Raw genomic sequence first — 57,671 nt, 5'->3', positions numbered from 1 at the left:
AAATTCCAATAAGCATCGTATGGGTTTCCTGAACAACCATAGCCGCAGGTCGCTTGATCGGCATTCATATGTTTTACGATATCAATTGTTTGAATTTCCCAGCCTTGATCTTTCCCGTACTGATGGATTTCTTGGATATTTGTAATTCCGGGTCCTTCAAAACCAGCTAAAGCATGCGGTAAGTCATGAACATACTTTTCCGTTGCGGCTGCCATATCTTCAGGTTTAGCCCAATTAGCTGGGCTCACAGATTCTTGCATTTTTTCTAACTTAGAGTGAACTTCAAAGCCAGGAGTGATCAGTTCAGCCCAATCAAATTTAGCTTCAGCAAGTTGAGCAACAAAACTTTCATTGTCGTTATCACTGCGCCAAATTGGATGCTGAGCGATATTTTCAAACCTTAATTCAACATCAATGTCATTCGTATCAAAGTGAACTTGCACCGTCCCGCCATACGCAGATGTTAGTGAAATCGTTTCTCCAGGTTCTACTCGATAGCTTGTTGAAGTCAAAAATTTAGGTCTGGCATAACCATCTGTAGAAAACTCATGTGTCGCACCACTTCGCAAGCTATTAATAACAATAGAAGTCGCTACTGTGTTTTGATCAACCCTAGTCACTTTAAAAGTTTGCCCTGGGATAACGTACACACCGGCAGAACGGAAATTACGTTTAGATTCCATTTGTACCGTTTTATTTAACCTTTCGATATCCTTGAACGACTTCGTGCTGAAGTTACCTAAATCAGGCTGGGCAGCATTTAACTCTCGGCTATGGTACAGAGTGTAATCTGAATAATAAGACTTCAGAAAATCAATAGTACGAGTTGATTCTTTATCCATTGGGAAAGAAACATCTTGGCGGTATTTGTCAGCCAATAAGATTAAAAGTTTTTCATATTGGTAATCACTCGTTGCAAACAGATCAACCTTATTTTTATCTAACGCTGTTAAATGCTGCTGTATGCTTTGTGCCGCTGGATAAAACTGATCAGCCATCAATGATGCATCAGAACATGATTTGTCATCACACTCTTGAAGATTAACTGTGAAGCTTTCATCATGAAACTTCTTCAACAATTCCTGCTGCAATGCTATCGACTCAGGAACCTGATCGATTAATTGAGTCGAATCCCAGTTAGTTAAGCCCAGCTTCCTCCAGTAATTATCACCCACATAGGTAATATTCATCAGTGAAAATAGTTCATTACCTAACTCCGTCATTCCACCATCTAAGTGAAGATATAAAACAGGAATTTTTTGTTCAAAAGCTAAACGCACACCATCAAGCACACTATCAATATCATCTCCTGAATTTAGTTTTTGAGAGATAATCAATAAATCAGGTTTATCCGCAATACACTGAGATAGTTTTCGCCCGTCACATTGATCATCAGCATTAATAGAAGTCAGCCCAAGGTTGTTTTCAGTTAACCATTTGCGGGTTGCTCCATCATCAGGAAAGTAATGAGATTGATCCATCTGAGCAAGCACAATATTCTGTGGCTTATCATTCGAGCCGGAAACCCAAGAAACTAAGTTGAGAAGCCAAGTTTCCATTTCAGAGTTAACGGATTCAGGAAAACGCTGCTGGGTACGAAAAGGATTGCTCGCCAGAGCTGCGTAACGGGAGCCATTACTTTGAAAACCTGCAACACCGATCACTAGCTCTTGATCTTCGTAACCACTAATCATTGCTTTGTTCGTTTTCAGTATTGCGTCATTGAAACCATATGTTGGAGTGATGATTGCAGTATCGTGGGTGGGATCCCAATGCAAATTTGATAGAACAGTACCATCGCTAGCTACTGATAGCTGACGCTTGATTTCAGTGTAGTCCGATTTATATTCTTCTACTAAACTCACACTCGCTTCAATTATCTCATTTGGTTCCTCAACGAGCGACGCATCACCTGTATCAAGAGCTTGTTCCACTGGAGTCTTCGAAACCGAACTCCCGCCCCCGTCACTTCCGCCACAACCAGAAATTACCAATGCTAAAATGCAAATCAGACCGTATTTATTCATTACTTTTTCACACATTAAAAAATTACGCCGAGTGTAGCCACAGTTTCAATTTGGTCAATCTATATAGTGCACCGAATTTATATTTCTGAATTAAATTAACAATTTCAAATGTGGCTCTTAAAAAAAGAAGTTTATAAAACCAAAAACAGCGCCCAGAGGCGCTGTTTTTTATTAACTAAGAGGTCTTAAATAAGCAAGGAAACGTTTCTCTGCATATTTAAAAATCGCAATGATGATAAACGTCAGCCCCATGTAGAACAAACCAGCCGTCAAAAACGATTCAAAAGGCGCATAGTACCGTGAGTTAACCAGTCTTGCTGCACCGGTTAAGTCCATAATTGTTACAATGCCTGCAACAGCGGAACCATGCAGCATGAAAATAACTTCGTTACTGTAAGCTGGTAAAGCTCTGCGTAATGCACTTGGCAAAATAATTCGTCGGTAAGTTTTTGCTGTGCTCATTCCATACGCTTTTGCTGCTTCTACTTCACCTTTAGGTAAGCCATTAATAGCACCGCGTATTATCTCGGCTGTATAAGCAGAGGTATTTAAAACAAACGCGACAAGTGCGCAAAACCAAGCATGCTCCCAAAGCGTATCTTTTACTGGGAAAAACTGATCCATACCATAATAAATTAGGTAGAGCTGCACGAGTAATGGCGTACCACGAAAAAAGTAGATAAATGACCATGACGGTGCATTAATCAGCATGTTAGGGCTATTACGTGCGATAGCTAATGGAATTGCAATCGCTAAACCAAGAACCAAAGCTAAGCATACAAGCCAAGTTGTCGTCCACAAACCGTCAAGGTAAATAGGTAGGCTTTCAACTATCAATGAGAAATCCATAGTTACCTCGCGTGGATACTAAATTTGCGTTCAACAAGCTTTAATGCGCCTGTCGATACACTAGTAAAGAATAAGAAGATCAAAGCAACGGTCATATAAAAAGTAAATGGCATTTTCGTTGAACCCGCAGCTAACGCACTGACTCGGACCATATCTTCTAACCCGATGATAGACACTAACGCTGTTGTTTTTAGCAATACCAACCAATTGTTACCAAAACCAGGTAATGCATGTCGTATCATTTGTGGTAGTAAGATTCGGCGAAATGCCAATACAGGGCTCATACCGTAAGCTTTTGCAGCTTCCATTTCTCCATGATCAACCGCCATGATTGCACCACGGAAGGTTTCAGCCATATAAGCGCCAAAAATAAAACCAATGGTTAATACGCCAGCAACAAATGGACTTACATCAATATAATCTGGGAGATAAGACGTCCACTCATGGTTTGGATCACTCGAAGTAAACCATTCATTTAACCACTCATTGATGGAGTACAAACTGTTATTTAAAAGGATTTGTCCACCAAAGAAGATCAGCATCATCAACACTAGGTCAGGAATACCGCGAATAACAGTTGTGTAGAGTGTTGCGATTGCTCGAGCCCAGCGGTAAGGCGCTAGCTTTGCTAATGCTCCTAGCATCCCAAGAACCATGGCTAAGATCAGCGAAAGAAGGGCAACTTCAATGGTAAGCAGAGCCCCACTTAAAATAGAGGCTTCGTAACCTTGTAAATCAAACATAATAAATTCCAACAAACAGCGAAAAAGTTGGTAGAGATATAAATAGGGAGAGGCTTACCCTCTCCCTACATACTTAACACTCTATGTATTATTGACCGTATACATCGTAGTTGAAGTATTTAGCCGCGATGTCTTGGTAAACACCTTTTTCACGTAATGAAAGGATTGCTGCATCAAGTTTTTTAGTTAGATCTTTATCTTGTTTACGCAGTGCAATACCAAAGCCATCACCGAACCATTTAGGATCAGTAAGTGATGGACCTACGAATTCGTATGCTTCACCACCAGCTTTATTCAGAACACCTTCTTCAAGTGCAGAGGCATCACCTAAAACGGCAACTACACGACCATTAGCAAGGTCTAAATATGCTTCATCAAAAGAACCGTAACGAACAATGCTTACTTTGTCGCCGTAGTTATCTGTTAGATACTTATCGTGAGTTGTTGCACGCTGAACCGCAATTTTTTGACCACTTAGATCATCAAAATTAATGCCTGCGCCTTTTTTAGCGATAAATTTGTTTGGGATAAGAGCGTACTTACCTGTGAAGTCGATTTTCTTTTTACGTTCTTCAGTAATAGACATTGCTGCGATAATTGCATCGTATTTACGAGCAAGCAGTGATGGAATAATACCATCCCAATCTTGAGCAACGATCTTACACTTCACTTGCATTTCAGTACAAAGTGCGTTTGCCATATCGACATCAAAACCCTTTAGAGAGCCATCGGCTTCTGTCCAGCTAAATGGAGGGTAAGCACCTTCAATACCAAAACGAACTGTTTTCCATTCCTTAGCTTGCGCTACGCCCGTTGCAGCTGTTGCAGCAAGTGCTGCTACTAATAACCACTTTTTCATATCCCTATACTCCTGTGATTGAGATTGTATTTCTTATGTTGTGTTTTATTGTTAGCACAATACTTAATCATTTAAGTATTGCTGTTTTAATTTGATGTCGATTTACAGAGGAGAACGAATCCTTAGTAAATAGATGATATAAATTGTTGTAAGCGTTCAGACTCAGGCTGCGTAAATAGTTTAGCTGGATCACCCTGTTCTTCCACTAATCCTTGGTGTAAAAACATCACGTGGTTAGATACGTCACGGGCAAAAGCCATTTCGTGTGTCACAACTAACATAGTTCTGCCTTCTTCAGCCAAGTCTCGCATTACGCCAAGAACTTCACCGACTAATTCGGGATCAAGTGCAGACGTAGGTTCATCAAATAGCATAACTTCAGGATCTACAGCGAGTGCTCGTGCAATTGCTGCACGTTGCTGTTGCCCGCCAGACAAGTGACCTGGGTAATAATCTTTACGTTCGTACAAGCCGACTTTTTTTAGTAACAACTCTGCATTTTCAATTGCTTGAGCTTTAGGTACACCAAGTACATGAACAGGCGCTTCAATGACATTTTCAAGCACCGTTAAGTGAGACCATAGGTTAAAACCTTGGAATACCATGGCAAGACGAGAGCGGATACGCTGAACTTGTTTTTCATTGGAAGGAACAGAAACCCCTTGGCGATTGTTTTTCATTTGAATTAATTCACCATTAACCCAAATTTCGCCTGCAGTTGGAGTTTCTAAAAGGTTGATACATCTTAGGAAGGTACTTTTGCCTGAACCGGAAGAACCGATGATAGATACCACGTCTCCTTTATGCGCAGAAAGTGAAATCCCTTTTAACACTTCATTTTGACCAAACGTCTTATGCAGATCTTTTATATCCAGCGCTGGTACATCTTTCATGCGCTTTTTCTCCCAAGTTCTATGATAACTGCAAGGTACTCCGACCTTTTCATGCGATACAAACTAGCACCACGCGAAACAACATGCAACAAATTATTAACCTTGAGAATTAAGAATAAATAGCAATTCACTCTGATTGATTATGCAATAGATAGCGTTTTCTTCTCATTTTGGTGAATATTATTTATAAAAAAGCCCCAATCAAGGGGCTTTAATTAGTTTCAAAAATGTTACATCAACACACGTTAATTGACGCTATTTTCCAAGGCAACAACTGATTCATCTAACATTGCTATATTTCGATTTTTTACAGGAGTCGGCAAAGAGATTGAACCATTAACATCCGTATAATTAGCTAAATCGATATCAACGATGCTTTGCAGGTTCATGTTCTTTTCCATGAACCAAGCTACTGAATTTGCGTTTTCTAAATCCAATTTAGCGACACCAATTTCAATTCGATCCGTTGGAACTTGTTGGAATGTCACCACCGAACTTTCCATCAGACCTTGGCTAGTATTTGCAGAAGCAAAGATCGTTTGGTAGAAATCATAATTTAGACTAGTTACACCTCTTACGTGAGTTCTTTGTAAATCAAAGTCATTCGGAGTAAAGCCTGCTGAAGTTACACAAAAGTTAGCATTACAACTGCTATCTACCGCAGTAGAAGTAAAGTCCCCGACAGATGGGATTGATAAATTCAGGTCGACTCCAGAGAATGGGTTCAACGTATTAACATCCCACATCCCGTTTGTTGATGTACCATTAGCTTTCACTCCCCAGCTATTAGCCGATAAGTTACTACTTGTGTACGACAAAGTCGTCGTACTATCGTACACAGGTTGCCATTGATACACTTCATTCTCATAAGCTAATTCAACATTACTCGTATTATTAATAGAGAAACCATTTGGAATAATATTCAAACCATCTACGTCTACCATCTCCATAGATACAGATGGCAGGCTTGATGGTGGATTGCTTGAGTCATAAATAGAGTTTGCAGGAACGAAAGTAAAATGCTTTAACTCTTTATATTCTTGAGGGTTACTTGCCAATGCATCAAATGCAGTGACCAAAACGCTTTTAGTACCCACTAATGGTGCTTTTACAGGGATATTTGCCGAAATTTCATGACCATTCACTCGAGAATCAATATAGCTCGATTGGTAATAACTAGTATCAACACTGCTTTGTGCCACTGCAACTACTGCATTATCATTCAACGTTAAATTAAATTGCTCGCCCTGATAACAATTATTTGAACGATTCGCTTGCTGCCTAACGTTTAGAACTAAATCAGTCATTAGGTCCTTTTGAACCGTAAACATATATACATCATTTCGATTGCCAAGCCCGCCAACGACTTCTTCAAGAGAGACATACCCACCATCTGGAATTAAGCCACTATCAACTACCACTTTGCCGTTTGCAGGAATATCTGTAATTGTTTCAGCTGTAATAACAGAACCATCTGCATTGTGATATAAGATATTGAAGCCTTCATCAGCAATTTTTGCGGCGATAACATTCCCATCAATAGATTGGTCATCAGAAAATATGCTACAACTCGCTCCAACAGAAGTTTTTACATCACTATATAAATGAATGAATTGCCAAGTGTAAGTTGGTGCTGCTGGCGCACCGCCCCCGCCTCCGCTGCTGCTCCCGCCACAACCTGCCAATAGCCCTGTCATTACTGCCACAAGCGGCAACATTTTTGTTGTATTCATTTTTATATCCCTGTCGGTGGCAACAGCTCGCCAAAATTTAATCACTATCAATAAGTAAGCAAATAATACGCCAATAATTAGTTATTTATTGTCTTATACGTTTAAAACTTAGTCTTTCGAGTATAAACGTCAAGTTATGAAAACAAATTACACTTTTATTCAACGCACATATAACTAATTGAGCATTTATGTAGCTTTCTTTCACATACACTCATAAAGTGATCAAGATCAATCACCCTAAAGGGTAAGCTTGTTAGACTCCAACGCAAAGTTAAGGTACTAAAAAGTACCAAACATTTCTTTCAACTTAGCTATATTAAGCACATGCATGACGTGCAACAGCTATTTGGCGGTTGAGTCATAAAGGAAATACCGCAGGATGCGGGTTTATAGAATTCAATTTTAGAATTACTAACAATTAAAATATGAGGAATCTATGTCAGACGTTGTCAACAATAAGAACTCTGAAGTAGAAGAGAAAAGCTATCAAGAGCTTCACCGACCTGCATCTGAGTTTGAAAACCGCTCAGATTACCTAGACCACGAACTGCAAATCATGAAGCCACGCCGCTTCGGGTTGAACTTGCCAGGTCGTGATTTCCGTTTTGAACTTGAAGATTTGGTTCCTGCACTTGCTGGTACTATCGGCATTATCGCGATGTACTCAGCAGTAATGATGTCTTGGGCTGATGGCCTGACTCAAGCTTGGGATCACGTGAACCTTGGTAAAGAGTTTGCAATTGAAGTAGCTCGTGTAGAAATGCTTATCCCTGCACTACTTTTCTGTATTCTTGCCTCTGGTTTCTTCAACCCTAAAGCAAACCTTGCCGGTAACCACGGCCCAATGATCCCTCTTATCGGTACCATCGCTTTAGCTGGTGCTCACCCTCTTGCATTGGCAATCCTTATCGGTGTCTTCGGTTTAATCCTAAGTTTCCTAAAAGGCGGCTCTAAACTTGTAAACCTCACTTCCGAGGGCACAGCAGGTGGCTTGCTCATTTTCTTAGGTCTCACCGGTACCATGAGCCAAATTAACTCAATTCAAGCTTGGGCGGTTGGTCTTCAATCTTCTACGGTTGAAGCTGGCAGCATGGGTTACGTGGGTTTAATTGTTCTAGCGATCACTATTGCTATCTACGCTTTCTTAGCAAAAGTAAACAAGCGTTGGTTAGCTATCCCAGTTTGTGCGTTCACAGGCCTTGCTATTGCACTTGTACTAGGTGCTGGTTTCGATATCGTGTTCGAAACTGAAATGGGTATTCCTAACCTAAACCCAGTTTACTGGTGGGGTTCTACTTCTGAAGGTTGGATGCTTGGTCTACCAAACGTAGAGCACTTCATTGCTTCTCTACCGTTTGCAATTCTTGCTGTTGCTATGTGGTCACCTGACTTCCTAGGCCACCGTATCTTCCAAGAGCTGAATTACCCGAAAAGATCTGAAAAAGTACTGATGGACGTAGATGACACAATGACTATGTGTTCTGTTCGCCAAATGGTTGGTACAGCAGTCGGTGGCGGTAACATCACTTCTTCTTGGGGTACTTACATGATCCCAGCGGCAATCGCGAAACGTCCAATCCCTGGTGGCGCAATCTTACTTGGTTCTCTATGTATCATTGTTGCGATTCTTGGCTTCCCTATGGATGTTGCAGTATGGCCACCAGTGATGCGTGTTGCGCTACTTGTTGGTGTATCACTACCTCTTCTTGAAGCTGGTATGCAAATGGTTAAAGACTCGAAAGACTCTCAAGCTGCTGGTATCTGTATCTTCGGTTCTGCAGTTGTTAACCCAGTATTAGCATGGGCACTGACGATGCTTCTTGATAACAACGGTCTAATTGGTGATAAAGAGCGTGCGAAGCGCCTATCATTTGTAGATAAGATTGTTATCCCAGTTGGTGTACTCGTTATCTGTTTAGTAGCTATGCTTGCAGTTGGTATGCTTGAAAGTCAATATGGTCTAAAGGCTTGGCTATAATTTGGTCTAAATGCATGGCGGATACGTAATATAAGCAATATTTGCTATGCAGATTAAAAAATAGTTTGGGTGGTATAGCCTACCACCCAACTTTTTTAGTTAATTTTCAACTTTTGTTAGCATTTATTGATTTAGTTTAAGTTTTGCAAAAAAATTTTAGCGTATTCTTGAATACATAGAAATGAGACACCATTTAAAGTAATAATGACAATATATATAATCATATGAAATAAATGTGATAATACATATTGTTATTAATAAGAGTGTACTACCCATACGGGGCACTGGCTCAACAGTGTTAAAGTACTTGTTTTTTCTACTAAAAAGGTAGGTATGTCATGGCAGAGCAATTTGCTAAAGCTTGGGAAGATTTTGCTGCAGGTGAGTGGCAAAGCGAAGTAAACGTTCGTGATTTCATTCAAAAGAACTACACGCCATATGAAGGCGACGAGTCTTTCCTAGTTTCTGAGGGTACTGAAGCGACTAATACGCTTTGGGCTTCGGTAATGGAAGGTATCAAACAGGAAAACGCAACTAAAGCACCTGTAGATTTCGATACATCTGTTATCTCTACCATCACTTCTCATGATGCAGGCTACATCCAAAAAGATCTTGAGACTATCGTTGGTCTACAAACTGAAAAACCACTAAAACGTGCAATCATCCCTAACGGTGGTGTGCGTATGGTTGAAGGTTCTTGTAAAGCATACGGTGAAACTCTTGACCCTATGGTTTCAAAAATCTACTCAGAATACCGCAAAACACACAATGCTGGTGTTTTCGATATCTACACACCTGACATCCTAAAATGTCGTAAATCTGGTGTTCTAACAGGTCTTCCTGATGCTTACGGACGTGGTCGTATCATTGGTGATTACCGTCGCGTAGCACTTTACGGTATTGATTTCCTAATGAAAGACAAGCAAGCACAGTTTGCTTCTCTTCAAGAGCGTTTCGAAAACGGTGAAGACCTTTCTGCAACTATGCAGCTTCGTGAAGAGATCTCTGAGCAACATCGTGCTCTAGGTCAAATCAAGCAAATGGCAGCAACTTACGGCTTCGACATTTCTGAGCCAGCTCAAAATGCTCAAGAAGCTATCCAGTGGACTTACTTCGGTTACCTAGCTGCTGTTAAGTCTCAAAACGGTGCTGCAATGTCTCTTGGTCGTACTTCGACTTTCCTAGATATCTACCTAGAGCGTGATATTGCTGCTGGCATCATCACTGAAGTTCAAGCACAAGAAATGATCGACCACTTCGTAATGAAGCTGCGTATGGTTCGTTTCCTACGTACTCCTGAATACGATGAGCTATTCTCTGGCGACCCAATCTGGGCAACAGAGTCTATGGGTGGTATGGGTATTGATGGTCGTACGCTAGTAACGCGTTCGAACTTCCGTTTCCTTAACTCTCTATACACTATGGGTCCTTCTCCAGAGCCGAACATCACTGTTCTTTGGTCTGAGCAATTACCTGACGGCTTCAAGCGTTTCTGTGCGAAGGTATCTATTGATACTTCTTCTATCCAGTACGAAAATGATGACCTAATGCGTCCTGACCTTGAGTCTGATGATTACGCTATCGCTTGTTGTGTATCGCCAATGATCGTTGGTAAGCAAATGCAGTTCTTCGGTGCTCGTGCTAACCTTGCGAAAACAATGCTTTACGCAATCAACGGCGGCGTTGATGAAAAACTGAAAATGCAAGTTGGTCCTAAGTCTGACGCAATTACAGATGAAGTGCTTAACTACGATGACGTAATGGGTCGCCTAGACACATTCATGGATTGGCTAGCTAAGCAGTACGTAACTGCGCTAAACAGCATCCACTTCATGCACGATAAGTACAGCTACGAAGCATCTCTAATGGCTCTTCATGACCGTGATGTTCGCCGCACTATGGCTTGTGGTATTGCAGGTCTGTCTGTTGCTGCTGATTCACTATCTGCAATCAAATACGCAACTGTTAAACCAGTTCGTGACGAAGATGGCATTGCAACTGACTTCGAAATCGAAGGCGATTACCCTAAATACGGTAACAATGACTCTCGTGTAGATGATATTGCTTGTGAACTTGTTTCTACGTTCATGAATAAGATCCGTAAGCTTAAGACTTACCGTAATTCTATTCCTACACAGTCAGTTCTTACTATTACATCTAACGTTGTATACGGTAAGAAAACGGGTAACACTCCAGACGGTCGTCGTGCTGGTGCTCCTTTCGCTCCTGGTGCTAACCCAATGCACGGTCGTGATGAGAAAGGTGCTGTAGCGTCACTAACGTCTGTTGGTAAACTACCGTTTGCTGATGCACAAGATGGTATCTCTTACACTTTCTCTATCGTGCCAAATGCACTAGGTAAAGAAGAAGATAGCCAACGTGCTAACCTTGCAGGTCTAATGGATGGTTACTTCCACCATGAAGCTGGCATTGAAGGTGGTCAACACCTTAACGTGAACGTTCTTAACCGCGGTACTCTAGAAGACGCAGTTAAGCACCCAGAGAAATATCCTCAGCTAACAATTCGTGTTTCTGGTTACGCTGTTCGCTTTAACTCTCTGACTACAGAGCAACAAGCTGACGTAATCGCACGTACATTTACTGAGTCTCTATAAGCTTTACGCTAATTAGACAGTAAAACTAATATTAGCCCTGCCAATGTGCGGGGCTTTTTTATGTTTGAAGAATATTAGTCTCTTTGTCTGTGCTATTTGAAATATCAGTTTGAGTAAAAAAACACTGTTCTATCCACTTTTATTTCACATCAAAATTCGAATTACGGTACTATCTTGGTTCATAATTAGAAAGTAAGTTACTGCATGAAATACCTTCGCTGTTTACCATTGATTCTTCTGTCATTCTCATCAATCGCATCAGAACGCTCAACGTTAACCTTCGCTTTAGATAACGATGGTATTTTTGGTGTCGATCAAGACTACACCAACGGTCTTTTCTTCTCTTATACGTCTGCGGGAATTACCCCTAATGAATGGACCAAGCCACTAAGTCTATCTTTGTGGGGAGCGGCTTCTTTAGACAAATGGGAAGTCACTCTTGGTCATAAAATGTATACCCCTTCAGATATTGAAGTTGAAACTCCTTCAGCAAATGATCGCCCATATGCAGGCTATCTACATACTGAGATCAACTACATTAGCTTACACCCACAGCAAGCCCAGCGTTTCAATATCACTCTTGGTACTACTGGCGAACGTGCACTTTCTGAAGATGCTCAGAAATTGGTGCACTCCATTACCAAGTCAGACGACCCTCTGGGGTGGGAATATCAAGTCGATGACGAATACGCTGGAAGCATTGGCTACTTGACTCATCTTAATCTGCTACGTTCTCAAGCGGTTGCGAATACTGATTGGGAAGTTTCTAACATCATCGAAGTTAATGTTGGTAACTTCCGCAGTGATGTGTCCACTGGCTTTATGATGCGCTGGGGAACTGACCTAGGTGGCAATTTTGGTGCCGCCACGATAACAACTGAAAACCCATTTAGACCGGGCATGATTGGCGCATCCAATAATGGTTGGTTCACTTACGCAGGACTTGAAGGACGTTACCGATTCAACGACCTAACCATTGAAGGGGATCGCTCTGGTGTCGATAAATATGCCCATGAGAACGGGCAAAATCCGGCTATTTATGATGTGACTTTAGAACATGTACAAGCAACAGCGGTTGCAGGTGTTGCTTGGTATAATCAATACGTTGGAGCAGCCTTTGCTCTCACAGTAAAAACACCAGATTATGAAGAAGCAAAAGAGAAAATTTACACAACAGGTGGAATAACTTTCTTCACCTTCTTTTAATCGTATTTACGCGATGTTAAAGCTGTAAATGATTTATAAATAAAGGCAATGAACCAAGAGGTTTATTGCCTTTATTTTTAGGAACATCGACCGATTTGACCCTATTTTATGTACCGGTTTTGTAATAAAATAACCGCATAAATTCCTATACGAGAATAGCTCATGTCTACAATTGGTCGCATTCACTCTTTCGAATCTTGTGGTACTGTCGATGGCCCTGGAATCCGCTTTATTGTGTTTCTTCAAGGGTGCTTAATGCGTTGTATGTACTGCCATAATCGCGATACATGGGATACTCACGGTGGAAAAGAAATAACGGTCGAAGAAATCATCAACGAGGCTAAATCATACCGTCATTTTATGAAAGCTTCTGGCGGTGGCATTACCTGTTCAGGCGGAGAAGCAATGCTGCAACCTGAGTTCGTTCGTGATTTTTTCCAAGCCGCGCAAGCTGAAGGCATTCACACTTGTCTTGATACTAATGGCTATATTCGTAAGCATACAGATGTTGTTGATGAAGTACTGGAAGCCACTGATTTGGTCATGCTTGATTTAAAACACATGCGTGATGAAATTCACCATGACTTCATTGGTGTTTCCAATAAACGAACTTTAGATTTTGCTCGCTACTTACATAAGATAGGAAAGAAAACCTGGATTCGTTATGTTGTGGTTCCTGGTTACACAGACAAACCTGAAGATGCTCACTTACTTGGTGAGTTCATCAAGGATATGGACAACATCGAAAAGGTTGAACTATTGCCTTATCACAAACTGGGCGCTCACAAATGGGAAGCTATGGGTAACGAATACCCACTTGATGGTGTCAATCCACCAAGCAAAGAACTCATGGACGAAATTGTTGCAGTATTAAAGCAATACCACCCGAACGTTAAGTACTGATAACGATTTGAAGTTACTATAAAGCGCCTCAACTTTAGCTAGGCGCTTTTTTATTGCCTACTATTTATCATTCTCTGCTACCAATCTATATAAGGTTTCACCCATCAATTCACCCAGCTAAGAGTAAACCGTTCACTTTTAATTTCCTCGCAACTCGTCTCTTTATTTTTACTTACAAGTTTTGTTTATAGTTTCAAAAAATCGTATTAAATCTGTGTTGAGATCATGTTTCGGTACGTATGATTACTGTTAATCTTACTTCAACAAAATAATATTACATTTAGTTTTAAGTGAGGTTTCCCTTATGGAAATGACCAATGCTCAGCGTCTAATTCTATCAAATCAATACAAGCTTATGTCTCAAATGGACCCTGAGAATTCTACGAAGTACCAACGTCTGCAAACAATTGTAGAACGTGGTTACGAACTTCAAATGAGAGAACTCAACAAGGAATTTGGTTGTTTAACAGAGAGCGAATGTCGTGAAACTATCGACATCATGGAAATGTATCACGCGATGCAAGAGTCAAACAAAATGCTTTCTGATGCAGAGCGCAAAGATGTTGATCAACGTCGCCTGCAATTTTTAGGGTTTGATATTGCTTCCGAAGCACAATCGGTTAATTACGTGCGTTTCCTTATTGATTCCGAAGGTCTATACCCTCAATTCGATAAAGCTGATCACCACTTCAACAGCCAGATGCCAATGCTTGAGAAATATCGTCGAATGCTAACTACATGGCGCAATTGCCCTCGCCAATACCACTTATGCTCAACAGAGCTAAGCCAAATATTTAGTGCTTAACTAGATATTAGCTTAACTGAATTAACCTAACTTAAATCCATATAATTTAGATTAGGATTTATGTTTAGCAAATGAATTCAAAGAAAAGTTAATAGCAAAAAAAAGGGGTGGATACATGTGTATCCACCCCTTTTAATATCTATTCAGTAACTCTTAGAAGACGTAAGCTACGCCGACATTTGCGGTAGTGTTTACACCACTTTCAATGATAGGACTCTTCTCAATATCGCCTTCAAGGTTTGTGTAACGGATACCACCAGTTACACGAATATTTGGCGTAACATGGGCATAAGCACTTAGTCCAATGAAGTATTGACCGTCCCAGTCAGCATCAAATGAGCTAATCGTACCATTACCATCATTTGCTATTCGCTGCGCTTCTGAACTGCTCACACCATATAAATGGTTATTCAAACGTTCACTATTATATGCATAACCTATTGCAGGAGTAATAGCCCACCCTTTACGACGAATAGGTAAACGCCAAGCAGCTTCAGCGTAAAGACCGTTATGCTTAGCACCAAGATCAGACCCAGCCGTTGCTTCAAACATACCCACCAGCGTGATTAATTGATAGCTCACACCTCCCATAATCGATGCTTTTCGTTCATCAAGTAAACGAATATCAGTATTATCCGAATCACTCGGCTTTAAGGTTCTCGGGTCATAAAAAGCTCTGAAAACAATATTTTGTGGGCTACCAGCAGGTAAGAGCCTGTATCCAGCGCTAAACCCACGCATGAAAAAGTGCTCACCTTCATAACCGACTAGCGGAATAACCGTTTGGTTTGATGGAGTATCAATATAAACCGCAGGAGAATACGATGCTGCAGCACCTAATGACCATTGAGAGATCTTCGCTTGAGCTGCTGTTGTCATCAATATTGCTGCACTAATACAGCACATTTTTAACCAACTATTTTTCACTTTGAGTTCCTATATCTTTGGGCTGTATGAGCATAAATCGTCCGCGCTTATTATATGGAACCTCATACCAAAAGACAATGAAGCCATAAATATTTATCAAAACATATAAAAACACACCTTGAACGACTATTCATTCAACCTCAAGCATTATCACAATCAATAATTCACTTTTTTAAAGCCAGCAGCGAACACACCACATCTGCGTTGCGTCTTTCAATTTGCATATCTAAATGTAAATAAATACATAATTGCTAAGCAAAATTGTGTAGTCAGGTCTAGTCTTAAAATGTAAGGGGAATCTATTTTCAATCGCTCGTCAGTATGACTGGTTAACAAGGGGAATGTGACTATGAGTATTTTTGACCATTATCAATCTCGTTATGAGGCTGCAAAAGAAGAAGAGCTGTCTCTGCAAGATTTTCTTGCTCTCTGTAAAGATGATAAAAGCGCTTACGCAAATGCTGCCGAACGTCTACTACTTGCTATTGGTGAGCCTGAAATTATTGATACAGCCCAAGACCCTTGGCTCAGTAGAATTTTTTCTAACCGCGTGATTTCTCGGTATAAAGAGTTTGAAGATTTCTATGGTATGGAAGACGCCATAGAACAAATCGTTTCTTACCTAAAACATGCAGCCCAAGGTCTAGAAGAACGCAAACAAATTCTATATCTACTTGGTCCCGTTGGGGGCGGTAAATCATCTTTAGCGGAGAAACTCAAAGCATTAATGCAAAAAATGCCTATTTATGTACTTTCTGCTAATGGAGAGCGTAGCCCTGTCAATGATCACCCTTTCTGCTTATTCGACGTGAGTGAAGATGGGGATTTATTGAAAAAAGAATATGGTATTGAAAAGCGTTATGTACGCTCAATCATGTCACCGTGGGCAGCAAAACGTTTGCATGAGTTTGGTGGTGATATATCTAAGTTCAAAGTAATTAAAGTTCGCCCTTCAATTTTAGATCAATTGGCGATTGCAAAAACAGAACCTGGTGACGAAAATAATCAAGATATCTCCTCACTTGTGGGGAAAGTTGATATTCGCCAGCTTGAACACTTCTCGCAAGATGACCCAGATGCCTACAGCTACTCTGGTGCTTTATGTAAAGCTAACCAAGGGCTAATGGAGTTTGTCGAAATGTTTAAGGCTCCGATAAAAGTCTTACACCCATTATTGACCGCAACTCAAGAAGGGAACTTCAACGGTACAGAGGGGCTGTCAGCCTTACCGTTTGATGGCATGATCCTAGCTCACTCCAATGAATCGGAATGGCAGACCTTCCGAAATAACAAGAACAATGAAGCATTCCTTGATCGTGTTTATATAGTGAAAGTACCTTATTGCTTACGTGTGTCTGAAGAAGTCAAAATCTACCAGAAGCTATTGGAACACAGTGAGCTGTCTAAAGCGCCATGTTCACCAAGTACCCTAGAGCTACTTTCTCAGTTCAGTATTCTTTCTCGTCTAAAAGAACCGGAAAATTCATCATTGTTCTCCAAAATGCGGGTTTATGACGGTGAAACACTGAAAGATACCGATCCAAAAGCCAAAAGCTATCAAGAGTATCGTGACTATGCTGGTGTCGATGAGGGCATGTCAGGTCTATCTACTCGTTTCGCTTTTAAAATCCTATCTCGGGTATTCAACTTCGATCAAACCGAAGTCGCGGCTAACCCTGTTCACCTTTTCTATGTTGTTGAGCAGCAAATTGAACGTGAGCAATTCCCGCAAGAGCAAGCAGAGAAGTACTTAGAATACCTTAAAGGCTACTTAGTGCCTCGCTACGTAGAGTTTATTGGTAAAGAAATTCAAACCGCTTACTTAGAGTCTTATTCTGAATACGGACAAAATATTTTTGACCGCTATGTCACCTACGCTGATTTTTGGATTCAAGACCAAGAATACCGTGATCCGGAAACAGGTCAGCTGTTTGATCGTGCTTCACTTAATGGTGAACTTGAGAAAATTGAGAAAACTGCAGGCATTAGCAACCCTAAAGACTTCCGTAATGAAATCGTTAATTTTGTTCTTCGAGCTAAAGCGAATAACAATGGGCTTAATCCGGTTTGGACAAGTTACGAAAAACTACGCACAGTCATTGAGAAGAAAATGTTCTCAAATACAGAAGAACTGCTGCCGGTCATTTCCTTTAATGCGAAAACATCCTCTGAAGATCAGAAGAAGCACGACGACTTTGTTGCTCGCATGATGGAAAAAGGTTACACCGAGAAGCAAGTTAGGCTGCTTTCTGAGTGGTACCTAAGAGTTCGTAAATCCTCGTAAAAAGTAGGATCACAACGACAATACTTAGAGGGGGATCTATGGCTCAATTTATCGATCGGAGACTCAATGGCAAAAATAAGAGCGCTGTAAATAGGCAGCGTTTCTTAAGACGCCATAAAGAGCAAATCAAGGAATCGGTTGCCGATGCAGTGAACCGACGTTCAATCACAAATACTGAATCAGGTGAAGACGTTACGATTCCGCATAAAGACATAAAGGAACCAACATTCCACCAAGGTCAAGGTGGCATGAGAGAGCGTGTACACCCTGGCAATGACCAGTTCATTACGGGCGATAAAATTGATCGCCCTAAAGGAGGCGGACAAGGTGGAGGCTCAGGTCAAGGTGATGCTAGCCAAGATGGTGAAGGACAAGATGAATTTACCTTTCAAATTTCTAAAGATGAATACTTAGATATTTTATTTGAAGATCTGGAACTGCCAAACCTTGAGAAAAACCAGCTCAATAAGATCACTGAATGGAAAATACATCGTTCGGGTTATCAAACTGCAGGGATTCCTTCAAATATTGCTATTGTTCGTTCATTACAACAGTCACTAGCACGTCGTACCGCTATGACTGCAGGTAAAAGGCGTCAACTCAATGAGTTGGTAGATATGCTTGACCAAGTACAGATGAAAGAACCAGCTCAACCATTTGAAGAAACACGTATTAAAGACGAAATAGCGGCTCTGAAAAAGAAAATTGAGAGTGTACCTTTTATTGATACGTTTGATTTACGCTATAAAAACTATGAGAAACGCCCAATTCCTTCAAGCCAAGCCGTGATGTTTTGTTTAATGGATGTATCTGGCTCGATGGATCAAGCAACCAAAGATATCGCGAAACGCTTTTACGTGTTGCTGTACCTATTCTTAAATCGAACTTACGAAAATGTGGATGTGGTATTCATTCGTCATCACACTCAAGCCAAAGAAGTAGATGAGCATGAGTTTTTCTACTCACAAGAAACAGGTGGCACAATTGTTTCAAGTGCATTGAAATTAATGAACGAAATCATTGCTGACCGCTACCCAGTCGGAGAGTGGAACATTTATGCGGCGCAAGCCTCTGATGGGGATAATTGGGCAGATGACTCACCAAGATGTAAAGAGTTACTGGTGAATAAGCTCCTCCCAAACTGCCAGTATTATTCTTATATAGAAATTACACGCCGTTCTCACCAAACTTTGTGGCATGAATACGAAAAGCTGGAAACCAGTTTTCCCAATTTTGCTATGAAGAATATCAAAACGGTCGATGACATCTTCCCTGTATTTAGGGAACTCTTTAAGAAAGAGACAGCGTAAGGAGATTTGCCATGACAACGAAACCAGACGTTGCCGAAAAAGGCAAAACAAACGCACAAGCAACGCCTAAAGCGCGTGATACAAGCAAGCTTCTGCCTGATGGACCAGACTGGACCTTTAACCTACTAGAGCAGTACCACGTAGAAATTAAACGTGTTGCAGAGCATTACCGATTAGATACTTACCCTAATCAAATAGAAGTAATCACTTCAGAACAAATGATGGATGCCTATTCAAGCATAGGCATGCCAATTAACTATAATCATTGGTCCTTTGGCAAAAAATTCATCCAAACAGAACAAAATTACAAACACGGTCAGATGGGGCTTGCCTACGAGATCGTCATTAATTCTGACCCGTGTATAGCTTACTTAATGGAAGAAAATACAGTCACGATGCAGGCTCTTGTGATGGCACACGCTTGTTACGGGCATAACTCATTCTTTAAAGGTAATTACCTATTTCAAACCTGGACAGATGCTAGCTCGATTATTGATTATTTGTTGTTTGCTAAGAAATACATTGCAAGCTGTGAGGAGAAATATGGTGTTTCTGAAGTAGAGAAACTGCTCGATTCTTGTCACGCTTTAATGAACTACGGAGTAGATCGCTACAAGCGACCAGAAAAAATATCTATCGCAGAAGAAACGGCAAGACAAGAAGAAAGGGAAGCTTATCTTCAATCGCAAGTAAATGAATTATGGCGAACAGTTCCAAAGGCAAAAGAGAAGGAAGAAGACCTAAAAATTCGTTTTCCTTCCGAGCCACAAGAAAATATTCTTTATTTCATCGAAAAGCATGCCCCTTTACTGGAACCTTGGCAACGAGAATGCGTGCGTATTGTACGTAAAATAAGCCAGTACTATTACCCTCAAAAGCAGACGCAAGTAATGAATGAAGGATGGGCGACCTATTGGCATTACACCATTTTGAATCATTTGTACGATGAAGGTTTAGTCAGCGATAAGTTCATTCTTGAGTTTTTACATAGCCATACTAGTGTTGTCGCTCAACCAGCATACAACAGTCCATATTTTAGTGGTATTAACCCCTATGCGCTTGGCTTCGCCATGTTTCGGGATATTCGTAGGATTTGTGAAGAGCCAACAGACGAGGATAAGGAATGGTTCCCTGAACTGGCAGGAAGTGATTGGTTGGATTCTTTACACTTTGCTATGCACAACTTCAAAGATGAGAGTTTTATAAGTCAGTATCTATCACCCAAGTTAATGCGCGATTTCAAACTGTTCTCAATTCTCGATGACGACAGAAAGAATCATATTGAAGTTAGTGCTATACACGATGAATCAGGTTACAGGTTAATTCGGGAAAAACTGGCCGCTCAATATAACCTCAGTAATTTAGAGCCAAATATACAAGTTTTTAATGTTGATATACGCGGGGATCGCTCCATGACACTGCAGTATGTACCTCATGACCGCATTCCCTTAGATAAAGGTTATGATGAGGTATTAAAACACTTATATCGCTTGTGGGGCTTTGACGTCATCTTAGAAGAGCTTAAAGATACCGGGCACAGAGAGATACTCGCGGCATGTCCAAAGCGAAACGATTATGGTGGAAAAATTTAATCACCTAGTTTGCTTCAGTTTAATAAATGTAATTACGAATAAAGCGCATAGACTTGAGCCTATGCGCTTTATTTTATTGTTACGTCGGTAACTTGATATTTATAAACTCACAAAAAACGTGAGACTGATGAAATCAGTTAAACAATTGGCTTTTGCCCGCGTTCAATTAACTTCATTAATACGTTATCTGCCGATTTACCCGCAACGCCCGCTAACTTGTCAGATAGTTTTTTCTTCTGCACATAATGAATAGCTAAAACAGTCTTATCTTTACAAGCCTCAACGACCAAATCATCTGATGTACGAAGTTCGTCAACAAGGCCTAATTCATAAGCTTGAGTACCAAACCAATGCTCGCCTGTCGCGACTTTTTCCAAGTCTAGAGCTGGACGATGGTCTCGGATGAAGTTTTTGAATAGATCATGTGTTTCTTCTAATTCTTCTTTAAACTTTTCGCGTGCTTTATCGCTGTTCTCACCAAACATGGTCAATGTGCGTTTGTATTCACCCGCGGTAAGCTGCTCAAATTCAATATCATGCTTTTTAAGAAGCTTATTAAAATTAGGCAGTTGAGCAATCACGCCAATTGAGCCCACAATAGCAAACGGTGCAGAAACAATTTTGTCTGCAATGCAAGCCATCATGTAGCCGCCACTTGCGGCGACTTTATCTACAGATATAGTTAGAGGCAGACCTGCCGCTTTGATGCGATCTAGTTGAGAAGAAGCTAAGCCATAACCATGTACCATGCCACCTCCAGACTCAAGTTTAAGTAAAACTTCATCACCTTCACGTGCAACCGCTATAACCGCTGTCACCTCTTCACGTAGGGAAGCCACTTCTTTTGCGTCGATACTGCCATTGAAGTCTAGAACAAACAGGTGCGATTCACGTTTACTATCTAATTCACCCTCTTTGGCGGCTTTTTTAATTTCTTTATCACGAGATTTATTTTTTTCTTTTTCTGTTTTCTTTTCAGCTTTATCGCGAGCTTTAATAAAAGCTTCATCATGTAAATGATGCTCTAACTGCTCAATCGTTTGTTTATGGTGCTCTGAAAGGTTAGTGATTTCCAATTCACCTTTTATCGCACTTGATTTTCCACCTACTGACTTAGCAATAACTAAAATAGCAATAATGGCAATTACGACTGTCGCAATCTTGGCTAAAAACAAGCCGTAGTCCAACAAAAATTCCAATGTCATATCCCCTAATGTATGAATTAGTGTATTGTAACGATCTTGTCACGATTACCAAGAATTTCTACTCATTCCTGCAGTTATCTGTGTGATAAAACATCAATGGAATGACTTACATAATTAAAAGAAGGATGCGCACAGTGGATTTCCCAATCTCTAAAGATGCCCTCAAAGATAAAGTAATTTTAGTTACAGGAGCTGGAGCTGGTATTGGTCGCCAAGCTGCTCTTAGTTTTGCTCAGCATGGAGCAACGGTCATCTTACTTGGTCGTAATGTTAAAAACCTAGAATTCCTTTACGATGAAATTGAGTCTGCAGGCTACCCTCAGCCAGCTATTATTCCTCTTGATCTAAAAGGGGCAACAAAGCAAAACTATATTGATATGGCAGAAACGATTGAAGGTCAATTTGGTCGTTTAGATGGCTTACTACATAACGCAGGCGTATTAGGCACATTAAGTCCCTTTGATCAGATTGATGAAGATACTTTTGATGATGTCATGCAAATAAACGTTAAAGCCGAGTTTTTAATGACTCAAGCATTACTTCCTATCATCAAAAAGTCTGAAGCTGGCAGAATTATATTTACCTCTTCAACAGTTGGACACTCTGGACGTACTTTTTGGGGAACTTATGCAATATCTAAATTTGCAACGGAAGGAATGATGCAAATTCTAGCTGATGAGTTAGAAGAGACGCCAATTCGAGTTAATGCCATTAACCCTGGGGCAACACAAACTCGGATGCGAGCGAAAGCTTACCCAGGTGAAGATGCAAACCAGCTGAAAGCTCCGATTGATATTATGCCGCTTTATTTACATTTGATGAGCCCAGAAATAACAGATGTGAATGGTCAATGTATTGATGCGCAACCGAAATAACTTTCAATACTTTTAACGGTTATTTCGCAGGAAAATTCAAAATAGTCGTTGTAAGATCTATAAATTAAGCAATTTCTATTTTATCCAGATAAAGAAAAAGGGAGGCAAGCCTCCCTTTTAAATCAATTCGTTAAGTTAACCCTTAACTTCAGCTTCCGTACGTCTTTTCTTAATTTCCTTATACAGTAAAATACTTAAAGTCATTACGACTTTAGATGTTAACCATATCATTGTAGGAACTACCCTAAAATTTTGATGAAAAGTTACGTTAGATAGTTTTACATATTTCACTATGTAAAATATGTATGGTTAATATAACAACTATTTATCAAATCGTCATCAGATCTATATAGAACACCATTCCACTTATAAAATCTGGCGCAGTCTATCTTGAGCTACTTGAACCAACAAATCTGGCTGGAACTTAGATATGAAGCGGTCACACCCTACTTTTTCAACCATAGCTTCATTAAAACTGCCGCTTAAAGATGTGTTTAACGTAATGAAAAGATCTTGCATACGAGGATCACTGCGCACTTCATGTGTCAGCTTATAGCCATCCATTTCCGGCATTTCTGCATCGGTAATCATCAAAAGCAGCTCTTCATTTATATTCTTACCGGCATCACACCAAGATTTAAGTAAGTTCAACGCTTCTAAGCCATCTCGGCACTCAATAATATTGAGTCCGAGTTGAGACAAAGTGCCTTTCACTTGATTTCTTGCTGTTGAAGAATCATCAACAATCAGTACATTTCGACCAATCATTTCATTGGCTAACTGCGAATCTAAAATACCTTCAGAGATCGATACATCGTATTCAATAATTTCCGCTAATACTTTTTCAACATCAATAATTTCAACAATTTTCGTCAATTTATCTTCTTCGATATGAGTAATCGCTGTCAGATAATTATTACGTCCTGATGTTCTTGGAGGTGGCTGAATTTCAGTCCATGCCGTATTAACAATGTTACGGACTTGCCCCACAAGGAAACCTTGTACACTTCGGTTATATTCCGTGATGATAAGATTTTGTTCTTGTGAGTCATCTCTTGAGGGAGGAAAGCCAATTGCACTTCGAAGATCGATAACAGGCACAGATTCACCGCGTAGTGAAGCCACACCTGTTATGTGATGATGAGCCCCTGGTAATCGAGTTAAAGGTGGGACTTTTAAAACTTCTTTAACTTTAAATACGTTAATCGCGAAAAGTTGACGACTATTTAAACTAAACAAAAGCAGCTCAAGTCGGTTTTCACCAACGAGCTTAGTTCTTTGGTCAACTGAGTTTAAAACTCCAGACATACAACACCCTAGTAATCACTATAACTATAATTATATCTATAGTTACCATAGCCCAAGTCAATAAGCTTAGATATCAATAAAAGCGTTTCTAAAGATAAACTCTAAAAATGTTAAAGCAAATCACAAGAACTCGGTACGCTAAACAATAGTTAGATTTGACTAATATCCGTTAACCTTCAATCACTTTCATTAGCAGTTGACCATCGAAAAGTGCTTGTTTAACCAAAGCAGCACCAGGCATTGTCGCTTGCTTATAAAAACGAGACTCTACTAACTCAAGGTCTTGCTGGTAAACAGGTAAAGACTGCTCTTCAATACACTTTTGAATGACAGGAAACAAAACCTCTTTAGCTTGGTTAATTGCACCACCAATCAAGATTTTTTCAGGGTTAAACAGATTAATCACCATCGCTATCGCAGAACCTAAGTATTGACCAAGTTGCTCTATAACTTCAACAGCAAGAGGATCACCTTGTGCAGCAGCTCCGCAAATATTTTCCAAAGAAATTGTTTCTAGCTCACTTAAGCTCGATTGTTCGCCATTTGCAATTCGTTCTGTGACTTGCTCTCGAATCGCTTTGGAGCTTGCAACCGTTTCTAAACAGCCCCGGTTTCCACAATGGCACTGTTTGCCATTCTTATCGATTTGAATATGACCTAGCTCGCCGATGTTACCGTGTCGACCTTGCAATACTCGCCCATCTAAAATAATCCCGGCGCCAAGGCCGTGGTGGATCGAGATAAGGACGGAGTTTTCATTGTTTTGGGAGTTACCAAATAATTTCTCAGCCAATGCCCACGCTCTTGTGTCATTCGCAATAAAAACCGGTAAACCCGTTTCTTTATAAATCTCAGGACCTAGTGCTAAGTTCTCTACATTATAGTGAGGCATTTGTAGCACTATCCCCTCTTCAGAATTCACTAACCCCGGTAACGTAATTGCAATACTCGTTACTCGATCTAGTTGCTCTGAATAGGTTTGAAAAAATTCATCGATTTCATGAAGAAGGCGAGCCAATACATCATCTTGATCAATTTCATGAATATCAATTTTGGTATCAATTAAAACATCGCCTCCTAATTCATGGAGTGCGATCGTCAAATAGCCTCGCCCAAGGCGCATCGATAAAAATTGCCAGCCCTCATTGTTGGTTTGTAAACCAACTGCAGGGCGACCTCGACTTGTCGCTTCTTGAACTGTAGTTTCATGAATAAGATGCGCTTCAATGAGTTCACGAGTAATTTTGGTAATACTCGCCGGAGCCAACTGACTTTGCTTGGACAAATCGATACGAGAAATGGGACCTTTAAGGTCTATTAGTTTATATACACGACCAGCATTGACCTGTTTGATATGATCAATATGGCCCGGTTGAGCCATGTACATTTTATGCTCCAGAAATCATTAACAAAGCAATTTTTTTACTTTGCGAAGTAATTGTGAAGTCACTTGGTATATCGCCGTGACAGGCATCACGTATATACACGAATCTTTGTGTATCTAGTCAAATAGTTCAATAAAAATTAACACTTTTTCTAACAAATACTGGCTTATTTTTTTAAGTAAAATATCCACACACATACCAATGATAGCTGTATTTCTTTATTATTTTCCTTCGAATTCGCTAATTTGTATGGCCTCTCCAAATAAAATGGGCATTAATGCATATACTTAATTTAGTTGAACACAGGAGACTCCAATGACAGCTGAATTACGAAAAACAAAAATTGTCACAACACTTGGTCCATCAACAGATAAAGACAACGTTCTTGAAGAAATAATCAAAGCAGGTGCAAACGTTGTTCGTATGAACTTTTCTCACGGGACCAGTGAAGATCATATTCTTCGAGCTCAAAAAGTAAGAGCCATAGCTGCAAAATTAGGAACTCAAGTCGCTATCTTAGGGGACTTACAAGGACCAAAAATTCGAGTGTCGACTTTTAAGGATGGCAAAGTTCAGTTAACTATCGGTGATAACTTTACACTTGATAGTAGCCTTGGCTTAGGTGAAGGCACAAGTGAGTCGGTAGGACTTGATTATAAAGAACTTCCCAATGATGTTTGTTCCGGGGATGTTTTACTACTGGATGATGGACGTGTTCAGCTGCAAGTCACAGAAGTCGAAGGCTGTAAAGTTCACACTAAAGTTACCATTGGCGGCCCCTTGTCGAACAATAAAGGTATCAATAAAAAAGGTGGGGGGCTTTCTGCCGAAGCGCTGACAGAAAAAGACAAAAGAGATATCGTCACAGCAGCTCAGATCAAGGTGGATTTTTTAGCAATATCTTTCCCAAGAAATGGTGCAGATATGATTTATGCCCGAAAGCTTGCACGTGAAGCGGGTCTTGAAGCGCATTTAGTTGCTAAAGTTGAAAGAGCAGAGACAGTTGCAACTGAAGAGAGTATGGACGACATCATTATGGCTTCAGATGTTGTCATGGTCGCCCGTGGGGACCTTGGAGTTGAAATTGGCGACCCAGAACTTGTTGGGGTTCAAAAGCAGCTTATAAGGCGTGCTAGAGCGCTTAATCGAACTGTCATTACTGCGACGCAAATGATGGAATCTATGATGTCAGCTCCAATGCCAACACGAGCAGAAGTAATGGATGTTGCAAACGCAGTATTAGATGGAACCGACGCGGTAATGCTATCAGGTGAAACCGCTGCGGGTGATTACCCAATTGAAACCGTGAAATCGATGGCTGAAGTGTGTGTCGGGGCAGAGAAGATGGCTTCGGTTAATCAATCCAACTACCGAATTGATCGCACGTTTGTCACGGCTGAGGAAACAGTTTCTATGGCAACTATCTATTCAGCAAACCATATGGAAGGAATCAAAGGCGTCGTCACTTTGACTGAATCAGGTAGAACAGCCTTAATGATGTCACGGCTCAGTGCTGACATGCCCATTTATGCTTTATCTCGAAATGAAGAAACACTTAACCGCTGTGCGTTGTATAGAGGCGTCACTCCTATCTATTTTGAGACCGATGAAGAAGATAGCTTAGATATTGCTTTATCAACACTTAAGAACCTAAAAAGCAAAAATCACTTGAAGTTTGGTGACCTCGTCATTATTACTCAGGGGGATATTATGGATGTTGCTGGGTCGACAAACTGTATGAGAATCCTTCCCGTCACCTAATGATACTTTAATGTTTATCTTTAACTAAACATCAAGTGCTTACCAACTAAGTGCTTGATGTTTAAATTCATATATCACTACGCTAAAACTCAAGGTTAGGTCTCACTCATTTACAACTTACAACTAAGTAATTCACAATTGGCTAATTCTTGTGACTGACTAATGAATAAGCCTCAATAAATCGATACCCTGCTTCCAACCCCAACTGATAATCATGCAATAAGTCCACTTTATCGCTCATTAACGAACTGGATTTCAGAGGCTGACTCGGAGCAATTTGAACAATGTAAGTATCATCCGGCGGGTTATTCAAGAAGTCTTGAGTCAACGAATATGTTTGATAATGTACCATCAACATATCGGCTAAGCCGGAATCAAATTTATCACCCACTAAATGGCTTAAACGGTAGATATCGTCAGCGCCAAATAGCCAGCGTCCACCATTTAATAAATCTAAATTATTTCGTTCTTTTTTTTGTTCTTTGGAACGTGATATCTGCTGCTGAAAAAATGAAGTCCAGTCGGTTTTCCATTGTTCAACACGCTGCTGCCAATGACCTTGCACACTGCTGAACGACTCTCTAAACCATTCTAATTCCTCTACAGATATCGCTTTGGGAGGACCCATTTCATTATTACCAGTAGGTTCATTTTCTTCAAGCACAGGTTCAGTTCTAATCACGACAATAGAACGAGCTTGTCTGCGCCATGCTTCTTGAACCGGTATACATGCAGAAACACCGCCATCGACATAAGAGCGGTCACCAATGATAACTTCTCCATTATAAAGCCTTGGGATTGCGCATGTTGCCAGCATGGCTTTGTACCATTCATCGCCAAATAGTGGAAAATAGTGATCACTCAGGTTTTGAGCATCAGTCACAGCTGCAAATATATTCCGGCTTCCTAATACTTGGCGACCAAGATCGATATCCAGCTTATAGGGGTAAGAGAAGACTTGTTCAAGCGCCCACTCTAAACCTAAACCTTTATTGTGTCTGATATAAGAAAAGAGATTAAAGAATTCTGGTGAGGTTGTAAGTTCAGTTATAAATGATTTACCTAGCCCTTGCTCGCGACAGACAAATGCACAAAGATTTAGCGCACCAGCAGAAGTGCCAAAAAAATCATCAAAAGGGTCAAAGTTAGATAACAGGAAAGAATCTAAAACACCGGAGGTAAAAATGCCTCTCTGCCCGCCACCTTGGGCAACCAGTGCCGTTTTCCCAATAATGTATTTAGAGTAATAATCTAAATCAATTGCTGATTCAGAGTTAGTTATCAGGGCTCTATTCATAATAAGTAAGGGGTTGATTTAGGTAGACGCGGACTGCTAACCCCATTGAAGATCAATCCATCTCGTCTACCTAGTAAAAATCTAACTGCCAATCGCGATAAAACCGAAAGTGATGATTATCGCTAAAGCGAAAACAACAATTTGTAGAGCATTTTTCAGATTTTGGTCCATAGACACCTCTGTATTTTTTATAAGTTTTATTTGGTTCTATTAAGTTGTATCAGCTGTGTGAAGTATCTTCAAGAATCGTCCAAATAAGTCGCACAATATTGGTGTAACCATCACAATTGGAGGGTGTATAGAAAAGGATAAGCTAATGAACACCAAAGCAAATATAGTTGCTCTACTCGCTCTTTTTTCAGTTTCAAATTTGTATGCAGCCCCAAATGTGATAATTACCCCTTTAGTTGGTTACACTGGCGGTGGTGGTGTAGAAGATGAAGACGGTAACTCTTACGACATGGAAGGTTCAGAGAGTTTTACTTTTGCCATTGAAACACCGTTAGATAAAGGACGTATCGGGCTATTTTATTCGAATCAACAGTCTCAGCTTGAAACGTTAAACATTGATTCATCTATCCAGTATCTACATTTTCAAAGTAGTATTTATTATCCTGCTAATGAAAAATTATCGTCTTATTTAGGGCTTGGACTTGGTGTTTCTTATGTTGATGTTGATTGGGCAAAAGACAAGTACGGGTTCTCAACTTCTGTATTCGGTGGCTTTGAATACAAGCTTGGAGACAATATTGCATTAAACAGCCAGCTCAGATGGCTGGGTACTGTCGTTGATAATGATACTTCAGGCGCCTGCACCCTACCCACGACAGGTCAATCCTGCATTATTAAGTTTGATACAGACTGGATGAACCAATTTCAAGCAAGCCTAGGACTAACCTTCTATTTCTAATAAAAAACGTCTAACCATAAAATTTCTAATAAACGTATTTGAACTACAACCTGTAGCCACCAATACAATGATTAGTTCACCCGCTTCAAATAAGCACACAATTAAGTCGTATATTCTGAAAAATCGTCAGCCTCACCGGTAGATGTTGGCGATTTTGACTATCATTCGTTTATTTTTCAGTCATACACACCAATTTATTCTAAAGCTCATTCATCTTATAAAATTAATATAAGCAGATTATTCCTCTATTTTATTAAAGGCAAACAATCGGCACATTCCACACCATCACCCTTACAACAAATTTAACACCATTTACGCACAATTAAACAACATCTTCATTCTATTGATCTAACTAATATTAGTCGTTAATCTCACTTCTATGCCGTAGCTGAATATTTCAGCTTGTGCAAACACACATCAAAATTTATAGAGTTATATTCTGAGTTTTCACTACATAAGTAAAATTATAATCTAATAAAATGCTTAATCACGGATGATAGAGTAAAAAATCAAACTAAAATTGGTCACTTACCTACTCACTTCAAAAATTAAAGCATTGTGTAATGAAAAGCTTCATATCTCAGGGACGTTATAAGGAGTTAACAAATGAAGCGAGAACAATGGGGATCCCGAGCTGGGTTTATACTTGCAGCTGTAGGATCTGCGATCGGATTAGGTAATATTTGGCGTTTCCCTTATATGGCATATGAGAATGGCGGCGGTGCATTCTTTATTCCATACCTTTTTGCCATGCTTACTGCTGGTATTCCTTTCATGATTTTAGAATTCAGTATGGGTCAAAAGTATCGCGGTTCTGCACCTGCGACTTTAGCTCGTATCAATTCAAAATTTGAATGGCTTGGTTGGTTCCAAGTGGGTGTTGCTGCGGTTATCGCGGTTTACTACGTTGCCGTTATTGGCTGGGCTATTTCTTACTTTGGTATGTCGTTCAACCAAAGTTGGGGCACAGACACTAATGCTTTCTTCTTCAGTGAATATTTAGCACTGGGTGATAACTCTCCAACGAACCTAGGTAGCATCCAATGGGGTATAGCTGGTTCTATGCTTCTAGCGTGGGCAATTACTTATGCCGCGATTGTTGGCGGTGTAAAAGCCGGTATAGAGCGTGCTTCTAAAGTAATGATGCCAATTCTATTCATCATGGTGGTATTACTGATTGGTCGCATGGTTTTCCTACCAGGCGCACTTGATGGCGTGAACTACATGTTCGAGCCCGATTTCAGTAAGCTGTGGGATGTAAAAGTTTGGGCCGCTGCTTATGGTCAAATCTTCTTCACTCTAAGTATCGGTTTTGCAATCATGCTGGCTTACTCAAGCTACTTACCTGAAAAGTCTGACATTACGAATAATGCGTTCATGACCGTATTAATCAACTGTGGTTTCTCAATCCTTGCCGGTATTATGATTTTTTCTGTTCTTGGCTACATGGCTCAAGAACAAGGTAAACCATTAACAGAAGTGGTTTCTGCTGGTGTTGGCCTTGCATTTGTTACGCTACCAGCCGCAATCAACTTGCTTCCGGCGCCTTATATTCTAGGTCCGCTGTTCTTCTTCGCGTTGGTTGTTGCAGGTTTAAGTTCTCATATTTCAATCATGGAAGCGGTAACTTCTGCAGTCATGGATAAGTTAAATTGGAGCCGTAAAAAAGCAGCAAGTATTGTGATTGGTTCAGGCGTTGTAGTTTCAATGGCATTCGCGACTAATGGCGGCTTGTTACTACTCGACCTTGTTGATCACTTTGCTAACAATGTGGGCATCATGGTAGGCGGTTTCATCGAAATCTTACTAATGGCATGGTTACTGAATAAAGTCGGCGACGTACGTGAGTACGTTAACAAAGTCTCTGATTTTGCTATTAGCGGTTGGTTTGATATCTGTATTCGTTTTATTACGCCAGTAATGCTAGCAGTAATCCTAACCACTAAGCTTCAAGCTCTATTTACTGAAGGTTACGGTGGCTACGATCTCACTCTTGGTTGGGTAATGATTGCTGGTCTATTTGCAGTTGGTGTACTCATCAATATTGCAAGCAGCAAAAATACTTCAAATAACAAGACAGCTTAAAATAAGGAAGCTTAATTATGACAACTAGCGCAATTATTATGATGGTTCTTGGTCTTGGTATTACTTGGGGTGGCGCCGCTATCTGTATCAAGCGAGCAATGGATAAGCAGCAAGATTAAGACTTAACCTACCACTGGAAGTTTCCCGATAAAGGGTTTCTATTTACACTTAAATAAAATGCCAGCTTAAATGCTGGCATTTTTACATCTCAATACAAAGGTATCTCGTATAGTAAGTAATATGTCTCTATTCGATGCGCTTCTTAATTCTAAAAGAAGCTTTCGAAACAGGCTTATCACTCGACAAGCTAACGCTTAAAATTTGTAAGTAATACCTAATGCACCACTTAGCTGTAGTTCCGGACCTTTGTATAAATTCAACTCCGGATGAACCTGCGCATAAAGGTTCCAACCATCATAGAAATTGACATTCATTCCTAGTGGAACTCTAGCACCAAACTCATCATTCCATTCATTCCAAGCTCCGACACCAACATACCAACTCATCGAGGTTTCCGGGTCTATCACCCCTCTTTTCAAGATATAGTCGAAAGCCATACCATCGTTACCCGCGGTAACTCTGTAAGTATCATCAACTTCAACCACAACGCTCAGTTGTTGGTCAAAAGCCATTCCCACTGCAAGCTGCGGCGACTCATTGGCATGAATCCAAGATGAGAAAACAATAAATGGCAAGCCAAGTAAAAGATTCTTGTTCATATAGAAGACACCATAACGAAATATATGGACAAATTTTACGGTGAATATGAATTAAGGTGTCAGACGGGTGTGAGGTTACTTTATGGAAATGAAAAAAATCTAAACCTAAATCCAGACACAAAAAAGGAGGCGCTAGGCCTCCTTTTATCGTTGGAATCAGTGATTATCCGTTATTACGAATCCACTCATCCATATCTGTTTTAAGGTTGTCAGACTTAGTACCGAAGATAGCTTGAACACCACCAGCTACTACTACGACACCAGCTGCACCAAGTTGTTTCAGTTTTTCTTGGTTTACTGCTTCAGTATCAGCTACAGCAACACGTAGACGAGTGATACAAGCATCAAGACCAGTGATGTTAGCTTTGCCACCAAACGCAGCTACAAGCTCACCAGCTAGCTCTGAACCAGTTGCAGTGCTTGCTTCTTCTGTTTCATCTTCACGACCTGGAGTTTTAAGGTCAAGCGCTTTGATAACAGTGCGGAATACGAAGTAGTAAAGCGCAGCGTAACCAATACCACAAGCAACCATTAGACCCATCTTAGACGCATTGCCAGACAGAACTAGGAAGTCGATTAAACCGTGTGAGAAAGAAGTACCGTGTACAAAACCTAAAGTGTTCGCTAGAACGTACGCAGAACCAGCAAGTAGAGCGTGGATTGCGTAAAGAACAGGAGCTACGAATAGGAAAGAGAACTCGATTGGTTCAGTAATACCCGTTAGGAATGAAGTTAACGCAGCAGATGCCATGATACCCATTACTTTAACGCGGTTTTCAGGTTTAGCCGAGTGTGCAATTGCGATTGCAGCAGCTGGAAGACCAAACATCTTGAACATGTAACCACCTGCCAGCTGACCGAAGCCGTTGCCTGCAGCACGAGTTGCGTCATCAGCAACTAGGTAACAAGTAAGAACACCATTTTGAGTTTCGCCAGCAGCGTTGATACAAGTACCAGCTTCAAAGAAGAAAGGTACGTTCCAAACGTGGTGAAGACCGAATGGGATTAGTGAACGTTCAACGATACCGTAGATACCAAATGCCACTTGTGGATTTTGGTGAGCAGCCCAATCAGAGAATGCTGAAATAGCACCGCCAACTGGTGGCCATACTACTGATAGTAGGATAGCAAGACCAATCGCAGAGAAACCTGTGATGATTGGCACTGCACGCTTACCAGCGAAGAAGCCTAAGTATTCAGGAAGTTGAATACGGAAGAAACGGTTGAATGCCCACGCAGCAACACCACCGACTAGGATACCACCTAGTACACCAGTATCAATTTTTTCAACGCCCATAACACCAGCCATTACGCCTAGTGTAGCAGTCATAATACCGTAACCAACGATAGCTGCTAGACCAGCAACACCGTCGTTATTAGTGAAGCCAAGTGCTACACCTACTGCAAATAGCAGTGCCATTTGACCGAAAACTGAACCACCAGCTTGTTCCATTAGGTTTGAAACAATTTCTGGAATAAAAGAAAGGTCTGCTGCACCGACACCAAGCAAAATACCCGCAACTGGTAAAACTGATACTGGTAGCATCAGTGACTTACCAACTTTCTGCAGGCTAGCAAAAAGGTTCTTAAACATGTTTATGCTCCTGATAAAGATAAAAATAATTATATGGGTTCTAACGGCACACCCCCGTAGCCTAAATGTTAGCACCCTATGAAAATGTAACCATCTGTTGCGTTATATTTTCTGCCTCTAAATATATATTGAGCAGTTACTAACTTACTAGTGAGTTACGAAATTTAGTTTCAAAACAAGTCTTGGATCACATGGAATATTTAGCAATGCAATGCTTTTCAATAAAATAAGTCATTGTTTTAAAAGAAAAAATACAGACACTCTCTTTATTTTACTAAGTAAATAAAATAGATCGTCATGTTATTTTTAGTAACAAAATTACAAATGAGGTATTTTTGGCTCTCAGGTTCAACATAATCAGTAAACATTAAAATATTGATCATTTCTCGTGATCAAAGACGCAAAAAAGGGAGCTTTCGCTCCCTTTTTATTCATCATTAACTTTCTATCGCAAAAAAAGTTTTTGATAATTTTCGGTCGTTTTTCGTCCAACCTCAGCAATAGAAATGCCCTTTAGCTGAGCGATATAAGCTGCCACTTCTACAACATATGCAGGTTGATTCTGTTTTCCACGATGTGGTACTGGCGCCAAATATGGAGAATCAGTTTCAATTAAAAGCCTATCTAATGGCAAGTTCTTAACGATTTCTTTCAGCTCTGTAGCCTGTCTAAAGGTGACAATACCGGAAATAGAGATATAAAAGCCTAGCTCCATTGCAGCATCAGCAAAAGCTTGATCTTCAGTGAAGCAATGTATTACACCACCACATTTATCAGCCCCACCGTTGCGTAAAATAGCCAAGGTGTCCTCTCGAGCATTACGAGTATGGATAATAAGCGGCTTATTTACCTCTACAGCCAATTCTACATGTTGCTCAAATCTTAGTTTCTGTAAATCTGCTGTTTCTGGTTGGTAATGGTAATCTAAACCCGTTTCACCAACAGCAACTACTTTGGAATGCTTCGCGAATTCATGTAACTGATCTAAAGCGAAATCACTTTCCACGTCCAAAGGATGTACACCACAAGATGCATTCACATTGTCAAACGGTGAAATCATTTCTAACATATTTTGAAACGAGTCTAGTGTTACTCCAACCGACAACAATTGATGAACGTTTGCAGCTTTCGCCTTATTAAGAACATCTTCTACATTCAGGTGTAGGTCTTCATAATTTAGTTTGTCTAAATGACAGTGAGAATCTACAAACATGCTTCCCCGCAAACTGTGATTAACCAATTCATAATAAGTAATTCTGTATTGAGCCCTGGGTGTTGCTTAATTTGTTCAATCAAGCTCGTCAACGTTTTAGAAAGTTTATACGCATTCTGATAACCCAGCGTAACTTTTAAATCTTGGGAGCTAGGGATATAAGAATCACTTTCTACACCAAAATGCATTTTCTGAACGTCAGAGAGTAAATGCCAAATCCAAGACAAGTGCTTGGTAGGTTCTTTCGATAATGTAGTCGCAAAAGACATTAGGTCGACATCAGTCCCATCGACAACCTTCACAAATTGTCGAAGCACTTTATCGCAAGCTTCTACTTCCCCACTTTCAACCATGGTTTTAGCCGTAAGCGGAGCATTATTTGCTAGAGCCAATACATATGGCGGAACTGTTTTACTTAGCTCTTTGCTAAGCCATTCAGATGCAGTAATTGCACTTGGGCTTGTTATTGTTGTTTGTTGACAGCGGCTACGAATCGTTGGCATTAAAATACTGGTATTTGATGTTGTCAGAACAAAAATACACTTACTCGAAGGCTCTTCTAACGTCTTCAATAACGCGTTTGATGATGCTTCATTCATAGCTTCTGCTGGATCGATCATAATGACACGATACCCACCCAGCTGAGATGACTCTAACGCCCAGCGGTTACTAGCTCGAATTTGATCAACAGTAATCGCTTTACCTTCTTTTTCTGGTTGTATTCTGTGTAAATCAGGGTGACTACCAGACTTTACTAACTCACAACTATGGCAAAAACCACAAGCTTCACTTTCATAGTTAGCACACATAAGTGCAGCGCTGAGTTGCTCAAGAAGAGAGTCGACTCCCAAACCGTCAGGTGCGTTAACTAGCACAGCGTTAGGGAAGCGTTCTGCATCCAAACTTTTTTGCCAATCACCCCAAACAGGCTCCAGCCAAGGATATAATTGCCCCATCATTACCTACTGTTTTACTAACCAATTGCGTAGCGCATCTTTAATCTCGCTTGCAACGTATTCAATCTCTTGTTGAGCATTAATCACAAGAACAGAGTCATCTTGTTCTGCAATTTCGAGGTAACGTTCACGAGTACGATCAAAAAATGAAATGTCCATCTTTTCAATACGATCCAATTCACCTCTTCCTCTAGCTCTTTCTAGACCAACTCTTGGATCTAAATCTAAATAAAGAGTCAGGTCGGGCTTAAAATTACCTAATGTCGTTGATTTTAACGCTTCCATAGTTGAACGAGAGATCTGACGCCCGCCTCCCTGGTAAGCTTGTGAAGACATATCATGACGATCACCAACCACCCAATGACCATTTCCTAAAGCAGGTTTTATGACGTTCTCAACAAGTTGTACTCTCGCTGCGTACATCAACAATAACTCAGTCATGTCTTGAAGTACTTCGCCTTCATGTTCTTCTTTAACAAGCGAGCGCATTTTTTCAGCTAGGACCGTTCCCCCGGGCTCACGTGTACTTGTAATATTCTCAACGCCAGACTCTTTTAATGTCGCAAGAATTGCATTAATTGCTGTGCTTTTACCTGCACCCTCTAAACCTTCAACAACGATAAACTTTGACTGATTCATAATTATTTCTTTTTATTTTTTCTTAACTGTTTTAAATATGCACGAACCGCTCTGTTATGCTCAGCTAAGTTCTTTGAAAATACATGTCCGCCTGTTCCACTAGCAACAAAGTAAAGGTAATTACTTTTCTCTGGGTTAAGTGCAGCTTGGATTGATGCTTTACCTGCCATTGCAATAGGTGTAGGTGGTAACCCATTTATGGTGTAAGTGTTATATGGCGTAGGTGTGCGCAGATCTTTCTTGCGAATATTGCCATCATAGCTATCACCCATGCCATAAATAACCGTAGGGTCTGTTTGCAAACGCATTCGCTTATTCAAACGGTTAATAAAGACCGAAGATACACGCTCACGCTCTGAAGCAACTGCAGTTTCTTTTTCAATAATAGACGCTAAAATCAAAGCCTCATAAGGAGACTTTATCGGCAGTTTTGCAACTTTACTTTCCCATTCACGATTTACGACGTCCATTAAGTTTGTATGTGCACGTTTAAGTAAATCTAAATCCGTTGTACCGTAAGTATAATGATAAGTCTCAGCAAGAAAGAGTCCTTCCAATTTCTGTTTATCAATACCCAATTTTTGTGCGATTTCTTTTTCAGATACACCTTCAAGTGTCTGCTGAATGAACTCATTTCTTTTAAGTTGAGTCATCCATTCATCGAAGCGGCTGCCTTCCACAAAGGTGATCGTAAACTGGTGCTCTTTTCCTTCTACCAGTACCTGTAATGCTTGCTCTAAAGTCAAACCCGGCTCTAGAAGAAAGGTGCCTGCTTTTACATCAACAAGTTCAGGGTGTAGCTTTCGGATCAATCGGTCATAAGGTGATGCTGTAAATAGATTTTCATCAACCAATTGGTTTAGCACGCGGTTAAAACTAGTGCCTGAATTGATGGTTATTACTTGAGAGCTTTCTAGCTGAATAACTTTTTTTAGCTGGTCTTGCGCTTGGTTATATACATAAAACGCAGCTGAAGCTGCTAAAACTAAGCACAAGATAATAAAAATAAATAACTTTTTGATCACGAGTTCAATTGTCCTTGAAGGCTACGAGTGACGGGGCCAATATTAAAATGAGTATTTTTAATGCGGGTAATAGGTGCGATACCTAAAATTGAGTTAGTCATAAAGACTTCGTCAGCTTGAAGAAGCTGATCCAAATGGTAATCACCGATTTTAACAAACTGCTCCGTAGAGTCGAGGGCCATCAACACTCGCTTTCGCATCACTCCAGCAACACCACTTTGCGAAAGTTGAGGAGTATAAATTTTATCTTTGATTCGCCAGAACAGATTCGCCATTGTGGTTTCAATTACATGTCCCGAAATATCGAGAACCACGCCATCAACTTCTTGAGCTTGGTCCATCTCATCTTTCATTAAAATTTGTTCTAGACGGTTGTTATGCTTATGACCTGCTAATAATGGATTAAGCCCTAGAGCTTGCTGGCACAGACCTAGCTGAACGCCGTCATGGTGCCAATTATGATAATGACTGGGATAATCAAAGGTACTAATGGTTACCATTGGTTTTGAAACATTCAGTGGGCTATATCCACGACCACCAGCCCCACGGCTAACATGAAGTTTTAGTCCAAACTTAGTCTCATTTTGTATGGATTTACTTTGAATTGCATTGCTAAGCCAAGCAGTGGCTTCTAGCCAATTTAGCGGATGAATTTTCAATGCTTTCAAACAATCATCGACTCTATGCTGATGATCGTTAAAGTTAATGATCTTACCGTTAAGTACTAACATCGTGGTAAAGCATCCATCACCATACTGGAAAGAGCGATCAGAGATCTCGACCGTTTGCTGGCTTTTTCCGTCAACCCAAAACATGTTTTTCCCCATAAAAAGAAACGGCTCAATGCTAAAGCATCAAGCCGTTTAAAAACAAGTCTAATTGTGACTATCTACGAGTGTTTGTGTCTTTAATAAGATGATTAAATCTTTTTGAAGATCAAACAGCCGTTTGTACCACCGAAACCGAATGAGTTACATGCAGCATATTCCATGTTGCTAACTTCACGCGCCGTGTGTGGTACTAAGTCAATATCTAAGCCTTCTTCAGGATCATCTAGGTTGATTGTTGGTGGAACAATTTGGTCAACCAGAGACATCGCGGTGATGATAGCTTCAGCAGAACCCGCAGCACCTAAAAGGTGACCTGTCATTGATTTCGTAGAAGAAACTAATACTTGCTTGCTGCCTGCTTCACCAAGAGCACGTTTGATGCCCTTAACTTCTGCTACGTCACCCGCAGGAGTCGATGTACCGTGTGCGTTAACGTAACCGATTTGCTCACCAGTCACGCCAGCATCACGCATAGCCGCTTCCATAGCTAATGCACCACCAGAGCCATCTTCACTTGGAGATGTCATGTGGTAAGCGTCACCAGACATACCGAAGCCAACGAGCTCACAGTAAATCTTAGCGCCACGAGCTTTCGCATGTTCGTACTCTTCAAGAACCATCATGCCTGCACCGTCACCAAGAACGAAGCCGTCACGACCTTTGTCCCATGGACGAGAAGCTTTTTGAGGCTCATCGTTGCGAGTAGACAATGCTTTAGCCGCACCAAAACCGCCCATACCTAATGGTGTAGATGCTTTTTCAGCACCGCCCGCTAGCATTGCATCAGCATCGCCGTAAGCAATCATACGAGCCGCGTGACCAATGTTATGTAGGCCAGTCGTACATGCAGTAGAAATCGCGATATTTGGACCACGTAGACCACGCATAATAGACATGTGGCCAGCAATCATATTCACGATCGTCGAAGGTACAAAGAACGGGCTGATTTTACGAGGGCCTTTTTCAGTTAAAGCCTTGTGACCGGCTTCAATCAAACCAAGACCACCAATACCAGAACCGATAGCAACACCCACACGTGGAGCGTTTTCTTCAGTAATAGTTAGGGCTGAATCATCTAAAGCTTGAATACCTGCTGCGACGCCGTATTGGATGAACAAGTCCATCTTACGAGCATCTTTTTTAGTCATATACTCTTCGCAGTTAAAGTCTTTAACTAGACCTGCAAAACGAGTTGAGAAATTGGTTGCATCAAAATGATCGATATTAACGATACCACTTTGACCAGCTAGCAGGGCTTTCCAAGAAGATTCTACAGTGTTGCCTACCGGTGACAACATACCCATGCCAGTGACAACTACACGACGCTTGGACACGATTTTACACTCCGGGAATTGAGGTGATTTAAGATGAGGATAGATGAGTTAGATAAAACACAGGCGGTCGAGATGACCGCCTGGGAGAGATTATTACTGAGCGCTAGTTACGTAATCGATAGCTGCTTGAACAGTAGTAATTTTCTCAGCTTCTTCATCTGGGATTTCAGTGTCGAATTCTTCTTCTAGAGCCATTACTAGCTCAACTGTGTCTAGAGAATCTGCACCTAGGTCATCAACGAAAGAAGCTTCGTTTTTAACTTCAGCTTCGTCTACACCTAGCTGTTCAACAATGATTTTCTTTACGCGTTCTTCGAGGTTGCTCATTTTTTCTTTTCCTTTACAGAGTTCGCTTTATGCGATGTTTTCCGTAGTTTATTCAATCTATTGAAAGTTGCAAGGTCAACTTTTCTGGTCAAACCACAATTTTCACGATTTTAACCGAAATTACGTATGATCTTGACTTAAATCATGCACAAATGTTGCACATAATTTACACCATGTACATACCGCCATTGACGTGAAGTGTTTCACCTGTGATATAAGCTGCCGCAGGTGACGCCAAAAATACCACAGCTTCAGCGATTTCGCGAGGGTCACCTAGTCGACCTGCTGGTACATTCGCCAAAGTTGCTGCTCGTTGGTCATCATTTAATGCTTTTGTCATATCTGTTTCAATGAAACCAGGGGCTACTGTATTTACAGTAATACCACGTGAAGCAACTTCACGAGCCATAGACTTAGTAAAACCAATCACACCAGCTTTTGCAGCAGCGTAGTTAGCTTGACCAGCATTACCCATAGTACCAACTACAGAACCAACATTAACGATACGACCTTGACGCTTCTTCATCATGCCACGTAATACTGCTTTAGACATGCGGAAGATCGGCGTTAAATTAGTATCGATGATGTCATTCCACTCATCATCTTTCATGCGCATAAGCAAATTATCACGTGTGATACCTGCATTATTTACAAGAATATCGATTGCGCCAAACTCATCATTTATGGTTTTCAGTGTAGCAGCGATTGACTCAACGTCTGTTACATTTAGAGCAAGACCTTTACCGTTCTCACCAAGGTACTCGCTAATTGCTGCAGCACCGCCTTCAGACGTCGCAGTACCGATAACTTTAGCACCACGCTCAACTAAAAGTTCAGCGATTGCACGACCGATGCCACGGCTTGCACCTGTAACTAGTGCAACTTTGCCTTCTAAATTCATCATAACTTCTCTATTAAGTGGTTATTTACTTAGCAGCTTCTAGTGATGCAGTATCATTAACTGCAGCAGCTGTCATAGTTTTTACGATTCGTTTTGTTAGACCAGTAAGAACTTTACCTGGACCTAATTCTAGTAGTTTCTCTACGCCTTGCTCATTCATTGCTTGTACACCCTCAGTCCAACGGACTGGGCTGTATAGCTGACGAACAAGTGCGTCTTTAATTTTTGCAGGATCTGTCTCAGCTATAACATCAACGTTATTGATAACAGGCAGTGCTGGCGTATTGAACTCTAGAGCTTCTAGAGCAACCGCTAGTTTGTCTGCGGCTGGCTTCATTAGTGCACAGTGAGATGGTACAGAAACAGGTAAAGGAAGTGCACGCTTAGCGCCTGCTTCTTTACATAGTACACCAGCGCGTTCTACAGCCGCTTTGTTACCCGCGATAACAACTTGACCAGGTGAATTGAAGTTTACTGGAGACACAACTTCGTCTTGTGCCGCTTCTTCACACGCTTTAGCAATTGCTTCATCGTCTAAACCGATGATTGCGTACATAGCACCAATACCCGCAGGAACCGCTTCTTGCATCAGTTGACCACGTAGCTCAACTAACTTGATCGCTTCTTTGAAGTCGATAACGCCAGCGCATACTAGTGCAGAATATTCTCCTAGGCTGTGACCTGCTAGATTTACAGGTTGCTCTAGACCAAGCTCTTGCCATACACGCCAGATTGCAACAGACGCTGTTAGTAGAGCTGGTTGAGTACGGAAAGTTTCATTTAGATTTTCTACTGGACCATCTTGAACCAATGCCCATAGATCGTAACCAAGTGCTTCTGAAGCTTCAGCAAATGTCTGTTTAACAACATCATACTGTTCGCCTAGGTCAGCAAGCATACCGATAGCTTGAGAGCCTTGGCCTGGGAATACGATAGCAAATTTGCTCATTGTAATTTTCCTTTAAGCAAAGCAAAAAATTGAATAAGGCACATATGTTATGTGCCTTGTTTGTTAATTATCGCTTGGGGTTAGAATTTAACTAACGCCGAACCCCAAGTGAAACCGCCACCAAATGCTTCAAGTAGAAGCGTTTGACCACGTTTAATTCGCCCGTCGCGAACAGCCTCATCAAGTGCTGTTGGTACGGTAGCTGCTGAAGTATTGCCGTGCTTATCAAGGGTAATCACCACTTGATCAAGTGACATTGTCAGCTTTTTAGCGGTTGCTGAGATAATACGGTAATTCGCTTGGTGTGGAACTAACCAATCAAGCTCTGACTTATCCATATTATTTGCAGCTAATGTGTCTTTAACTAGCTTAGAAAGCTGAGTTACTGCCACTTTAAAGACTTCGTTGCCCGCCATGTGCAGCCATTTATCTGAATCACCGCCACGCTCAGGAACTTCTAAGCTTAGAAGCTCACCGTATTTACCATCAGAGTAAATATGAGTAGACAAAATACCTGGCTCTTCGCTTGCGCCTACAACCACCGCGCCTGCTGCATCACCAAATAGGATGATAGTAGAGCGGTCAGTCGGATCACAGGTTTTTGACAGTGCATCTGCACCAATTACCAAAACGTTTTTACACATGCCAGTCTTGATATGTTGATCAGCAACAGACAGTGCGTATACAAAACCAGAACACGCGGCAGCTAAATCAAACGCAGGGCAACCTTTGATACCAAGCTTACCTTGTACCTGACATGCCGAAGACGGGAATGTGTGGCTACTGCTGGTTGTCGCAACAATGATTAAGTCGATATCTTCTTTATCGATACCCGCCATTTCAATGGCATTCTCAGCAGCGTAAAACGCCATATCCGCAACGGTTTCGTTTTCCGCTGAAATACGACGCTCTTTAATACCTGTTCTAGCAACGATCCACTCATCGCTAGTCTCTACCATTTTCTCTAAGTCTGCGTTAGTACGCACCTGAGATGGCAAGTAGCTGCCAGTACCTAAAATTTTGCTATACATGAAGACTAATAATGCCTCTCGAGTAAAACCGCTTCCAAACGATCGCTAATGCGGCTGGGGACTTGTCGTTTGACCTCGTGTACTGCTTCACCAATCGCGTTGACGACAGCAGATACATCAGCACTTCCATGACTTTTAATGACAATGCCGCGCAATCCTAACAAACTTGCGCCGTTATACTGGTCGGGGTTCAAGGTTTTTAATTCAGTAAATAACTCAGAAAACAACATTCTGGCTATCCAACCCTTTATTGTTGAAGCCATCATGCGCGTTTTTAGCTTATCAATAAAGAGCTGAGCCGTACCTTCGCACGTTTTTAAGCAGACATTGCCCACAAAACCATCACATACGACGACATCAGCTGCATCTTGAAGTAATTGATTACCTTCAATATAGCCTATGAAGTTGACAGACTGAGTATTAGACAACATTTCAGCACATCGTTTTACAAGGTCATTACCTTTAATTTCTTCTGCACCGATATTCAAAATAGCGACACGTGGAGCGCGACCTAAATGTTGTTCCGCTAATGCACTGCCCATTACAGCAAACTGAAACAGTGAGTCTGCATCACTAGAAACGTTCGCTCCTAAATCAAGCATCCATGTACGGTTGCCAGAAGCTGTAGGTAAAGCTGAAACTAATGCAGGCCTATCAATACCAGGAAGTAGTTTGAGTCTGAAACGAGATAGCGCCATTAGTGCGCCAGTGTTACCACCACTCACACAAGCATCAGCCTGTGATTCGGCAACCAGATCGATAGCGGCACGCATTGAGCTACCCTGACTGTTACGTAAGGCTAGTGAAGGTTTTTCAGAATTGGAAATAACTCGATCACAATGCTGGATACTCAAACGAGAATCAGGCATTCGACCTAATGAAGATAATTGAGATGTGATCGCGTTTCGATCACCTATTAGAATGACTTTTAGCTCTGGGAAATACGACAGTGCCTGCACGGCGGCAGGCACTGTTACACGAGGACCGAAGTCTCCGCCCATTGCATCAAGCGCAACGGTTAGATTTTGCAAAGGTCAACCTTACTTGTTGATAACCTTTTTGCCGCGGTAAAAACCTTCGGCAGTCACGTTGTGACGTAGGTGAGTTTCACCTGAAGTTGCGTCTACAGAAAGTGCAGCTGTAGTTAGTGCATCGTGTGAACGACGCATGCCACGCATTGAACGTGATTTCTTGCTCTTTTGTACGGCCATTGACCCTACTCCTATGTAAATTCTTAAAGATACTTACTTATTAATGAGTTAGCTCTTTAAGTTTTTTAAAACATCAAATGGATTCGGCTTTTTATCTTCCTCAATTTCTTCAGGAAGTTCACCAAATACCAAATTATTTGAGTTAACGCTACAGTCCGCATCGTCGTGCATTGCTATTTGTGGCAATCCAAGGATGAACTCGTCTTCAACTAATTGAATCAGGTCTAACTCACCGTACTCGTTCAGATCTACCAAATCGTACTCTTCCGGTGCTTCTTCTTCACTTTTCTCACTGTAAACAGGAGTATAAGTAAATTGGACATCGCACTCATGTGCGAAAACCTCATTACAACGTTGACACTCTAAATCGACTTCGACGTTAGCTTTACCAGAGATAACGACTAATCGTTGTTCATCAAGCCCAAATGACATTGAGACTTGCGCGTCACGTTTTACGCCTTCAGTTGTTTCGGTTAAACGCTTTAAAAGACTTACTTGGATGATACCATCCATATCAAGTCGTTTTTGAGCCGTTCTTGCCGGATCAACTGTACGCGGTATTTTTTCCTTTTGCATAGGGCGCGAATCTTATCTTCCAAATCATGTTTAGTCAAAGGAAATGGCAAAAAAATTGTACTTTCCTACCTTTCCTATTCAGAGCATTATGAATAGCAGGACAAGTTACGTTATCCTGAGATAAATGCTTCCGTGAATTGTAAATTAAAATGAAAAATTACCAACTAGTTTTGGCCTCTACCTCACCATTTAGGCAAGAGATCCTCAAAAAACTGCAGTTAAGCTTCATTACAGCTAAGCCAGACTGCGATGAGACACCATTTCCAGAAGAAACACCTCAACAGTTAGTAATGCGCCTTGCAGAGACTAAAGCCAAGTCTTGTGCTGTAGAGCAACCAAGCTTAGTGATTGGTTCCGATCAAGTGTGTGTGATTGACGAAGAGATCATTGGGAAACCTCATACTCGTGAAAAAGCCATCGAACAGTTATCTAGCCAAAGCGGTAAGAGCATCACTTTCTACACTGGGATAACCGTATGGAACAGTGAAACAAATATAGCAGACACTCGCTTAGATACCTTCATCGTGCATTTCCGTGATTTAACACAGCAGCAGATCATTGCTTATGTTGAGAAAGAACAACCTTATTACTGTGCTGGAAGTTTTATGTGTGAAGGGTTAGGCATCGCGTTATTTAAGCAAATGGAAGGTAAAGACCCGAATACATTGATCGGTTTACCTCTTATCGACCTAGTCGACATGCTTGAAAATCAAGGAATGGACGTACTTTAGTATTTAATGAATAAAGTGACTAACGAATAAAATCTAAAAAGGTTGACGAACATCGTCAACCTTTTAGAGGAATCAAAAATGGAGAGTATCCCTCTCGTATCTTATTTTAATTTACGCAAGCCACTGAGTGCTTTTTCAAGCCTCGCTTCCATTGGCGCTGAGATATCCATCTTCTCTTCACTACCTGGGTGTATGAACTTGATGTTCGCTGCATGTAGGAACAGACGATCAAGACCAACCTTGCCAGTGTATGCATCAAAACGACGATCACCATAGCGATCATCCCAAGCAATTGGGTGACCAGTATACTGAGCATGCACTCGAATTTGGTGAGTGCGACCCGTAATAGGACTTGCTTGGATCAACGTTGCATCTTGGAACTTTTCTAAAACCTTAAAGCGAGTTTCAGATGCTTTACCATTTGGGTTCACACGCACAATACTGTTTACTTCATTTTTCAGTAATGGAGCATTAACCACCTTACAGCTATTTTTCCACTCTCCCATCACCAGAGCAAAATAATACTTCTGTACCGTTTTTTCACGAAACTGTGCTTGAAGATGTCTTAAAGCTGAACGCTTCTTCGCAACGAGTAAAATACCTGATGTATCTCTATCAATACGATGAACCAACTCAAGGAAGCGAGCATCAGGTCTTAAAGCTCTTAATGCTTCAATTGCACCAAACTTCAAGCCGCTACCGCCATGAACCGCCGTACCCGATGGTTTATTCAGAATCAACATATGATCATCTTCATGGATGATGCATCGTTCCAATTCCGAAACCTTATTGAGTTTAGTGCTTGGCACACTGTCTTCAACTTTTTCTTCAATGGTTACAGGCGGAATACGAACTAAATCACCTGCTTTTAGTTTGTATTCTGCCTTAATGCGTTTTTTATTTACACGCACTTCTCCCTTACGCACAATTCTATAAACCATGCTTTTAGGGATGCTTTTTAATTGGTTGCGTAAGAAGTTATCAATACGCTGACCAGCCATATCTTCGTCGATTTCGACAAATTGGACTTTAGTTCTAATTTCACTCATCTGGTTAGTGTACCACTGTCAATGTTGATAATTGAGAGTTTCTTCCAACTTTTCTAGCAGATTTTAGCCGTTCCGCATGATTCGTTTATTACACTTGTTTGATTTTTAGAACAAAAAACAATCAAAAACATGACTTCACACACACATAAGCATTTATTTATCTTATAAACAATGAGTTAGAGCTATCAAAATTTAAACAAAACCCTTTTTTTTACCGCATTCCGACAAAGCAGATTGCTGTGTTTAACGACCGCTGCTATAGTTCACAGCTGCTATAAGTGGTTTGACTATTATTTAAACAGCTAACCATCCAAAGCAAACAAATGAGTAGATGCCTTAGATTAGATAGTGCTGCAATCGGCGTAAGACACCATCAACTAGGTTCCTTGTCGCTCTACTCACGTAAACTCATGCTGAGTATTCACCGCCACATCGCGGATCATAGACTTTTATCTATGATGACTGACGTGCCCACGAGCATCCCTCTCCAGCCGGGAGGCTGCACTGATAAAGCCATGGGATCAGGCACCATGAGAAACGAACAAAGCGGCAACAATAATTATGAAAATAAAGAAAAGACAATGAGAATTTCTAAATGAAAAGAATGTTAATCAACGCAACTCAAAAAGAAGAGTTGCGTGTCGCTTTGGTTGATGGCCAGCGATTATTCGATCTAGATATCGAAAGTCCTGGACACGAATCAAAAAAAGCGAATATCTACAAAGGACGTATTACTCGTATTGAACCAAGCCTAGAAGCGGCATTTGTTGATTACGGTGCAGAACGTCACGGTTTCCTCCCTCTTAAAGAAATTGCCCGCGAATACTTCCCTGAAGGTTATACATACCAAGGCCGTCCTAGCATTAAAGAAGTGCTAAAAGAAGGTCAAGAAGTTATCGTACAAGTTGAAAAAGAAGAACGTGGTAGCAAAGGTGCTGCATTAACAACGTTCATCTCTTTAGCTGGTAGTTACTTAGTTCTTATGCCAAACAACCCTCGCGCAGGTGGTATTTCTCGCCGTATCGAAGGTGATGAGCGTACACAACTGAAAGCAGCATTAAGCACTCTTGAGCTTCCTCAAGGCATGGGCTTAATTGTTCGTACTGCTGGCGTTGGTAAAAGTGCAGAAGAGCTTGAGTGGGATTTAAACGTTCTACTGAATCACTGGGGTGCGATCAAACAAGCATCTGATTCAAATTCAGCTCCTTTCCTAATTCACCAAGAAAGTAACGTAATTGTTCGCGCAATTCGTGATTATCTACGTCGTGATATTGGCGAGATTCTAATCGACAGCAATACTATCTTTGAACGTGCACAAGCGCATATTCAGTTAGTTCGCCCAGATTTCATGAATCGCGTTAAGAAATACGATGGTGAAGTACCTCTATTTAGCCACTACCAAATCGAAAGCCAGATTGAATCAGCTTTCCAGCGTGAAGTTCGCCTTCCTTCAGGTGGTTCAATCGTAATCGACCCAACAGAAGCTCTAACTTCTATCGATATCAACTCTGCTCGAGCAACAAAGGGCGGCGATATCGAGGAAACAGCGCTAAACACTAACCTAGAAGCAGCCGATGAAATTGCTCGTCAATTACGTCTACGTGACCTAGGTGGTCTTGTTGTTATCGATTTCATCGACATGACTCCAGTTCGTCACCAACGTGAAGTAGAGAGCCGTCTACGTGATGCCGTTCGTTTAGATCGCGCACGTGTACAGATTGGTCGAATTTCTCGATTTGGTCTTCTAGAGATGTCTCGACAACGCTTGAGCCCATCACTAGCAGAAGCAAGCCACCACATTTGTCCTCGTTGTACAGGTACTGGCGTTGTTCGTGATAACGAATCTCTAGCACTTTCAGTTTTACGTTTGATCGAAGAAGAAGCTCTGAAAGACAACACAGCACAAGTACTTGCAGTTGTGCCTGTACCTATCGCCTCTTACCTTCTGAATGAAAAGCGACGCTCAGTAAATCATATTGAGAAAAGCCAAGAAGTTAAGATTACGGTAGTACCGAATTCAGACATGGAAACACCTCATTTTGAAGTAATCCGTGTACGTGAAGGCGAAGAATTCGACTTACTTTCTTACCTACTTCCTCAAAAACTTGACGCGCTAAAAGAAGCCGAAAGTAAAGAACCAGTAGTTGTTGACGTGAAGCCTAAGAAACTTGAAGAGCCAGCTCTGAAAGGTTTTGCAGCTCCTGCTCAATCAGCTCCAACACCAGCTCCTGCTCCAAAAGCTGCTGCTCCTGAAAAGAAAGCAGAAGCGACAGAACAAGAGCCTGGTCTAATTGGTCGATTCTTTAAAGCAATCAGCAGCTTCATTTTTGGCTCATCTCAAGAAGAGAAAGTTGAAGAGAAAGTTGAAGAGAAACCACAAGAAAAACGTCAACAAGGTAACCGCCAACGTCGTGAACGTAACGATAACCGTCGTCGTAATCAACGTGGTGATAACCGTAATGAAAATCGCGATAATCGTGATAACAAGCGTCGTCGTAAACCAGTTCGCGATGAGAAGCAGGTTCATGAAGATAAACCTGAAGAGCTAAAAGAAAGTGCTCCTCAGCAAAATCGCCAGCCTCGTAAGCCTAAACAAGATCGCCGCAACAAGCAGCGTGATGAGCAACCATCGAAATTAGCTGAAGAAGGTCTACAACTAGCTGCAGATGCACAAGCTGATGCTCCTAAAGTAAAAACTGAAGCTAAAGCTGCGAAAATTAAAGAACGTCGTCAGCGTCGTAAATTGAACAAGCAGGTTCGAATCAAAGATCAACAGGCAAGCAGCACTGAAGAAGAGCCGCTAGAAACACCTGTAATGATTGCAGAACAGGTTGAGGCTGTAGAGAAAAATGTTGCTGAAACACAACAGAAAAAAGCTGTAGATCAAGTTGAATCGACTCAAGTTGATGCTGATCAAGCGGAACAAGAAGAACCGAAGCAACGCCGCAACCGCCGCTCACCACGTCACTTACGTGCAAGTGGTCAGAGACGTCGTCGTGGTCGTGATCGCAAACCAAACCCATTCCGCCTTCGTAAAGGTGGCGTAGCATCTCCAGAGATGGCTATGGGTAAAGTAATGCCACGTTTCATTGAAAAGCCTCATCATAAGCAACAGCCACAAATTGATGCAGTTGAAGTAGCTGTTCTTGCTGAAACGTTACCTGTAGAGACTAATGTTGTAGCAGATACAGCAATTGAAGTACCAGCTTCTGTAGAAGTAAAAGACATTCAAATGCAAACGTCTGTTGAATCAGCTGAGTCGAAGGATACTGTAACAGCAGAAGCTGTTGTTGAGACTCCTTCAGCGCCTGAAGCTGTAATAGCTGAAGCTCCTGTTTCTACTGCTGAAAATGCAGAAGAAGTAACAGTTGAAAATACTGCAATTGAAGCTGACATCGCCGAAGACAGCAACGTTGAAGTTGAAACTCCACAGACTGAAGAAGTAATCGAAAACGTTAACGTTGAAATTACATCTTCTGAAACTGAAGAGCTTAAACCAACAATTGAAGTTGAAGCTCCTGTTGAAGTTAAGGTATCTACTGACGTTGAAACGACTGTAGCTACTCCTGCGAAGAAACAAGCAGGTTCACCAATGACTAAAGCTCCTGGTCCTCAAGAGATTAAAGAGATACAAGTCGTTGCAGCTCCATTCCGCACAGAACGATATGTGTCGAAAGGTGCTGGTAGCCAAGTAGCTAAAAATTCTGCTGGCGCAGGTATGACTAAACCTCAATACTAATTTATTGAAAGGTTAGTTCGTTAAATGAAAAAGGGCTGCTTATATTAAGCAGCCCTTTTTATATCCACTATTCCGATAAGTAATATCAGATATATTGTCCAAAATAGGGTTCAACCTTGAACTTAGTCACATTTTTGGGTAGCATTCGCGCACTTATCTTTTCGACACTTAGCTATTGCCGCTCTTTTCCATCACTGTTTAGCTTGCAATACACTCGTGTCGGTAAACCCATTTTAAGCATAGCTGAGCACACATGTTCGAATTCCCACAATTTTCAAAGCACTCTGTAAAGAATGACGTGCTTTCAGGCCTTACTGTAGCACTAGCTCTAGTTCCTGAAGCCGTTGCATTTGCATTTGTTGCTGGTGTAGACCCAATGGTTGGTCTGTACGCAGCATTCATCGTAGGCTTCATTACTTCCATTTTTGGCGGTCGTCCAGGTATGATCTCTGGTGCAACTGGCGCAATGGCAGTTGTAATGGTGAGTTTAGTCGCAACTCACGGTGTTCAATACCTTTTTGCTGCCATTATGATGGCTGGTATCTTACAAATTGCCGCTGGCGTATTTAAGCTTGGTAAATTCATTCGTATCGTACCGCACCCTGTAATGATCGGTTTTGTGAATGGTTTGGCAATTGTTATCTTCCTTGCTCAACTTGGTCAATTCAAGGCTCCAGATGTTACTGGCGCATTAACTTGGCTACCAAGCGGTCAAATGACACTGATGTTAGGTCTGGTAGCACTAACAATGGCTATCATCCACTTCCTGCCTAAAGTGACAACAGCAGTACCTTCGTCTTTGGTTGCTATCGTGACAGTAACGGCGCTAGTGGTTGGCTTAGACCTTGATACTCGCACGGTTGTAGACTTCCTACGAACAATGTCTGGTGATGAAGCCGCTACGCTTGCAGGCTCACTTCCAACATTCTCAATTCCAGCAGTTCCATTCACGCTAGAAACATTACAGATCATCTTCCCTTATGCACTTATCCTAGCTGCGATTGGTTTGATTGAGTCTCTACTGACTCTGACAGTGCTAGATGAGATGACAAACACTCGTGGTCAATCTAACCGCGAATGTGTCGGTCAAGGTATGGCTAACGTTACCTGTTCAGTATTTGGTGCGATGGGTGGTTGTGCGATGATCGGTCAATCAATGATCAACGTAAACTCAGGTGGTCGTGGTCGTCTTTCTGGTATCGTTGCCGCTGTTGCACTCCTGATGTTCATCCTGTTTGGCTCTGCTCTTATCGAAATGATTCCTCTAGCAGCGCTAGTGGGTGTGATGTTTATGGTTGTTATTGGTACATTTGAGTGGGCTACATTTAAACTTGCTCGTCGTGTTCCTAAGCAAGATTTCTTCGTTATTGTGTTAGTAACTGTTGTTACAGTACTTACTGACCTAGCAGTAGCAGTAGCGGTAGGTGTAATTGTTTCTGCACTAATGTTCGCATGGCAACATGCTAAACATATCTATGCAGACAAAGCAGTAAATGCTGAAGGTTCAAAAGAATACAAAGTTAATGGTCCAATTTTCTTTGGTTCTACAGCAAACTTCTTAGAGTTGTTTGACGCAACAAATGACCCACAAGATGTCATCATAGACTTTGCTAACTCTCGTGTAACCGATCACTCTGCTATCGAAGCTATCGATACTATTGCTGATCGTTACGCAGTATTGGGCAAAACACTGCACCTTCGCCACCTAAGCCAAGACTGTGTAGCTATGCTGCATAAAGCGGGTAGCTTAGTTGAAGCGAATATTGCTGAAGACCCAATCTACAAAGTAATGTCTAAGTAAATTAGATTGATTTGTTAGTAAAATGCCGGCTTTGATGCCGGCATTTTTGTATCTGTAAGATCTAAAGCGAGTCTAATATCGCGTCACTCGATTCTTCTATTAAATCCAAGACCTGCTCAAAACCATCCCCCTCCCCGTAATATGGATCGGGAATCTCCTGATAATTCGAAGTTCCAAAGCTCAAGAATAGAGCCAGTTTATATTTGAGATGATCTGGGCACAGTTGTTCTAAGTCCGTTAAGTTAGCATTATCCGCTGCTAGTATCAGATCAAACTTATCAAAATCATCCAGTATGACTTTTCTTGATGTAATGCCTTTAAAGCTATAACCTCGCTTTTCGCCAGCTGCTTTTGAGCGACGGGAAGCCAATAGTGCCAGCTGAATCAATGAATACATCAATACCAAGCGTTTCAGATTTGCTTCTTAGCACAGCTTCCCCAGTCGGTGAACGACATATATTCCCCATACACACTACTAGTATCTTCTTCATCTCTAATCACCTGTTCTTCCGATGGTTTTTGCTTGAGTTAACTTAAGCTATGATAAGAACAATCACAAATTAAAAGGATTGGATATGTCGAACGAAGACAACAAAGAGCAGCGCCACAAGGCTCGTCAGCAAAAAGTAAAAGAACAAGTAGATGCCCGTGTTGCAGCAGCTCAAGAAGTAAAAGGTCTTCTACTCGTGATTACTGGTAATGGTAAAGGTAAATCCACTTCTGGGTTCGGAACTATTACACGCGCCGTTGGTCATGGTAAAAAATGTGCCGTTGCTCAGTTTGTTAAAGGAACGTGGGATAACGGCGAAAAGAACGTTCTTCAAAAGCTCGATGTAGAATTTCAAGTTATGGGTACAGGCTTTACTTGGGAAACTCAAAACAAGACTCAAGATATTGAAGCCGCGCAGCGAGTATGGAAGGAATGTCAGCGTATGCTAGCTGATGAATCCATTGATGTAATTCTATTTGATGAGCTGACTTACATGGTGAGTTACGGATATATCGAACTGGATGAAGTAGTAGAAGCTCTGAACAATCGCCCAAAGATGCAGTCGGTAATCATTACTGGGCGTGGTGCGCATCGAACACTAACTGAAATGGCAGATACTGTTTCAGAAGTTCGTAATGTTAAGCATGCTTTTGAATCGGGTGTGAAAGCATTACAAGGTGTCGACTGGTAAGTCGTTTTATCTCAAGCTTTTGTTATAAAGTGGTAATGAGTTCTAATTTGTAATAAGTGTGTTTCTTAGAATTGACTAACCATAAGTATGAGACCAACTCGCTCTGGTTACATATACAAAAAAGCGTCATTCCCAACCAAAAGGAATGACGCTTTTAATTCAGCTAGGCAGTGAAGTTGTTAATTAAACAAACCTTTCAACAAGCCATTTACAGCTTCTCTGGTCTTCTCGTCTTTGATTTTATCGCCGTATTTCTCGTCAAGTTTTTCTAAACCACGATCAATCTCTTTCTGTGCTTTTTGTTTTAACACATCATCAAAAACCAATGAAAACTTAGGTTCAGCCCATGCACCTGTGATCTGAATTGGGATTGTTACATCTTTTAAGTCATCAATACTTTTACCACCCTGCCCTTCCAACGAACCAACAATCGATGTTCTTACTAAGAAATCTACGGTTTCATTGATGAAGTTCGCTTTACCGTCACCAGTAATGCGAAGGAATGGGGATTGCATTGATAAGTCATTGGTTGAAACCCAACCTTTATCCACTTTTAATGTCGCTTTCATCGCGCTGAAGTCCGTCTTCTGAGCGCCTTCAACATTATCAACCTTCTCACCTTTAATTTTGGCGTAGTTTTCTCGAATCAGTTGAGCAACGTTGATGCCATTAACCGCGCCATCTTCAAAGTTAACCGCGATGGTACCAACTAAGTTCTTCTTAATACCTGTAGGAGTAAGGCTACTACCTTTAACGTTAACATCGATATTACCTGTGCCTTCCAGCATATCGTTGCTCGCAACATCCACTAGCAATGGCTGAACTTTTACGCCTTTTATCTGTTTCTTTGCCGTATAAGTTGCCGGAGTTTTACGTGCATCTAACTTAGCAGTTGCAGAAATGGAACCTTGATAAAGATTCGAAGTAAATGATGTCAGTTTCGCAACTCCACGATTAACCGAAAATGCTGTTTTTACATTTTGCATCTTTGCGTTATTCGCTTTGAACTTATCGATAGTGATGGCACCTTTCACATCTAACGTTTTTAATGCTGATAAATCAGGTTCTACTTCTTTAGCAGCTGCGTTACTTGTGTCTGACACAGGCTCTGAAGTTTCTGCAGCCGCGGTTTCGGCTGTATTACCTAATCCCAAGAATTCATCTAAATCAATATTTGGGCTATGCAAAGAAAAACGCACTTTAGGAATTTCAGATAAAGTGACATCCGCTTTCCCATTCAATGCAATTGAGTTCGCTTGTAGCTTTTCTAAGACAAAACTCAAATGGCTTTTGCCTAAATCAAAACTTAAGTCTGATAACATATCCACTTTCATTGGAGACTGAGGAAGCGTATCACCTTTAAATGTCGAATCTAGCGTTAGCTTATTCAATGTTACCTTTGATATAGCACTATCAACAGTTAGTTCACCACCACCTTTCATGTCTAGCTCTAAATCAGCAGCTTGACCAATTACCGCGTAAGACAGTTGGTTTACTTTATCGAATTCGAAGGTATCTAAACCAATCTTGGCAGATTCAATGGAAGTTGATGGATCATTAAATGAGGCATCAAGTTCGATATTACGTAATGCATAGCTTGCAAAGCCTTGCGCCAACTTGAAATCAGCACTGCCAGTTGCGGAGAACGTTTGTTGATTATTTTCACCCGATGCAGCGAATGTTGCTGTCGTCCAAGTATCCACTGCAAATTCGGACAGATTAAGAGCGACATCATAAAGCTTCGTGAAAGAACCAGTTTGCTTATCACTCATTTCAAACAAGGCATTTGATACAGTTACGCCAGCTAAATTAATAGTCCAACCAGAAGCTGCCGAGGATGACTCTTGTGAAGACACCTCTTGCTGAGAGGCTGAGTCTGTCGCGGCTTGTTCTGTAGTTACTGAGTCTTCCGACGTTTGAGCTTGGGTCAAAGCATCAATATTTTTACGACCATCTTTCAGAGTTTCCAGATAAAACTCAGCACCATCTAAGGTAATGTTGCCAATTTCAAGTTGATTACTGAATAATGGAGTCACTGAAACATCAACCCCAACAGTATCAACCTTAAATAAATTCGGTTGTGTAAAACCTGGAGGGTTGCGTAATTCGGTTTGACCTAGTTCAAAACCAATCGATGGGAAGAATTGCCAACTGATATCGCCTTCAATCACTAGGTCTAGACCTGTGTGTTTCTGAGCTTGTTCAACAATTAATGGCTTAAATTGATTGGGGTTCACTAACAGCACTAGCGCCAGAATTGCTGCAATAACAACAAACACTGGGACAGCTATGAAAATGAGTAGTTTCTTCATCCGCATATTCCTTGCTTAGATTCCAAAAGAAAGTGGCACTATAAAAGTGCCACTGATTCGTTAAAAAATAAAGCTAAGTGAGTCACTTAGGCTAAAAATTTATTCGATTAAGATTTCAAAAGCTTTGCAATGTGTGCTTTTAGCACATCAATCGCGATGCGGTTCTTACCACCACGAGGAACAATAATGTCCGCATGCTGCTTTGATGGCTCAATAAACTGCATGAACATTGGGCGAACCGTTTGTTGATATTGCTTAAGTACTGAATCCATTGTACGACCACGCTCTTCTACATCTCGCTTAACACGGCGAAGTAAACAGATATCTAGCGGAGTATCCATGAATACACTTGCATGCATAAGATCACGTAAACGTGGGTCTGTTAGCAACAAAATACCTTCAAGGATAATCACTTTCTTAGGCGTTAGTGTCGTTGTCTCAGAAGTACGAGTGTGTTCTGAATAGCTGTACTCAGGCACTTCGACTGCTTCACCTTTAATCAACTTCTGTAAATGTTCACATAAAAGGTCATGATCTAGAGCACTTGGGTGATCGTAGTTTGTTTTAACACGCTCTTCCATACTCAAGTGACTTTGGTCGCTGTAGTAGCAATCTTCCGTGATAACACCAATTTGATGGTCGCCTACTTTTTCGCGTAGCTCATTATAAATCGTACTAGCAATCAGACTTTTTCCTGAAGCTGAAGCGCCAGCGATACCTACGATTACACATTGATTATTATCAGACATTACTTTGCACCCGATATGGTTTGGTGATGGGATTAGATAAACCGCCTGATTATAGGGGCTAAGCTCTCTAGATTCTAGTCGCCATTGCCCCAATTTTCCTGCAATTAAAGGTTCTGAATTAATTTAATAAAGACAAACGTTTGCGTTTAAGTTAAGCCTTAGTTAACGAGTGTATATTATTCAACCATTGAGAAATTAATTGCCTCTGGCTTTGCTTTTCCAGACCAATACATTTTGCTGCTTATGGACTCTGCAAGTTCGAGGTATTGACGTGTATGTTCACTATCTGGTCGGCGCTCTACTGTTGGAACTCCCGCATCGATATCCTGGCGCATATCTATATGCAATGGAATTTGAGCTAAAATATCCAGACCATATTCTTTAGACATCACTTCACCGCCACCTTGCCCAAAGATGTGCTCTTTCTCACCGCAATGGCTGCAAATGTGGTAACTCATATTTTCAACAATCCCAACAACAGGTACATTCACCTTATCAAACATTGCCACCCCTTTCCGGGCATCTGCCAGAGCTAAATCTTGAGGAGTGGTAACAACAACCGCTCCTGTCACCGGGATTTGTTGAGAGAGTGTCAGCTGAATATCACCAGTACCTGGCGGCATATCGATCACAAGATAATCTAAATTAGGCCATAACGTTTCATTGACGAGCTGAGCCAAGGCTTTAGATGCCATAGGTCCACGCCATATCGCCGCTTCATCTTGTGATACTAGATAGCCGATGGAGTGTGTAAAGATTCCATGTGACTCAATTGGAATCATCCACTTATTTTCACGAACTTCTGGCTTTGCATCGATTTTACCTAACATCATAGGAACTGACGGTCCGTAGACATCAGCATCGAGTAACCCAACTTTTGCACCAGACTTTGAAAGTGCTAATGCAAGGTTCACTGATGTAGTTGATTTACCTACGCCGCCTTTTGCCGATGTCACCGCTATTACATTTTTCACGCCTTTCAAGGCTGCAGGGACAGTTGTTTCTAAAGCAGAAGGCTTCACTTGGATTTTAAATTGGAAATTAGCAACTTGTTGATTCTTAATTTGAGCTTTAATCCAAGTTTCTAATTCTTGTTCAAGTGAACGACATGCAAATGGGACCGCGATATTAAATACACCGTTTGGAGTAACAGTGATAATTGAAGAGTGACTTGCCCAATCAGCAACCAAGCTTGGGTGTTCAAATTCATTCAACCATGAGCAAAAATCTTGCTTAGAATTAAAGTTACGCATA

At 41.1% G+C, this 57,671-nt stretch carries 48 protein-coding genes and 1 pseudogene (1 of these 49 cut by a window edge); 17 read left to right on the top strand and 32 right to left on the bottom strand.

The features are described from left to right. The 6 genes from L4C37_RS05915 to L4C37_RS05890 all read right to left on the bottom strand — a co-directional run. Nucleotides 1–2,027, bottom strand: the 5' portion of a protein-coding gene (locus L4C37_RS05915) for an ImpA family metalloprotease (protein WP_429768102.1). 694 nt of this gene lie to the left of the window's left edge; the window shows 2,027 of its 2,721 coding nt (coding positions 1–2,027); the start codon lies at nucleotides 2,025–2,027; the stop codon falls past the left edge of the window. Nucleotides 2,028–2,198: 171 nt separating this feature from the next. Further along, on the bottom strand, nucleotides 2,199–2,876 hold the full coding sequence (locus L4C37_RS05910; RefSeq protein ID WP_137372451.1) for an ABC transporter permease: 678 nt from the start codon (nucleotides 2,874–2,876) through the stop codon (nucleotides 2,199–2,201). Between the two features lie 2 nt (nucleotides 2,877–2,878). Further along, on the bottom strand, nucleotides 2,879–3,619 hold the full coding sequence (locus L4C37_RS05905; RefSeq protein WP_137372450.1) for an ABC transporter permease: 741 nt from the start codon (nucleotides 3,617–3,619) through the stop codon (nucleotides 2,879–2,881). Nucleotides 3,620–3,707: 88 nt separating this feature from the next. Next, a complete protein-coding gene (locus L4C37_RS05900) occupies nucleotides 3,708–4,478 on the bottom strand; it encodes an ABC transporter substrate-binding protein (RefSeq protein WP_137372449.1) in 771 nt (256 codons plus the stop codon). Nucleotides 4,479–4,600: 122 nt separating this feature from the next. Next, complete coding sequence (locus tag L4C37_RS05895) at nucleotides 4,601–5,371, bottom strand: ABC transporter ATP-binding protein (protein WP_137372448.1); 771 nt, start codon at nucleotides 5,369–5,371, stop codon at nucleotides 4,601–4,603. Nucleotides 5,372–5,616: 245 nt separating this feature from the next. Next, complete coding sequence (locus tag L4C37_RS05890) at nucleotides 5,617–7,104, bottom strand: flagellar sheath protein A (RefSeq protein ID WP_429768101.1); 1,488 nt, start codon at nucleotides 7,102–7,104, stop codon at nucleotides 5,617–5,619. Nucleotides 7,105–7,540: 436 nt separating this feature from the next. Between L4C37_RS05890 and L4C37_RS05885 the strand changes: the two genes are divergently transcribed. The 5 genes from L4C37_RS05885 (at nucleotide 7,541) to L4C37_RS05865 (ending at nucleotide 14,611) form a co-directional block, all read left to right on the top strand. Then, nucleotides 7,541–9,082, top strand: coding sequence for a DUF3360 family protein (locus tag L4C37_RS05885; protein ID WP_137372446.1), 1,542 nt, complete (start codon nucleotides 7,541–7,543; stop codon nucleotides 9,080–9,082). A 338-nt stretch (nucleotides 9,083–9,420) separates the two neighbouring features. Continuing rightward, on the top strand, nucleotides 9,421–11,697 hold the full coding sequence (gene pflB, locus L4C37_RS05880; RefSeq protein WP_137372445.1) for a formate C-acetyltransferase: 2,277 nt from the start codon (nucleotides 9,421–9,423) through the stop codon (nucleotides 11,695–11,697). Between the two features lie 204 nt (nucleotides 11,698–11,901). After that, nucleotides 11,902–12,903 carry a lipid A deacylase LpxR family protein gene (locus tag L4C37_RS05875; RefSeq protein ID WP_273297335.1) on the top strand — a complete coding sequence of 334 codons (1,002 nt, stop codon included), beginning with the start codon at nucleotides 11,902–11,904 and terminating at the stop codon, nucleotides 12,901–12,903. Between the two features lie 162 nt (nucleotides 12,904–13,065). Further along, the gene (gene pflA / locus L4C37_RS05870; RefSeq protein WP_137372443.1) at nucleotides 13,066–13,806 is read left to right on the top strand and encodes a pyruvate formate lyase 1-activating protein; all 741 of its coding nucleotides are present in this window, start codon (nucleotides 13,066–13,068) and stop codon (nucleotides 13,804–13,806) included. 304 nt (nucleotides 13,807–14,110) lie between these two features. Beyond that, nucleotides 14,111–14,611, top strand: coding sequence for a YfbU family protein (locus L4C37_RS05865; protein ID WP_137372442.1), 501 nt, complete (start codon nucleotides 14,111–14,113; stop codon nucleotides 14,609–14,611). A gap of 153 nt (nucleotides 14,612–14,764) precedes the next feature. Here L4C37_RS05865 and L4C37_RS05860 read toward each other — a convergent pair whose 3' ends face one another. After that, nucleotides 14,765–15,517, bottom strand: coding sequence for a MipA/OmpV family protein (locus L4C37_RS05860; protein WP_429768147.1), 753 nt, complete (start codon nucleotides 15,515–15,517; stop codon nucleotides 14,765–14,767). 370 nt (nucleotides 15,518–15,887) lie between these two features. Between L4C37_RS05860 and L4C37_RS05855 the strand changes: the two genes are divergently transcribed. The 3 genes from L4C37_RS05855 to L4C37_RS05845 are packed head-to-tail and all read left to right on the top strand — an operon-like array spanning nucleotide 15,888 to nucleotide 20,724. Continuing rightward, nucleotides 15,888–17,822: a PrkA family serine protein kinase gene (locus L4C37_RS05855; RefSeq protein WP_137372440.1), complete on the top strand. Its 1,935-nt coding sequence runs from the start codon at nucleotides 15,888–15,890 to the stop codon at nucleotides 17,820–17,822. Between the two features lie 38 nt (nucleotides 17,823–17,860). Further along, a complete protein-coding gene (locus tag L4C37_RS05850; protein WP_137372439.1) occupies nucleotides 17,861–19,132 on the top strand; it encodes a YeaH/YhbH family protein in 1,272 nt (423 codons plus the stop codon). An 11-nt stretch (nucleotides 19,133–19,143) separates the two neighbouring features. After that, nucleotides 19,144–20,724 (top strand): SpoVR family protein, encoded by a 1,581-nt coding sequence (locus L4C37_RS05845; RefSeq protein WP_137372438.1) that lies wholly within the window; start codon nucleotides 19,144–19,146, stop codon nucleotides 20,722–20,724. A 137-nt stretch (nucleotides 20,725–20,861) separates the two neighbouring features. Here the strand turns inward: L4C37_RS05845 and sohB are convergent, their stop codons facing one another. Then, the gene (gene sohB, locus L4C37_RS05840) at nucleotides 20,862–21,929 is read right to left on the bottom strand and encodes a protease SohB (protein ID WP_167493997.1); all 1,068 of its coding nucleotides are present in this window, start codon (nucleotides 21,927–21,929) and stop codon (nucleotides 20,862–20,864) included. Between the two features lie 134 nt (nucleotides 21,930–22,063). Here sohB and L4C37_RS05835 point away from each other — a divergent pair, with 134 nt between their 5' ends. After that, on the top strand, nucleotides 22,064–22,804 hold the full coding sequence (locus L4C37_RS05835; protein WP_429768100.1) for a YciK family oxidoreductase: 741 nt from the start codon (nucleotides 22,064–22,066) through the stop codon (nucleotides 22,802–22,804). 366 nt (nucleotides 22,805–23,170) lie between these two features. Here the strand turns inward: L4C37_RS05835 and L4C37_RS05830 are convergent, their stop codons facing one another. Together L4C37_RS05830 and mlc are read right to left on the bottom strand one after the other, a co-directional pair. After that, a complete protein-coding gene (locus L4C37_RS05830) occupies nucleotides 23,171–24,112 on the bottom strand; it encodes a chemotaxis protein CheV (protein WP_429768099.1) in 942 nt (313 codons plus the stop codon). Nucleotides 24,113–24,281: 169 nt separating this feature from the next. Further along, nucleotides 24,282–25,499 (bottom strand): sugar metabolism global transcriptional regulator Mlc, encoded by a 1,218-nt coding sequence (gene mlc, locus L4C37_RS05825; protein ID WP_137372435.1) that lies wholly within the window; start codon nucleotides 25,497–25,499, stop codon nucleotides 24,282–24,284. Nucleotides 25,500–25,812: 313 nt separating this feature from the next. Between mlc and pyk the strand changes: the two genes are divergently transcribed. Next, a complete protein-coding gene (gene pyk, locus L4C37_RS05820) occupies nucleotides 25,813–27,258 on the top strand; it encodes a pyruvate kinase (protein ID WP_273295970.1) in 1,446 nt (481 codons plus the stop codon). A 142-nt stretch (nucleotides 27,259–27,400) separates the two neighbouring features. Here the strand turns inward: pyk and L4C37_RS05815 are convergent, their stop codons facing one another. Together L4C37_RS05815 and cydH are read right to left on the bottom strand one after the other, a co-directional pair. Then, nucleotides 27,401–28,555, bottom strand: a complete 1,155-nt coding sequence (locus L4C37_RS05815; RefSeq protein ID WP_429768098.1) for a patatin-like phospholipase family protein — start codon at nucleotides 28,553–28,555, stop codon at nucleotides 27,401–27,403. A gap of 81 nt (nucleotides 28,556–28,636) precedes the next feature. Beyond that, nucleotides 28,637–28,726, bottom strand: a complete 90-nt coding sequence (gene cydH / locus L4C37_RS05810; RefSeq protein ID WP_137372432.1) for a cytochrome bd-I oxidase subunit CydH — start codon at nucleotides 28,724–28,726, stop codon at nucleotides 28,637–28,639. 145 nt (nucleotides 28,727–28,871) lie between these two features. Between cydH and L4C37_RS05805 the strand changes: the two genes are divergently transcribed. From L4C37_RS05805 to L4C37_RS05795, 3 genes are all read left to right on the top strand, one after another. Continuing rightward, complete coding sequence (locus tag L4C37_RS05805; protein ID WP_137372431.1) at nucleotides 28,872–29,465, top strand: porin family protein; 594 nt, start codon at nucleotides 28,872–28,874, stop codon at nucleotides 29,463–29,465. A 606-nt stretch (nucleotides 29,466–30,071) separates the two neighbouring features. Beyond that, nucleotides 30,072–31,550, top strand: a complete 1,479-nt coding sequence (locus L4C37_RS05800) for a sodium-dependent transporter (protein ID WP_273295972.1) — start codon at nucleotides 30,072–30,074, stop codon at nucleotides 31,548–31,550. 17 nt (nucleotides 31,551–31,567) lie between these two features. Beyond that, entirely contained in the window at nucleotides 31,568–31,669 is a 102-nt protein-coding gene (locus L4C37_RS05795; protein ID WP_137372429.1) for a methionine/alanine import family NSS transporter small subunit, read from the top strand. 195 nt (nucleotides 31,670–31,864) lie between these two features. Here the strand turns inward: L4C37_RS05795 and L4C37_RS05790 are convergent, their stop codons facing one another. The 15 genes from L4C37_RS05790 to yceD all read right to left on the bottom strand — a co-directional run bounded on the left by L4C37_RS05790 (nucleotide 31,865) and on the right by yceD (nucleotide 44,855). Next, complete coding sequence (locus tag L4C37_RS05790) at nucleotides 31,865–32,269, bottom strand: hypothetical protein (RefSeq protein ID WP_273295973.1); 405 nt, start codon at nucleotides 32,267–32,269, stop codon at nucleotides 31,865–31,867. Nucleotides 32,270–32,432: 163 nt separating this feature from the next. Then, nucleotides 32,433–33,863, bottom strand: a complete 1,431-nt coding sequence (ptsG, locus tag L4C37_RS05785) for a PTS glucose transporter subunit IIBC (RefSeq protein ID WP_429768097.1) — start codon at nucleotides 33,861–33,863, stop codon at nucleotides 32,433–32,435. A 445-nt stretch (nucleotides 33,864–34,308) separates the two neighbouring features. After that, a complete protein-coding gene (locus L4C37_RS05780) occupies nucleotides 34,309–35,076 on the bottom strand; it encodes a TatD family hydrolase (protein WP_429768096.1) in 768 nt (255 codons plus the stop codon). Beyond that, nucleotides 35,067–36,032: a DNA polymerase III subunit delta' gene (locus tag L4C37_RS05775; protein WP_429768146.1), complete on the bottom strand. Its 966-nt coding sequence runs from the start codon at nucleotides 36,030–36,032 to the stop codon at nucleotides 35,067–35,069. Before L4C37_RS05775 ends, L4C37_RS05780 begins: the two co-directional genes overlap by 10 nt. Before the next feature lie 6 nt (nucleotides 36,033–36,038). Next, on the bottom strand, nucleotides 36,039–36,671 hold the full coding sequence (gene tmk, locus L4C37_RS05770) for a dTMP kinase (protein WP_429768095.1): 633 nt from the start codon (nucleotides 36,669–36,671) through the stop codon (nucleotides 36,039–36,041). Nucleotides 36,672–36,673: 2 nt separating this feature from the next. Beyond that, nucleotides 36,674–37,696 (bottom strand): endolytic transglycosylase MltG, encoded by a 1,023-nt coding sequence (mltG, locus tag L4C37_RS05765; protein WP_429768094.1) that lies wholly within the window; start codon nucleotides 37,694–37,696, stop codon nucleotides 36,674–36,676. Continuing rightward, nucleotides 37,693–38,511 (bottom strand): aminodeoxychorismate lyase, encoded by an 819-nt coding sequence (gene pabC, locus L4C37_RS05760; protein ID WP_429768093.1) that lies wholly within the window; start codon nucleotides 38,509–38,511, stop codon nucleotides 37,693–37,695. The genes mltG and pabC overlap by 4 nt, the downstream gene beginning before the upstream one ends. A gap of 104 nt (nucleotides 38,512–38,615) precedes the next feature. After that, nucleotides 38,616–39,860 (bottom strand): beta-ketoacyl-ACP synthase II, encoded by a 1,245-nt coding sequence (fabF, locus tag L4C37_RS05755; RefSeq protein ID WP_273296840.1) that lies wholly within the window; start codon nucleotides 39,858–39,860, stop codon nucleotides 38,616–38,618. Between the two features lie 93 nt (nucleotides 39,861–39,953). Then, a complete protein-coding gene (acpP, locus tag L4C37_RS05750) occupies nucleotides 39,954–40,187 on the bottom strand; it encodes an acyl carrier protein (protein WP_004737381.1) in 234 nt (77 codons plus the stop codon). 166 nt (nucleotides 40,188–40,353) lie between these two features. Continuing rightward, nucleotides 40,354–41,088: a 3-oxoacyl-ACP reductase FabG gene (gene fabG, locus L4C37_RS05745; RefSeq protein WP_167494006.1), complete on the bottom strand. Its 735-nt coding sequence runs from the start codon at nucleotides 41,086–41,088 to the stop codon at nucleotides 40,354–40,356. Between the two features lie 25 nt (nucleotides 41,089–41,113). Continuing rightward, nucleotides 41,114–42,037, bottom strand: coding sequence for an ACP S-malonyltransferase (gene fabD / locus L4C37_RS05740; protein ID WP_273296843.1), 924 nt, complete (start codon nucleotides 42,035–42,037; stop codon nucleotides 41,114–41,116). A gap of 80 nt (nucleotides 42,038–42,117) precedes the next feature. Then, nucleotides 42,118–43,068, bottom strand: a complete 951-nt coding sequence (locus tag L4C37_RS05735; RefSeq protein ID WP_137372419.1) for a beta-ketoacyl-ACP synthase III — start codon at nucleotides 43,066–43,068, stop codon at nucleotides 42,118–42,120. Nucleotides 43,069–43,073: 5 nt separating this feature from the next. Then, nucleotides 43,074–44,099: a phosphate acyltransferase PlsX gene (plsX, locus tag L4C37_RS05730; protein WP_017062152.1), complete on the bottom strand. Its 1,026-nt coding sequence runs from the start codon at nucleotides 44,097–44,099 to the stop codon at nucleotides 43,074–43,076. A gap of 9 nt (nucleotides 44,100–44,108) precedes the next feature. Continuing rightward, nucleotides 44,109–44,279, bottom strand: a complete 171-nt coding sequence (rpmF, locus tag L4C37_RS05725) for a 50S ribosomal protein L32 (protein ID WP_004737376.1) — start codon at nucleotides 44,277–44,279, stop codon at nucleotides 44,109–44,111. 48 nt (nucleotides 44,280–44,327) lie between these two features. Beyond that, complete coding sequence (yceD, locus tag L4C37_RS05720) at nucleotides 44,328–44,855, bottom strand: 23S rRNA accumulation protein YceD (RefSeq protein WP_137372417.1); 528 nt, start codon at nucleotides 44,853–44,855, stop codon at nucleotides 44,328–44,330. A 149-nt stretch (nucleotides 44,856–45,004) separates the two neighbouring features. On the opposite strand from yceD, the gene L4C37_RS05715 reads away from it, so the two are divergent. After that, nucleotides 45,005–45,586 (top strand): Maf family protein, encoded by a 582-nt coding sequence (locus L4C37_RS05715; RefSeq protein WP_429768092.1) that lies wholly within the window; start codon nucleotides 45,005–45,007, stop codon nucleotides 45,584–45,586. Between the two features lie 101 nt (nucleotides 45,587–45,687). On the opposite strand, the gene rluC is transcribed toward L4C37_RS05715, so the two are convergent. Beyond that, on the bottom strand, nucleotides 45,688–46,635 hold the full coding sequence (gene rluC / locus L4C37_RS05710) for a 23S rRNA pseudouridine(955/2504/2580) synthase RluC (protein WP_273296192.1): 948 nt from the start codon (nucleotides 46,633–46,635) through the stop codon (nucleotides 45,688–45,690). A gap of 595 nt (nucleotides 46,636–47,230) precedes the next feature. Here rluC and rne point away from each other — a divergent pair. After that, nucleotides 47,231–50,374, top strand: a complete 3,144-nt coding sequence (rne, locus tag L4C37_RS05705; protein WP_273296191.1) for a ribonuclease E — start codon at nucleotides 47,231–47,233, stop codon at nucleotides 50,372–50,374. A gap of 253 nt (nucleotides 50,375–50,627) precedes the next feature. Beyond that, complete coding sequence (locus L4C37_RS05700; protein WP_137372413.1) at nucleotides 50,628–52,175, top strand: SulP family inorganic anion transporter; 1,548 nt, start codon at nucleotides 50,628–50,630, stop codon at nucleotides 52,173–52,175. A gap of 61 nt (nucleotides 52,176–52,236) precedes the next feature. Here the strand turns inward: L4C37_RS05700 and L4C37_RS05695 are convergent. Beyond that, a pseudogene (locus tag L4C37_RS05695) lies at nucleotides 52,237–52,666 on the bottom strand (low molecular weight protein-tyrosine-phosphatase). 84 nt (nucleotides 52,667–52,750) lie between these two features. On the opposite strand from L4C37_RS05695, the gene cobO reads away from it, so the two are divergent. Next, a complete protein-coding gene (gene cobO / locus L4C37_RS05690; RefSeq protein ID WP_429768091.1) occupies nucleotides 52,751–53,356 on the top strand; it encodes a cob(I)yrinic acid a,c-diamide adenosyltransferase in 606 nt (201 codons plus the stop codon). A 179-nt stretch (nucleotides 53,357–53,535) separates the two neighbouring features. On the opposite strand, the gene L4C37_RS05685 is transcribed toward cobO, so the two are convergent. The 3 genes from L4C37_RS05685 to apbC form a co-directional block, all read right to left on the bottom strand. Beyond that, complete coding sequence (locus L4C37_RS05685) at nucleotides 53,536–55,668, bottom strand: AsmA family protein (protein ID WP_429768090.1); 2,133 nt, start codon at nucleotides 55,666–55,668, stop codon at nucleotides 53,536–53,538. 107 nt (nucleotides 55,669–55,775) lie between these two features. After that, a complete protein-coding gene (gene udk / locus L4C37_RS05680) occupies nucleotides 55,776–56,417 on the bottom strand; it encodes a uridine kinase (RefSeq protein WP_137372409.1) in 642 nt (213 codons plus the stop codon). A gap of 176 nt (nucleotides 56,418–56,593) precedes the next feature. Continuing rightward, nucleotides 56,594–57,670, bottom strand: a complete 1,077-nt coding sequence (apbC, locus tag L4C37_RS05675) for an iron-sulfur cluster carrier protein ApbC (RefSeq protein ID WP_429768089.1) — start codon at nucleotides 57,668–57,670, stop codon at nucleotides 56,594–56,596. Nucleotide 57,671 lies beyond the last annotated feature (1 nt).

The organism is Vibrio kagoshimensis (assembly GCF_050337535.1).
GTDB classification, from domain to species: Bacteria; Pseudomonadota; Gammaproteobacteria; order Enterobacterales; family Vibrionaceae; genus Vibrio; species Vibrio gallaecicus.
The sequence above is the reverse complement of the archived record's forward strand: the minus strand, read 5'-3'. Positions and strand labels throughout refer to the sequence as shown.

Coding starts and splice junctions, on each gene's coding strand:
- L4C37_RS05910 (WP_137372451.1), bottom strand. CDS start 2,876: ATGGATTTCTCATTGATAGTTGAAAGCCTACCTATTTACCTTGACGGT.
- L4C37_RS05905 (WP_137372450.1), bottom strand. CDS start 3,619: ATGTTTGATTTACAAGGTTACGAAGCCTCTATTTTAAGTGGGGCTCTG.
- L4C37_RS05900 (WP_137372449.1), bottom strand. CDS start 4,478: ATGAAAAAGTGGTTATTAGTAGCAGCACTTGCTGCAACAGCTGCAACG.
- L4C37_RS05895 (WP_137372448.1), bottom strand. CDS start 5,371: ATGAAAGATGTACCAGCGCTGGATATAAAAGATCTGCATAAGACGTTT.
- L4C37_RS05890 (WP_429768101.1), bottom strand. CDS start 7,104: ATGAATACAACAAAAATGTTGCCGCTTGTGGCAGTAATGACAGGGCTA.
- L4C37_RS05885 (WP_137372446.1), top strand. CDS start 7,541: ATGTCAGACGTTGTCAACAATAAGAACTCTGAAGTAGAAGAGAAAAGC.
- pflB (WP_137372445.1), top strand. CDS start 9,421: ATGGCAGAGCAATTTGCTAAAGCTTGGGAAGATTTTGCTGCAGGTGAG.
- L4C37_RS05875 (WP_273297335.1), top strand. CDS start 11,902: ATGAAATACCTTCGCTGTTTACCATTGATTCTTCTGTCATTCTCATCA.
- pflA (WP_137372443.1), top strand. CDS start 13,066: ATGTCTACAATTGGTCGCATTCACTCTTTCGAATCTTGTGGTACTGTC.
- L4C37_RS05865 (WP_137372442.1), top strand. CDS start 14,111: ATGGAAATGACCAATGCTCAGCGTCTAATTCTATCAAATCAATACAAG.
- L4C37_RS05860 (WP_429768147.1), bottom strand. CDS start 15,517: ATGTGCTGTATTAGTGCAGCAATATTGATGACAACAGCAGCTCAAGCG.
- L4C37_RS05855 (WP_137372440.1), top strand. CDS start 15,888: ATGAGTATTTTTGACCATTATCAATCTCGTTATGAGGCTGCAAAAGAA.
- L4C37_RS05850 (WP_137372439.1), top strand. CDS start 17,861: ATGGCTCAATTTATCGATCGGAGACTCAATGGCAAAAATAAGAGCGCT.
- L4C37_RS05845 (WP_137372438.1), top strand. CDS start 19,144: ATGACAACGAAACCAGACGTTGCCGAAAAAGGCAAAACAAACGCACAA.
- sohB (WP_167493997.1), bottom strand. CDS start 21,929: ATGACATTGGAATTTTTGTTGGACTACGGCTTGTTTTTAGCCAAGATT.
- L4C37_RS05830 (WP_429768099.1), bottom strand. CDS start 24,112: ATGTCTGGAGTTTTAAACTCAGTTGACCAAAGAACTAAGCTCGTTGGT.
- mlc (WP_137372435.1), bottom strand. CDS start 25,499: ATGTACATGGCTCAACCGGGCCATATTGATCATATCAAACAGGTCAAT.
- pyk (WP_273295970.1), top strand. CDS start 25,813: ATGACAGCTGAATTACGAAAAACAAAAATTGTCACAACACTTGGTCCA.
- L4C37_RS05815 (WP_429768098.1), bottom strand. CDS start 28,555: ATGAATAGAGCCCTGATAACTAACTCTGAATCAGCAATTGATTTAGAT.
- cydH (WP_137372432.1), bottom strand. CDS start 28,726: ATGGACCAAAATCTGAAAAATGCTCTACAAATTGTTGTTTTCGCTTTA.
- L4C37_RS05805 (WP_137372431.1), top strand. CDS start 28,872: ATGAACACCAAAGCAAATATAGTTGCTCTACTCGCTCTTTTTTCAGTT.
- L4C37_RS05800 (WP_273295972.1), top strand. CDS start 30,072: ATGAAGCGAGAACAATGGGGATCCCGAGCTGGGTTTATACTTGCAGCT.
- L4C37_RS05795 (WP_137372429.1), top strand. CDS start 31,568: ATGACAACTAGCGCAATTATTATGATGGTTCTTGGTCTTGGTATTACT.
- L4C37_RS05790 (WP_273295973.1), bottom strand. CDS start 32,269: ATGAACAAGAATCTTTTACTTGGCTTGCCATTTATTGTTTTCTCATCT.
- ptsG (WP_429768097.1), bottom strand. CDS start 33,863: ATGTTTAAGAACCTTTTTGCTAGCCTGCAGAAAGTTGGTAAGTCACTG.
- L4C37_RS05780 (WP_429768096.1), bottom strand. CDS start 35,076: ATGTTTGTAGATTCTCACTGTCATTTAGACAAACTAAATTATGAAGAC.
- L4C37_RS05775 (WP_429768146.1), bottom strand. CDS start 36,032: ATGGGGCAATTATATCCTTGGCTGGAGCCTGTTTGGGGTGATTGGCAA.
- tmk (WP_429768095.1), bottom strand. CDS start 36,671: ATGAATCAGTCAAAGTTTATCGTTGTTGAAGGTTTAGAGGGTGCAGGT.
- pabC (WP_429768093.1), bottom strand. CDS start 38,511: ATGTTTTGGGTTGACGGAAAAAGCCAGCAAACGGTCGAGATCTCTGAT.
- acpP (WP_004737381.1), bottom strand. CDS start 40,187: ATGAGCAACCTCGAAGAACGCGTAAAGAAAATCATTGTTGAACAGCTA.
- fabG (WP_167494006.1), bottom strand. CDS start 41,088: ATGAATTTAGAAGGCAAAGTTGCACTAGTTACAGGTGCAAGCCGTGGC.
- fabD (WP_273296843.1), bottom strand. CDS start 42,037: ATGAGCAAATTTGCTATCGTATTCCCAGGCCAAGGCTCTCAAGCTATC.
- L4C37_RS05735 (WP_137372419.1), bottom strand. CDS start 43,068: ATGTATAGCAAAATTTTAGGTACTGGCAGCTACTTGCCATCTCAGGTG.
- rpmF (WP_004737376.1), bottom strand. CDS start 44,279: ATGGCCGTACAAAAGAGCAAGAAATCACGTTCAATGCGTGGCATGCGT.
- yceD (WP_137372417.1), bottom strand. CDS start 44,855: ATGCAAAAGGAAAAAATACCGCGTACAGTTGATCCGGCAAGAACGGCT.
- L4C37_RS05715 (WP_429768092.1), top strand. CDS start 45,005: ATGAAAAATTACCAACTAGTTTTGGCCTCTACCTCACCATTTAGGCAA.
- rluC (WP_273296192.1), bottom strand. CDS start 46,635: ATGAGTGAAATTAGAACTAAAGTCCAATTTGTCGAAATCGACGAAGAT.
- rne (WP_273296191.1), top strand. CDS start 47,231: ATGAAAAGAATGTTAATCAACGCAACTCAAAAAGAAGAGTTGCGTGTC.
- L4C37_RS05700 (WP_137372413.1), top strand. CDS start 50,628: ATGTTCGAATTCCCACAATTTTCAAAGCACTCTGTAAAGAATGACGTG.
- cobO (WP_429768091.1), top strand. CDS start 52,751: ATGTCGAACGAAGACAACAAAGAGCAGCGCCACAAGGCTCGTCAGCAA.
- L4C37_RS05685 (WP_429768090.1), bottom strand. CDS start 55,668: ATGAAGAAACTACTCATTTTCATAGCTGTCCCAGTGTTTGTTGTTATT.
- udk (WP_137372409.1), bottom strand. CDS start 56,417: ATGTCTGATAATAATCAATGTGTAATCGTAGGTATCGCTGGCGCTTCA.
- apbC (WP_429768089.1), bottom strand. CDS start 57,670: ATGCGTAACTTTAATTCTAAGCAAGATTTTTGCTCATGGTTGAATGAA.